Annotated in this window: 53 protein-coding genes and 1 riboswitch (2 of these 54 cut by a window edge); of the genes, 19 read left to right on the plus strand and 34 right to left on the minus strand. The window is 69.7% G+C overall.

Features of this window, described 5'->3' with window-relative positions:
• Together ACQ7HM_RS18250 and cynS are read left to right on the plus strand one after the other, a co-directional pair.
• Positions 1-1,048: the 3' portion of a GNAT family N-acetyltransferase gene (locus tag ACQ7HM_RS18250; protein WP_434217669.1), read on the plus strand. It extends 65 nt beyond the left edge of the window; only the last 1,048 of its 1,113 coding nucleotides appear in the window; the start codon falls outside the window, past its left edge; its stop codon occupies positions 1,046-1,048.
• Between the two features lie 228 nt (positions 1,049-1,276).
• Complete coding sequence (cynS, locus tag ACQ7HM_RS18255) at positions 1,277-1,729, plus strand: cyanase (protein ID WP_434217670.1); 453 nt, start codon at positions 1,277-1,279, stop codon at positions 1,727-1,729.
• On the opposite strand, the gene ACQ7HM_RS18260 is transcribed toward cynS, so the two are convergent.
• From ACQ7HM_RS18260 to ACQ7HM_RS18275, 4 genes are all read right to left on the minus strand, one after another.
• Positions 1,716-3,143 (minus strand): glucose-6-phosphate dehydrogenase, encoded by a 1,428-nt coding sequence (locus tag ACQ7HM_RS18260; protein WP_434217671.1) that lies wholly within the window; start codon positions 3,141-3,143, stop codon positions 1,716-1,718. The genes cynS and ACQ7HM_RS18260 overlap by 14 nt on opposite strands.
• Before the next feature lie 62 nt (positions 3,144-3,205).
• The gene (locus ACQ7HM_RS18265; RefSeq protein ID WP_434217672.1) at positions 3,206-3,673 is read right to left on the minus strand and encodes a nitroreductase/quinone reductase family protein; all 468 of its coding nucleotides are present in this window, start codon (positions 3,671-3,673) and stop codon (positions 3,206-3,208) included.
• Positions 3,674-3,719: 46 nt separating this feature from the next.
• Positions 3,720-4,598, minus strand: coding sequence for an alpha/beta fold hydrolase (locus tag ACQ7HM_RS18270; RefSeq protein ID WP_434217673.1), 879 nt, complete (start codon positions 4,596-4,598; stop codon positions 3,720-3,722).
• Positions 4,595-5,026 (minus strand): type II toxin-antitoxin system Rv0910 family toxin, encoded by a 432-nt coding sequence (locus ACQ7HM_RS18275; protein WP_434217674.1) that lies wholly within the window; start codon positions 5,024-5,026, stop codon positions 4,595-4,597. Before ACQ7HM_RS18275 ends, ACQ7HM_RS18270 begins: the two co-directional genes overlap by 4 nt.
• A gap of 255 nt (positions 5,027-5,281) precedes the next feature.
• Here ACQ7HM_RS18275 and ACQ7HM_RS18280 point away from each other — a divergent pair, with 255 nt between their 5' ends.
• Positions 5,282-6,145: a cyclopropane mycolic acid synthase family methyltransferase gene (locus ACQ7HM_RS18280; RefSeq protein ID WP_434217675.1), complete on the plus strand. Its 864-nt coding sequence runs from the start codon at positions 5,282-5,284 to the stop codon at positions 6,143-6,145.
• 33 nt (positions 6,146-6,178) lie between these two features.
• On the opposite strand, the gene ACQ7HM_RS18285 is transcribed toward ACQ7HM_RS18280, so the two are convergent.
• The gene (locus ACQ7HM_RS18285; RefSeq protein ID WP_434217676.1) at positions 6,179-7,285 is read right to left on the minus strand and encodes a glycosyltransferase; all 1,107 of its coding nucleotides are present in this window, start codon (positions 7,283-7,285) and stop codon (positions 6,179-6,181) included.
• 154 nt (positions 7,286-7,439) lie between these two features.
• On the opposite strand from ACQ7HM_RS18285, the gene ACQ7HM_RS18290 reads away from it, so the two are divergent.
• Positions 7,440-8,117, plus strand: a complete 678-nt coding sequence (locus ACQ7HM_RS18290; RefSeq protein WP_434217677.1) for a YoaK family protein — start codon at positions 7,440-7,442, stop codon at positions 8,115-8,117.
• 24 nt (positions 8,118-8,141) lie between these two features.
• Here the strand turns inward: ACQ7HM_RS18290 and ACQ7HM_RS18295 are convergent, their stop codons facing one another.
• From ACQ7HM_RS18295 to ACQ7HM_RS18310, 4 genes are all read right to left on the minus strand, one after another.
• Positions 8,142-8,954 carry an adenylate/guanylate cyclase domain-containing protein gene (locus ACQ7HM_RS18295; RefSeq protein ID WP_434217678.1) on the minus strand — a complete coding sequence of 271 codons (813 nt, stop codon included), beginning with the start codon at positions 8,952-8,954 and terminating at the stop codon, positions 8,142-8,144.
• A 66-nt stretch (positions 8,955-9,020) separates the two neighbouring features.
• Entirely contained in the window at positions 9,021-10,133 is a 1,113-nt protein-coding gene (locus ACQ7HM_RS18300; RefSeq protein WP_434217679.1) for a ferredoxin reductase, read from the minus strand.
• Between the two features lie 116 nt (positions 10,134-10,249).
• The gene (locus ACQ7HM_RS18305; protein ID WP_434217680.1) at positions 10,250-11,404 is read right to left on the minus strand and encodes a DUF475 domain-containing protein; all 1,155 of its coding nucleotides are present in this window, start codon (positions 11,402-11,404) and stop codon (positions 10,250-10,252) included.
• Positions 11,405-11,435: 31 nt separating this feature from the next.
• A complete protein-coding gene (locus tag ACQ7HM_RS18310) occupies positions 11,436-12,011 on the minus strand; it encodes a TerD family protein (protein WP_434217681.1) in 576 nt (191 codons plus the stop codon).
• Positions 12,012-12,178: 167 nt separating this feature from the next.
• Between ACQ7HM_RS18310 and ACQ7HM_RS18315 the strand changes: the two genes are divergently transcribed.
• Genes ACQ7HM_RS18315 through ACQ7HM_RS18340 form a run of 6 tightly spaced genes read left to right on the plus strand, consistent with a single transcriptional unit; the run spans position 12,179 to position 19,238 of the window.
• Positions 12,179-13,411 carry a hypothetical protein gene (locus ACQ7HM_RS18315; protein WP_434217682.1) on the plus strand — a complete coding sequence of 411 codons (1,233 nt, stop codon included), beginning with the start codon at positions 12,179-12,181 and terminating at the stop codon, positions 13,409-13,411.
• Entirely contained in the window at positions 13,408-14,673 is a 1,266-nt protein-coding gene (locus tag ACQ7HM_RS18320; protein ID WP_434217683.1) for an HpcH/HpaI aldolase/citrate lyase family protein, read from the plus strand. The genes ACQ7HM_RS18315 and ACQ7HM_RS18320 overlap by 4 nt, the downstream gene beginning before the upstream one ends.
• Entirely contained in the window at positions 14,670-15,947 is a 1,278-nt protein-coding gene (locus ACQ7HM_RS18325) for a phosphoribosyltransferase family protein (protein WP_434217684.1), read from the plus strand. The genes ACQ7HM_RS18320 and ACQ7HM_RS18325 overlap by 4 nt, the downstream gene beginning before the upstream one ends.
• On the plus strand, positions 15,944-17,065 hold the full coding sequence (locus ACQ7HM_RS18330) for a cysteine protease StiP family protein (protein ID WP_434217685.1): 1,122 nt from the start codon (positions 15,944-15,946) through the stop codon (positions 17,063-17,065). The genes ACQ7HM_RS18325 and ACQ7HM_RS18330 overlap by 4 nt, the downstream gene beginning before the upstream one ends.
• Complete coding sequence (locus tag ACQ7HM_RS18335) at positions 17,062-17,976, plus strand: HAD family hydrolase (RefSeq protein ID WP_434217686.1); 915 nt, start codon at positions 17,062-17,064, stop codon at positions 17,974-17,976. Before ACQ7HM_RS18330 ends, ACQ7HM_RS18335 begins: the two co-directional genes overlap by 4 nt.
• Positions 17,976-19,238 carry a TerD family protein gene (locus tag ACQ7HM_RS18340; RefSeq protein ID WP_434217687.1) on the plus strand — a complete coding sequence of 421 codons (1,263 nt, stop codon included), beginning with the start codon at positions 17,976-17,978 and terminating at the stop codon, positions 19,236-19,238. Before ACQ7HM_RS18335 ends, ACQ7HM_RS18340 begins: the two co-directional genes overlap by 1 nt.
• A gap of 10 nt (positions 19,239-19,248) precedes the next feature.
• Here ACQ7HM_RS18340 and ACQ7HM_RS18345 read toward each other — a convergent pair whose 3' ends face one another.
• Positions 19,249-19,584, minus strand: a complete 336-nt coding sequence (locus ACQ7HM_RS18345; RefSeq protein ID WP_434217688.1) for a hypothetical protein — start codon at positions 19,582-19,584, stop codon at positions 19,249-19,251.
• Between the two features lie 228 nt (positions 19,585-19,812).
• On the opposite strand from ACQ7HM_RS18345, the gene ACQ7HM_RS18350 reads away from it, so the two are divergent.
• Positions 19,813-20,157 carry an RNA polymerase-binding protein RbpA gene (locus tag ACQ7HM_RS18350; protein WP_045822805.1) on the plus strand — a complete coding sequence of 115 codons (345 nt, stop codon included), beginning with the start codon at positions 19,813-19,815 and terminating at the stop codon, positions 20,155-20,157.
• 28 nt (positions 20,158-20,185) lie between these two features.
• Here the strand turns inward: ACQ7HM_RS18350 and ACQ7HM_RS18355 are convergent, their stop codons facing one another.
• The 5 genes from ACQ7HM_RS18355 to cobN all read right to left on the minus strand — a co-directional run bounded on the left by ACQ7HM_RS18355 (position 20,186) and on the right by cobN (position 28,521).
• Positions 20,186-21,016, minus strand: coding sequence for a polyprenol monophosphomannose synthase (locus ACQ7HM_RS18355; protein ID WP_434217689.1), 831 nt, complete (start codon positions 21,014-21,016; stop codon positions 20,186-20,188).
• A 14-nt stretch (positions 21,017-21,030) separates the two neighbouring features.
• Complete coding sequence (lnt, locus tag ACQ7HM_RS18360; protein WP_434217690.1) at positions 21,031-22,674, minus strand: apolipoprotein N-acyltransferase; 1,644 nt, start codon at positions 22,672-22,674, stop codon at positions 21,031-21,033.
• Positions 22,674-24,281, minus strand: a complete 1,608-nt coding sequence (locus tag ACQ7HM_RS18365) for an amidohydrolase (protein WP_434217691.1) — start codon at positions 24,279-24,281, stop codon at positions 22,674-22,676. The genes lnt and ACQ7HM_RS18365 overlap by 1 nt, the downstream gene beginning before the upstream one ends.
• Before the next feature lie 48 nt (positions 24,282-24,329).
• On the minus strand, positions 24,330-24,803 hold the full coding sequence (locus tag ACQ7HM_RS18370; protein WP_434217692.1) for an FxsA family protein: 474 nt from the start codon (positions 24,801-24,803) through the stop codon (positions 24,330-24,332).
• A gap of 94 nt (positions 24,804-24,897) precedes the next feature.
• Positions 24,898-28,521 carry a cobaltochelatase subunit CobN gene (gene cobN / locus ACQ7HM_RS18375; protein WP_434217693.1) on the minus strand — a complete coding sequence of 1,208 codons (3,624 nt, stop codon included), beginning with the start codon at positions 28,519-28,521 and terminating at the stop codon, positions 24,898-24,900.
• Positions 28,522-28,569: 48 nt separating this feature from the next.
• Positions 28,570-28,659: riboswitch (adenosylcobalamin (AdoCbl) riboswitch) on the minus strand.
• A 47-nt stretch (positions 28,660-28,706) separates the two neighbouring features.
• On the opposite strand from cobN, the gene cobG reads away from it, so the two are divergent.
• Genes cobG through cobJ form a run of 3 tightly spaced genes read left to right on the plus strand, consistent with a single transcriptional unit; the run spans position 28,707 to position 32,049 of the window.
• On the plus strand, positions 28,707-29,876 hold the full coding sequence (cobG, locus tag ACQ7HM_RS18380) for a precorrin-3B synthase (RefSeq protein WP_434217694.1): 1,170 nt from the start codon (positions 28,707-28,709) through the stop codon (positions 29,874-29,876).
• 8 nt (positions 29,877-29,884) lie between these two features.
• On the plus strand, positions 29,885-30,508 hold the full coding sequence (locus ACQ7HM_RS18385; protein ID WP_434217970.1) for a precorrin-8X methylmutase: 624 nt from the start codon (positions 29,885-29,887) through the stop codon (positions 30,506-30,508).
• Positions 30,505-32,049 carry a precorrin-3B C(17)-methyltransferase gene (gene cobJ, locus ACQ7HM_RS18390; RefSeq protein WP_434217695.1) on the plus strand — a complete coding sequence of 515 codons (1,545 nt, stop codon included), beginning with the start codon at positions 30,505-30,507 and terminating at the stop codon, positions 32,047-32,049. Before ACQ7HM_RS18385 ends, cobJ begins: the two co-directional genes overlap by 4 nt.
• On the opposite strand, the gene ACQ7HM_RS18395 is transcribed toward cobJ, so the two are convergent.
• From ACQ7HM_RS18395 to ACQ7HM_RS18410, 4 genes are read right to left on the minus strand one after another with little or no spacing between them, the layout of a single operon-like run.
• Positions 32,034-32,816: a cobalt-precorrin-6A reductase gene (locus ACQ7HM_RS18395; RefSeq protein ID WP_434217696.1), complete on the minus strand. Its 783-nt coding sequence runs from the start codon at positions 32,814-32,816 to the stop codon at positions 32,034-32,036. The genes cobJ and ACQ7HM_RS18395 overlap by 16 nt on opposite strands.
• Positions 32,803-33,564 (minus strand): precorrin-4 C(11)-methyltransferase, encoded by a 762-nt coding sequence (cobM, locus tag ACQ7HM_RS18400; RefSeq protein WP_434217697.1) that lies wholly within the window; start codon positions 33,562-33,564, stop codon positions 32,803-32,805. Before cobM ends, ACQ7HM_RS18395 begins: the two co-directional genes overlap by 14 nt.
• A complete protein-coding gene (gene cbiE / locus ACQ7HM_RS18405) occupies positions 33,561-34,772 on the minus strand; it encodes a precorrin-6y C5,15-methyltransferase (decarboxylating) subunit CbiE (protein ID WP_434217698.1) in 1,212 nt (403 codons plus the stop codon). Before cbiE ends, cobM begins: the two co-directional genes overlap by 4 nt.
• On the minus strand, positions 34,769-35,557 hold the full coding sequence (locus ACQ7HM_RS18410; RefSeq protein ID WP_434217699.1) for an SDR family NAD(P)-dependent oxidoreductase: 789 nt from the start codon (positions 35,555-35,557) through the stop codon (positions 34,769-34,771). Before ACQ7HM_RS18410 ends, cbiE begins: the two co-directional genes overlap by 4 nt.
• Positions 35,558-35,816: 259 nt before the next feature.
• Between ACQ7HM_RS18410 and ACQ7HM_RS18415 the strand changes: the two genes are divergently transcribed.
• On the plus strand, positions 35,817-36,233 hold the full coding sequence (locus tag ACQ7HM_RS18415; RefSeq protein WP_434217700.1) for a pyridoxamine 5'-phosphate oxidase family protein: 417 nt from the start codon (positions 35,817-35,819) through the stop codon (positions 36,231-36,233).
• A complete protein-coding gene (locus tag ACQ7HM_RS18420) occupies positions 36,230-36,610 on the plus strand; it encodes a ribosomal protein L7/L12 (protein WP_434217701.1) in 381 nt (126 codons plus the stop codon). The genes ACQ7HM_RS18415 and ACQ7HM_RS18420 overlap by 4 nt, the downstream gene beginning before the upstream one ends.
• 22 nt (positions 36,611-36,632) lie before the next feature.
• Here the strand turns inward: ACQ7HM_RS18420 and ACQ7HM_RS18425 are convergent, their stop codons facing one another.
• Entirely contained in the window at positions 36,633-37,748 is a 1,116-nt protein-coding gene (locus ACQ7HM_RS18425) for a M24 family metallopeptidase (RefSeq protein ID WP_434217702.1), read from the minus strand.
• Between the two features lie 94 nt (positions 37,749-37,842).
• Here ACQ7HM_RS18425 and ACQ7HM_RS18430 point away from each other — a divergent pair, with 94 nt between their 5' ends.
• Entirely contained in the window at positions 37,843-38,790 is a 948-nt protein-coding gene (locus tag ACQ7HM_RS18430; protein WP_434217971.1) for a 5'-3' exonuclease, read from the plus strand.
• A 27-nt stretch (positions 38,791-38,817) separates the two neighbouring features.
• Here ACQ7HM_RS18430 and ACQ7HM_RS18435 read toward each other — a convergent pair whose 3' ends face one another.
• The 13 genes from ACQ7HM_RS18435 to ACQ7HM_RS18495 form a co-directional block, all read right to left on the minus strand.
• Complete coding sequence (locus ACQ7HM_RS18435) at positions 38,818-39,612, minus strand: DUF4333 domain-containing protein (RefSeq protein WP_434217703.1); 795 nt, start codon at positions 39,610-39,612, stop codon at positions 38,818-38,820.
• A gap of 122 nt (positions 39,613-39,734) precedes the next feature.
• Positions 39,735-42,530: a DEAD/DEAH box helicase gene (locus tag ACQ7HM_RS18440; protein ID WP_434217972.1), complete on the minus strand. Its 2,796-nt coding sequence runs from the start codon at positions 42,528-42,530 to the stop codon at positions 39,735-39,737.
• A 64-nt stretch (positions 42,531-42,594) separates the two neighbouring features.
• Positions 42,595-43,545, minus strand: coding sequence for a twin-arginine translocase subunit TatC (gene tatC, locus ACQ7HM_RS18445; RefSeq protein WP_434217704.1), 951 nt, complete (start codon positions 43,543-43,545; stop codon positions 42,595-42,597).
• A gap of 133 nt (positions 43,546-43,678) precedes the next feature.
• Complete coding sequence (tatA, locus tag ACQ7HM_RS18450; protein ID WP_434217705.1) at positions 43,679-43,951, minus strand: Sec-independent protein translocase subunit TatA; 273 nt, start codon at positions 43,949-43,951, stop codon at positions 43,679-43,681.
• Between the two features lie 81 nt (positions 43,952-44,032).
• A complete protein-coding gene (locus tag ACQ7HM_RS18455) occupies positions 44,033-45,049 on the minus strand; it encodes a helix-turn-helix transcriptional regulator (RefSeq protein WP_434217706.1) in 1,017 nt (338 codons plus the stop codon).
• Positions 45,046-46,038 carry a helix-turn-helix transcriptional regulator gene (locus ACQ7HM_RS18460; protein WP_434217707.1) on the minus strand — a complete coding sequence of 331 codons (993 nt, stop codon included), beginning with the start codon at positions 46,036-46,038 and terminating at the stop codon, positions 45,046-45,048. Before ACQ7HM_RS18460 ends, ACQ7HM_RS18455 begins: the two co-directional genes overlap by 4 nt.
• A 26-nt stretch (positions 46,039-46,064) precedes the next feature.
• Positions 46,065-47,423 carry a Pup--protein ligase gene (gene pafA / locus ACQ7HM_RS18465; protein WP_434217708.1) on the minus strand — a complete coding sequence of 453 codons (1,359 nt, stop codon included), beginning with the start codon at positions 47,421-47,423 and terminating at the stop codon, positions 46,065-46,067.
• A 90-nt stretch (positions 47,424-47,513) separates the two neighbouring features.
• Positions 47,514-48,284 carry a proteasome subunit alpha gene (gene prcA / locus ACQ7HM_RS18470; RefSeq protein ID WP_434217709.1) on the minus strand — a complete coding sequence of 257 codons (771 nt, stop codon included), beginning with the start codon at positions 48,282-48,284 and terminating at the stop codon, positions 47,514-47,516.
• Positions 48,281-49,150, minus strand: coding sequence for a proteasome subunit beta (prcB, locus tag ACQ7HM_RS18475; protein ID WP_434217710.1), 870 nt, complete (start codon positions 49,148-49,150; stop codon positions 48,281-48,283). Before prcB ends, prcA begins: the two co-directional genes overlap by 4 nt.
• Positions 49,147-49,341, minus strand: coding sequence for a ubiquitin-like protein Pup (locus ACQ7HM_RS18480; RefSeq protein WP_253663189.1), 195 nt, complete (start codon positions 49,339-49,341; stop codon positions 49,147-49,149). Before ACQ7HM_RS18480 ends, prcB begins: the two co-directional genes overlap by 4 nt.
• A 139-nt stretch (positions 49,342-49,480) precedes the next feature.
• The gene (dop, locus tag ACQ7HM_RS18485; RefSeq protein WP_434217711.1) at positions 49,481-50,980 is read right to left on the minus strand and encodes a depupylase/deamidase Dop; all 1,500 of its coding nucleotides are present in this window, start codon (positions 50,978-50,980) and stop codon (positions 49,481-49,483) included.
• A 28-nt stretch (positions 50,981-51,008) separates the two neighbouring features.
• Positions 51,009-52,775, minus strand: coding sequence for a proteasome ATPase (gene arc / locus ACQ7HM_RS18490; protein ID WP_434217712.1), 1,767 nt, complete (start codon positions 52,773-52,775; stop codon positions 51,009-51,011).
• A gap of 144 nt (positions 52,776-52,919) precedes the next feature.
• On the minus strand, positions 52,920-53,813 hold the full coding sequence (locus ACQ7HM_RS18495; RefSeq protein WP_434217713.1) for a tRNA (adenine-N1)-methyltransferase: 894 nt from the start codon (positions 53,811-53,813) through the stop codon (positions 52,920-52,922).
• Positions 53,814-53,925: 112 nt separating this feature from the next.
• On the opposite strand from ACQ7HM_RS18495, the gene ACQ7HM_RS18500 reads away from it, so the two are divergent.
• Both ACQ7HM_RS18500 and ACQ7HM_RS18505 read left to right on the plus strand, forming a co-directional pair.
• Positions 53,926-54,780: a RecB family exonuclease gene (locus ACQ7HM_RS18500; protein WP_434217973.1), complete on the plus strand. Its 855-nt coding sequence runs from the start codon at positions 53,926-53,928 to the stop codon at positions 54,778-54,780.
• Complete coding sequence (locus ACQ7HM_RS18505) at positions 54,777-55,628, plus strand: thioesterase family protein (protein WP_434217714.1); 852 nt, start codon at positions 54,777-54,779, stop codon at positions 55,626-55,628. The genes ACQ7HM_RS18500 and ACQ7HM_RS18505 overlap by 4 nt, the downstream gene beginning before the upstream one ends.
• Positions 55,629-55,644: 16 nt before the next feature.
• Here the strand turns inward: ACQ7HM_RS18505 and hisG are convergent, their stop codons facing one another.
• On the minus strand, positions 55,645-56,404 hold the 3' portion of the coding sequence (gene hisG, locus ACQ7HM_RS18510; RefSeq protein WP_434217715.1) for an ATP phosphoribosyltransferase. It continues 86 nt past the right edge of the window; 760 of the gene's 846 nt are visible here — the last part of the coding sequence; its start codon lies off the right edge, out of view; it ends in the stop codon at positions 55,645-55,647.

A 56,404-nucleotide genomic window follows, 5' to 3' on the forward strand; every position in this document is an offset into this window, starting at 1 on the left:
CGACTTCTTCATCGAGGAGTTCCGGGGCGTCACGATCGTGGTCGCCCTACCCGTGATGACCGCGGATGCCCTGACGGCGATGACGCGCACGATCAGCGAGTTCGCTCCGGGCGACACCCGTTTCGTGTTCGTGGTCCCGGTTGACCGTGTTGCGAGAGCAGCGGAGGCGATCGGCGGTCTGGTCGTGGAAGGGTCGACGGAGTGGGACGAAGAGACCATCGCCCGCCTGTGGCTCGCAATTGCGGACTCACATCGCGTCGTGGTCGGCGCAGAGCGCGCTGCTGTCGCACGTACCGCGGGTTCGGTGACGGCGAGTGTCCGGGCGTCGAAGATGGTGCTCACCGATTCCGGCGGCGGGTGGGGTGACCCGCCACGGAGTTTCGCGGACATCGACTCGCACCGAGATCGTCTCGTCGCATATCTCGCCCGGCGTGGGCTCGATGATTTCGTCCCCGCCGCGCAGGAGGCGCTGGCCGGTGGCGCGTACAGCGTGAACCTCTGCCGAGCCGAGGATCTCGAATTCGAGCTGTTGACCTTCGACGGCCGTGGAACCGTGTTGACGCAGGGGCGGTACCTACACCTGGCCTCGTTACAGGTCGATGACTTCCCCGCGATCGAGCATCTTGTGGCCCAGGGTGTGCGTGAAGGAGTTCTCAAGCGGCGCAGCAGGATCGAGATCGCCAGGATGGCTGTTGGCGGGCTCGGGGCCCGGGTGCTGCGCACTGGACACCTCGCCGGCATCGTTGGGCTCGAGGTGGACCGCTACGCCGGGACCGGGTTCGGCGAGGTGTCCGGTCTGATCACCGTCGCAGAGTTCTCCGGCCTCGGCGCCGGTGGTCTGCTCGTCGATGGACTGTCGGCGATGTGCCGAGACCGTGGCCTCACCACACTCTTCGCGGTGACCGTCAGTACCGATGCCGCCCAGTTCTTCCTCCGGCGGGGTTTCGGCGAGGTCGGGCGTGACGTGGTGCCCGCGGCGAAGTGGGACGGCTATGACGCCGACCGCCTGCAGATCGCCCGGTGTTTCGCGAAGTCGGTGTCGATCTGAGCGAGCCATGCCGTCGCGATAGGCCGCCGCGAACCGTTCGAACCGGGCGCGGTCGGGGAAGTGGCCGACCCCGGTTTACTTCCCGACGTTCGGTCCGGCGAACTCGATGCTCGTCACGCCGAGACGGTGGCGGGGTCCGATGAACGCCGGGTGACCGCGTGGTCATGGCAGCGATCCGATTCGACGTCGACCGCTGCGGTATCGGTCGACTCCGGCCATGCTGGGGTGATGAACAGGAACGAACTGACCGACATCATCGCCGCGCGCCGCATCGAAGAGGGGGTGAGTTGGCAGGACCTCGCCGATGCCGTGGAGCGACCGGTCGTGTGGACCACGGCGGCGTTGTTGGGCCAGCACCCCATTCCTCGCCCCGAGGCGGAGGTCCTCGTGGAGAAGCTCGGGCTGCCCGCCGAGGCGGTCGCGGTGTTGGGCACGGTTCCGACCCGGGGTACCGATCGTGATGTGGCGGTGAACGATCCGACCATCTATCGCCTGTACGAGGCGCTGGCCGTCTACGGGCCCGCGCTCAAGGAGCTGATCCACGAGAAGTTCGGCGACGGCATCATGAGCGCCATCAACTTCAGCCTCGACATCGACAAGGTGCCGCACGAACTCGGCGATCGGGTGGTGATCACCTTCGACGGCAAGTTCCTGCCGTACGACTGGGTCAGCGGGCGCTGACGAACCAGCCCACCGGGTCGGCCAACTCGTCGGCGGCGTGCGGTCCCATCGACCCGGGCGCGTAGGACTGCACCGCGGGCGGGTTGTCGAGCAACGGTGCCGCGACCTCCCACACGTGGGCGAGACCGTCGGGGCGGGTGAACAGCGAGCGATCGCCGTCGAGCACGTCGTAGAGCAACCGCGAATACGGCGACAGGCCACCGCCGTTGGTCTCGATGGTGCTCAACGGCAGCTCCATGTGTGCCACCGACAGCTTTTCACCGGGGCCGGGGGTCTTGACGGTGAGCGTGATGTCGATCTCGCCGTCACCGGAGAGGTCGAAGGTCAGCGCCGCGCCGTCGGCGGGCAGGTGCGTGACCGGACCGTCCTCGGGACGACGGAACACCAGCGTCACCCGCTGCGCGGAGACGCCGAGCATCTTCCCGGTACGCAGCACGAACGGGACGTCGCGCCAGCGGTCGGTGTCGACCCACATCCGTGCGGCCACATAGGTGTCGGTGCTGGAATCGTCGGCGATCCCCTCGGTGTCGCGGTAACCGTCGTACTGACCGAGCACCACCTCGTCGGCGTCGATGGGGCGGAACGCCGCGATCACCGATTCCCGGGCGGTCTGCAGGTCGTCGGCGCGCAGGCTCAGCGGCGGCTCCATGGCCACCTCGGCGGCCACCTGGAACAGGTGGGTGACGAGCATGTCCAACACCGCGCCGGTGGCGTCGTAGAACTCCGCGCGATCGTCGATGTCGAGGGTCTCGGGGATGTCGATCTGGACCTGCTCGACGTGTTCGCGGTTCCACAGACCGGCGAACATGCCGTTGGCGAAACGGATGATGTGCAGGTTCTGGGTGCTCTCCTTGCCGAGGAAGTGGTCGATCCGATAGACCTGCTTCTCGTCGAACACCTCGTGCACCGCGACGTCGAGTTCCTCGAACGACTTCTGCGAGGTGCCGAACGGCTTCTCGTAGACCACGCGCGCGCCCTCGTCGAGTCCGTGCTCGCCGAGCGCCTTCGTGTAATCGGTGAACGTCGCCGGCGGCAGCGCGATGTAGTGCACGAGCTGGACGTCGTCGCCGCTGAAATCGTCCTCGTTGCGGATCTCGTCGATCACATCGGGGAGCTGCCCGGGATCGTCGACCGTGAATCCCCCACCGGCGAAACGGAGATTCTTCGCGAACGCGTCCCAGTGATCGTCGGTGCCATCGGCGAATTCGGTCAGCGCGTCGGCGACGTGCTGCCGGAACTCGTCGTCGGTGCGCTTGCCGCGACCGTTGCCGACGAGCTTCCACCGCGTCGGCAGGAGCTCCCGCTGGGCGAGTTCGTAGAAGGCGGGCAGCACCATGCGTTTCGCGAGATCGCCGGTGGCGCCGAACAAGACGAAGACCGTGGGAGTGTCGCTCCCTGAGGTGGTGTCGGGCATGGCTCCACTATGCCCCACGCGCGACGGTGGGTGCCGGGCAGCGCCGGGCCGGGTGGACCCGCTCAGCGCCGCGTGAGGACGAACACCGGGATGGTCCGGTCGGTGCGTTGTTCGTAGAGACGGAAATTCGGCCACACGTCGAGGAGTTCGGCCCACAGGGCGGGTCGGTCGTCGCCCGCCTCCCGCCACGACACCGCGATCGGGGTGCCGTCGACGACGATCTCGGCGGAGTCGGTGGCGCGGAGGTTGTACACCCACGTCGGCGTCTTCGGATTGCCGAAATACGAGCCGGCGATCAGCCATTCGTCGGCGCTGCGCGGCGCGCACAGCAGGGGTGTCGATCGCAGGACACCGCTCTTGCGGCCCGGCACCCGCAGCAGGAGATTCGGGAGCCCCGCGATGTCGAGGAGGCTGACCCGCCCGTGGGTCACCCGTTGGAGGCGACTGTCGGTCTTCTCGATCAGCGGCAGCGCCTTCGGCATCCAACCGATCGCGCCGATGCGGACGGCGAGTGGAGTGAGCAGACCCATGGACTCGACGGTAGTCGGCCCGCCCCCGCGGAACCGACGGCCCCGGCTAACCCGATCGGTGGGTGTCCGCGACCGGACGCGGTACGCGCGCGGGCTGCTGCTGGAACTCCATGAGCAGCCGCGCGACGGCGTCGGGGACCTCGACCTGTGGGAAGTGGCCGACGCCCGGCAGGATCTCGAGTCGGCTCGCCGGCATCGCCTCGTGTGCGGCGTGGGCGTGCTCGACCGGGATGATCACGTCGTCGTCACCCCAGACGAGAAGGGTCGGCATGCCCTCGTTGAGGTGCAGCTTGCCCATCGCGCTGACCGCCTGACCGCGGTGGTCGACGACTGCGCGCAGGGTGCGCAGGAACGCCGCACGTGTCTCGCGATCGCCCAGGGAGCGGTGTGCGCGCCACATCTCGTTGGCACGCGGCGCGCGCAGCCCACGCTCCCCCAGCCACGAGGCCACCTTGTTGCCCGCGGTGATCACCGGCGCCGCGGCGATGACGGGCATCAGCAGCTCGGCACCGGGGGCGGCGAGCAGACGCAGCGTCCAGCTGACGTCGGGGCCGAGGCCGCCGCTACTGATCAACGCCAGACGTTGGCAGTACTCGGGGTGCTGGTAGCTGAACTGCATGGCGACGCCACCGCCGAGCGACTGGCCGACGACCGTCACGCGGTCGATTGCGAGTTCGTCGAGGAGATCACGCAGCCAGGCCGCGAACGAGCCCAGCGAGTAGTCCCCACGGGGCTTGCCGGATGCGCCGTGACCGGGCAGGTCGGGGGCCAGCACGCGATAGCGCTTCGCCAGCACCGGGATCACGTCGCGCCACGTGGCCGAACTGCCGGCCATACCGTGGATCAGGAGGATGACCTCGCCGTGGCCGACGTCGCGATAGGCGGCGGGCTCACCGTTGATGGTGACCGTCGACAGGGCGGTCATGAGCGCAGGGCGGCGAGGTTGTCGACCGACCGTCGCACGTCGGATTCGATCACGCGGGCGACCAACGAGCCGACCGGGCCGCTGAGCAGGCCGCCGCTGAGTGTCGCGGTGAGGTCGAACCGCGAGCCGGAGTCGACCGAGGCGACCGTCATCGACAGATCGATCTTCACCCCGCCCCGACCGGTGCCCCGCAGACCGATACGTTCGGGTTCGTCGTAGGTCGTGACCGTCCAGCTGATCACGTTGCGGAAGCCCTTCACCTTGATGAGCGACTTCACCGCGGTGCCCTTCTCGATCCGGCTGGGCACCTCCGACCGCCACCCTCCGAAGATCGTCAGCCATTCGTCGAAACGGCCCAGGTCCGATGCGAGCGCCCAGGCGTCGGCCGGGGACAGGTCGGAATCGACCGTCACGGTCACACTTGCCACAGTGGGTGTCCTTCGCGTCCGGTGCGGCAGCGCGTACCGCCGCCTCTGCCGCCGACGCTACCGGTGAACTCCGGCCGCGGTCTCCCCACCACCTCGCCTGCCACGGCATCGGTGTGATCTGGCGCACCGGTAAGGTGACCGGCGACGATGCTCTGTGGACTCCGATCGGCCCAGCCCACACGGCCGAACGCCACAGAGCCACGATCCTCCGCATCGGTGGATCAGGGGGAACACCACGGAAGGAAGATGGCACCCATGACCGAGCTGGACCCGTTCTACGAGGATGTGCAGGCGCACTACGACCTCTCCAACGACTTCTTCGATCTGTTCCTCGACCCCTCGCGGATGTACAGCTGCGCGTACTTCAAAGAGGACGACTACACCCTCGAGCAGGCGCAGTACGCGAAGATCGACCTCTCGCTGGGCAAGCTCGGCCTCGAGCCGGGGATGACGTTGCTCGACGTCGGCTGCGGCTGGGGCACCACGATCAAGCGGGCGATGGAGAAATACGACGTCAACGTCATCGGTCTCACACTGAGCAAGAACCAGTACGAGCTGGTGAACGCGTCGTTGGCCGAGGCCACCCCCGAGGGACGGACCGCCGAGGTGCGCCTGCAGGGTTGGGAGGAGTTCGAGCAGCCCGTCGACCGCATCGTGAGCATCGGCGCGTTCGAGCATTTCCGCGCCGAGCGGTACCCGCAGTTCTTCGAGAAGACCTACAAGCTGCTGCCGTCCGACGGTCGGATGCTGCTGCACACCATCGTGGCGTTCAACCGCCACGTGATCCGGGAGAAAGGACTGCCCATCACCCGCGAGGTGCTGCAGTTCGCCCGCTTCATCGCCAACGAGATCTTCCCGGGCGGACAGCTCCCCGAACCGCACGACGTCGAGCGCGAGTCGACCGCCGCCGGTTTCACCGTGGAGAAGATCCAGCCCCTGCAGCAGCACTACGCACGGACCCTCGACATCTGGGCCGACGCCCTGCAGAAGCGTCGCGACGACGCGATCCGCATCGCGTCGGAGGACGTGTACAACACCTACATCCACTACCTCACCGGATGCGCCGACTACTTCCGCAACGGATACATCGACGTCATGCAGTTCACGCTGGCGAAGTAACCCGCCGCCACCGATCCACCCCTCGACCCCCGGTCACGACCGGGGGTCGAGCACGTCGAGCATGCCCTGCACCGCCGAGGGCCAGCCGTAGGCCTCGGCCCGCAGACGTGCGCTGACCCGCCCGTCCGACGACAGCGCGAACACCGACCGCACACCGTCGGTGAACTCATCGGTGGTGTTCCCCGCGATCGCGCCGCACCGGTCGGTGACCATCTCCGCGACCGCCGAGGTACGCGAGGCGACGACCGGCGTCCCCGCGGCGAGCGACTCCAGGGCCGACAGACAGAAGGTCTCGTGCGGTCCCGGCGCCAGGGCGACATCGGCCGCGGCGAGCAGCTCGGCGACACGCGTCCGGTTGTCGAGGAACCCGGTGAACTCGACCGGCAGCCCGGCGGCGCGACGTGTCAACGAGGCCCGGCGAGGACCGTCGCCCGCGATCACCAACCGGGCGTCGACGCCCGCGGCGAGCAACCCCGCGCAGGTGTCGATGCTGCGTTCGACGTGCTTCTCCACCGAGAGCCGTCCACAGTGCACGAGCAGGCGCGCGGACCCGGCCCGCCACTCGTCGACGGTGGCGGTGCTGCGACGCCGCGGATGGAACAGGTCGAGGTCGACCCCGAGCGGGACCCGGTGGACGTTCGTCGCGCCGATCCGGTCGAACTCGGCGCGGGCGAACTCGGTCGTGCACACCACCGCGTCGTATCCCGACGCGGTGCGGGCGTTGGCGACGTCGGCCGCGGCGCGGGCCCACCGCGCGGGCATCACCTGTCCGAGGAGTCGGTCGAGGCGCTCGTGACTGATCATCACCGACGCGATGTCGCGGCGGCGTGCCCACGGTCCGAGGCCACGCAACGTCAGCCGATCGGAGACCTCGAGGGCGTTTGGTGCCAACCCGACGAGGAGGTCGGTCACCCGTCGCGGGTCGGCCACCCGGTATCCGCCGGTGCCCGGGATCTTGAGGGCGGGCACCGTGATGCGCGCCACGCCGGAGGCGAGGACCTCCTCCGACGCCGCGCGGCCCGGGACGATCACCGTGACGGAGTGCCCGTGATCGGTGTAGCCGCGTCCGAGTTGGTCGACCGCGGTACGGAGTCCACCGGATCGCGGACCGTAGAAGTTCGCGACCTGCACGATGCGCATGACCGGAGTGTCGCACCCCGCCCGACCTCGTCGTGTTACGCCGAGATGACCGGCGGCACAACATGTGCACAATTCACGCCGCCACTTTCGTGACGTCACACAGGCTGACCGAAGGTCACAGGAAGGTCTCAGAAAACGCCGCTAATCTCGCAACATGGACACCATCGCCGACAAGGAATCACGACTCTCGTGGGTGCTCGCCGGTCTCGCCGGATTGGTGGGCGCAGCCGCATTCACCCAGACCGGAGGGTATTTCGTCACCTTCATGACCGGAAACGCCGAACGCGGTGCGCTCGGGTTTCTCCAGGGCCGGCCCTGGATGGCCACTGCGGCGTTGCTGATCACCGTGTCGTTCGTCTCAGGCGTCGTCGTTGCGTCGTTGTGCCGCAGGCATTTCTGGGTCAACCACCCACATGGGGCCACGGTGCTCACCACCGGCGCGCTCGCCATCGCGACCGTGGTCGACCTGTTCATGGCGGGATGGGATGCGCCGCAACTGAACTTCGTGCCGATCATCTTCGTCGCCTTCGGCATCGGCGCTCTCAACACCTCGTTCTGCAAGAACGGTGAGGTGTCGATCCCGCTGAGCTACGTGACCGGGACCCTGGTGAAGATGGGCCAGGGAATCGAGCGCCACATCAGCGGCGGCCCGATCAACGCGTGGCTCGGGTACTTTCTCCTCTACGCCTCGTTCTTCTTCGGAGCTGTCGCGGGTGGGATCATCAGTCTCGTCATCACCAACCCCCAGATGCTCCTCGTCGCCACCGTGATCAGCGCGGCGACGACGCTCTACACGTATTCGAGCGCCGACCGCAGCGGTGTCCTCGGCTGATCTGGGCGCCCGAACCCGGTGTGATCACTCGTATTTCGGCACCACCGCGTAGACGATGAGATCGCGGGGCGCGCCCTTGGCCCGAAACCGCCTGCGGCGCGTGATGTATTTGTCCGCGCGGGTCGCGTCGAGGGTGGAACTGGTCGCCAGCACCTCTCCCCCGGCCGCGGCGTCGGCCACCCGGGCGGCGATGTTCACATCCACACCGAGGTAGTCGTCGCCCTCCCGGCGTGGCTTACCCGTGTGCAGCCCGGCGCGCAGGGCGGGTCGATGGCCGTCGACGGTGATGGCGCTGACCGCGACGCAGGCCTCGTGCGCCGCCTCGATGGCGTCGGCGCCTTCGGTGAACACGGCCATGGTGCCGTCGCCGAGTGACTTGACCACACGTCCGTTGCGGCGGGTGACGACCTCGTCGGTCGCCGCGTTGACCTGACGCAACAACAGCAGAACCTTGTCGTCGCCGGCCGCCAGCGCCCAGGTGGAGAAACCGACGAGGTCGGTGAACAGAATGGTGACGAACTCGCTGGGGGTCTCGGTCGGGGCGCGCCGTGCGCCGATCGCCTGCCAGAGCTGCACCGCGGTGAGACCGAGCTCCCGCAGCGCGCTGGGTTCGTCGGCCGCGGCCTCGCCGATGAGGCGCGCTATCCGGTCACTGCGGCGCGTCGGGTTGCTCGACACCTCGAGGATCGGGAGATCACCCGGCGCCACCTGCCGGGCGGTGCGCGCGGCGCGCACCACCGAATCGGTGCGGTTGACCCGCGCTGCCCACCGCCGCGCGGACTGCAGACCGTCGACGATCGCGCGCCCGGGGCTGCGCTTGTCCCCCGATTCAGCCATGGTCGGGTGATCCAAGCGCGCGGCGTGCGGCGGTCGGATCGGCGCCCGCCGGCCGGGGTGTCGGGGTCACAGGTCGATCGTGCATCGACCGGAGACAGTGCTGATGCAGGTCTGGATGCGATCGCCCTCGCGACTCTCGGTCCCGTTGCGCAGGTCTCGGGTGTAACCCCCGGTCAGCTGCACCACGCAGCTCTGACAGATACCCATCCGGCACCCGAACGGCATCTGCACGCCCTGACCCTCGCCGGCCTCGAGCAGGGTGGTCGCACCGTCGATCTCGAGGGACTTGCCCGACCGCGTGAACGTGACCGTGCCGCCCTCACCACCCTTGTCGGTGCGGGCGATCGCGAAACGTTCGACGTGCAGGTTCTCGGCCAGGCCGGCCGCACCCCATGTGTGTTCGACGTCGTCGAGCATCGCGATCGGGCCGCACGCCCACGTCGACCGTGTCCGCCAGTCGGCGACGCGATCACCGAGTCGGTCGAGGTCCACCTTGCCCATGGTGCGCGTCAGTTGCAGGTCGAGCGTGTAGCCCACACCCGCCGCCGCGAGGTCCTCGAGTTCGTCGAGGAAGATGACGTCGTCGCGGGTCGGTGCCGAGTGCACGTGCACGATGTCGGGTGTCTCGCCCCGCGACCGCAGCCCCCGCAGCATGGAGATGACCGGGGTGATCCCGCTGCCCGCGGTGATGAAGAGGATCGCCGGCGGGGCCGGATGCGGCAGCGTGAAATCCCCCTTGGGGGCGGCGAGCCGGATGACGGTGCCGGGCTGGACGCCGTCCACGAGGTGCGTCGAGAGGAAGCCGTCGGGGTTGGCCTTGACGGTGATGGTGATCCGCTTCTTGCGGGTGGTGCCGATGGAGGTCAGCGAGTACGACCGCCAGTGCCAACGGCCCTCGATCTGTAGACCGATGCCGACGTATTGGCCGGGTTGGTAGTTGTGCGAGAACCCCCACCCGGTCTCGATCTCGACGGTCGCGGTGTCGGTGGTCTCGCGCGTCACCGCCACGATCCGGCCGCGCAACTCCCGCGCCGACCACAGCGGGTTGAGCAGGTGCAGGTAATCGTCGGGCAGCAGCGGTGTCGTCGCGCGCGCCACCAGTCCACGCAGCACGTTCACCTGCGGCATCGTCGCCGAGACGTCCGCGGCGGGCCGTCGGCTCCACTTCAACAGATCCATGTCCATCCCTGCCCGTCTTCTCGGCCGATCACGAACCGGTCCTCGACGCCCAAGGACCGCCGAGCACTTTACCCGCCGGTCGCCGAGGGTCGGTCGACGATGCGTCGGGTGGTGAATCACTCGGTGGCGGTGGCCATCTCGCCGGCCGGGGAACCGGCGGCCGGTGGCGTCGTGTCGTCGCCCGCCTCGCGTCGATTGGCGATGACACTGCTGATGAAGGCCGCGCCGATGAACGCGACCCCGACGAGACCGGTGATGATCTCGTTGATGTGGTACTCGATCGAGATGAAGAGGATCACCGACAGGGCGCCGATGGCCCAGTGCGCGCCGTGTTCGAGGTACCGGTACTCGGCGAGGGTTCCCTGGCGGACCAGGAACACGGTGATCGACCGGACGAACATCGCGCCGATGAAGCCGAGGCCCAGGGCGATGATGATCGGGTCGGCGGTGATGGCGAACGCGCCGATGACGCCGTCGAAGGAGAACGACGCGTCGAGCACCTCGAGATAGAGGAAGAGGAAGAACGCGGCCTTGCCGGTCGCCTTGACCAATGTCGACGGCCCACCCGCGGCCCGCGACGCGACGTCGCGCTCGTGGTCCTCCTCGAGCTGCTCGGTGTGGAACAGCGAGCCGAGACCGTCGACGGCGATGTAGGTGATCATGCCCAGCACACCGGCGATCATGATCGTCGCGCGATGCTGATCGTCAGCGAGGAACTCCGCGACGAGGGTGAGGCTGCCGCCGGCGATGATCACCGAGAGCGCATCGAGCTTGCCGATGGCCGCCAACGGCTTCTCGAACCACGACAGCCACTTGGTGTCGCGTTCGGCGAGGATGAAGTTCAGGAACAGCATGAACAGGAACATCCCGCCGAACGCGGCGATCTGCGGATGGGCGTCGGTGAGGATCTTCTCGTAGCTCGGGCTGCCGTCTGCGAAGTTGTCGGCACCGTTGGCGGGCGGGTTCATCGCCAGATCGAACGCACGGACCGGATCCAGTCCCGCCGTGACCCAGACGATCACGAGCGGGAACAGGAGCCGCATCCCGAAGACGGCGATGATGATGCCGACGGTGAGGAACATCTTCTGCCAGAACTCGCTCATCTTCTCCAACACGGTCGCATTGATGACCGCGTTGTCGAAGGAGAGCGAGACCTCGAGCACACCGAGGATGGCGCACAGCGCCACCGCTTCCCAGCTGCCGTAGATGAACGCCACCACCAGAGCGGCGATGGTCACCAGGATCGAGATCCCGAAGGTGCGAACAACCACGAGGGGAAGCCTTTCGGAGGGGGCTAGCGAATCAGACGTTCACACCGTAGTCGCGTGCGATTCCGGCGAGTCCCGAGGCATACCCCTGGCCGACCGCGCGGAACTTCCACTCCGAGCCCGCACGGTAGAGCTCACCGAAGACCATGGCCGTCTCGGTGGAGGCGTCCTCGGAGAGGTCGTAGCGGGCGAGCTCCTTGCTGTTGGCCTGATCGACCACGCGGATGAACGCGTTGCGGACCTGGCCGAACGACTGCGAACGCGCATCCGCGTCGTAGATGGAGACAGGGAAGACGATGGAGTCGACCTCCGGCGGGACCGCCGACAGGTTGACCTTGATGACCTCGTCGTCGCCCTCGCCCTCACCGGTGGTGTTGTCGCCGGTGTGCTCGATGGAGCCGTCGGGAGAGGTCAGGTTGTTGAAGAAGACGAAGTGCTTGTCCGACAACGCCTTCTTGTCGGTGCCGGCGGCGATGGCGCTGGCATCGAGGTCGAAATCGGTTCCGGTGGTGGTGCGGATGTCCCAGCCCAGACCCACCGACACCGCGGTGAGGTTCGGTGCCTCCTTGGTGAGAGAAACGTTGCCGCCCTTGCTCAAGCTGACGCCCATGTCAGTCCCTTTCTTCAGTGGTCATTCCGTGGGTAACCGTACGTGAGATCCGACAAACCGCGCGAGGGATCCACGGGGGCAACGGACGGGGCACGCGTCGCGTTCCCGAGCGGGGCAGCCGCCCGGCGAGACCGTGGCGACGACCTCCGCCCAGTACGATCGCGCTCGTGGTCAGTGGCTGGTTTCGACGCGCTCCGCGTGCGGGCGGCACCCCCACGCCGCGATCGGCGCCGTCGGGACCGCTCGACGGCCCGCGCGAGGCGATGGTCCGCGACTTCCTGGCACTCGACCAGCGGCTGTCGATCATCGCCGAGGGTGTCGACGCCGCCGCCGAGCTCGCGACCGACCGGTCGCTGACCCGCCAGTTCGAGCCCGTGCGGGCATCGGTCTACGCCTCGATCGACTGGTACCTGCGGCTGAGCGGCCAATCGACCGAACTCTCCGCCACCGGGTCGGGACTGGTGTCGGAGACCGAATACCGGCAGTGTTCCGAGGCTCTGCAGAAGTCGATCACCGACCTCGACCGCTTCTACAGCGCGCACTCGACCGCGATCGAGAACGCCCGGGCCGTGCGTGCCGCGGTGCCCGACGAGGCGGGGGCGACCGCGCGGGAGTCCGACGCCGCGGTCGCCGCGGCCCAGGCTGTCGATCCGCACCTGCAGGCGTATTCGTCGGTGCGCGCCGCCCTGGCCGAGCACGCGCGTGCCCGCGACGCCTTCGACCGGGCGCGCACAGCAGGCGAGTCCTCGCAGATCCACACGGCGACGGCCGAACTCACCACGGCGGTCGAGGCGCTGCGCGAGGCGGTGGCGGGTGCGCCGGGCCGCGCCGAGGAGGTACGCAGGGCGCTGGCCTCGGTGCGGACCCGCCGGTCGGCGGTCGCCACCCGCGCACAACGACTCCCCCAGGCGTATTCGGCTCTGCTGCGGGAGTTCTCGGCCGCGTGCTCGCAGGATCTGGTCGGTGACGACCGGCGCGGCGACGAGGCCCTGCGATCGGCCGACCACTTCATCGACGCCGCGGGCGAGCTCCTCGCCACCGACGCCGACGCGGCCGCCGACCGTGTCGCCTCGGCGCGCGGTCGCCTCGCCGACGCAGAACGATTTGTCGACGGCGTCACCGATCGCCTCGCACTGTTGCGTGAGGTACGAGCCGATCCACGGGTGATCGAGGGCGAGGTCCGCTTCGCGATCCGCGACGCGCAGCTGCTCGCGGTCGACCGTCGTCTGGTCCCGCGGTGGGGGTCGGTGCTCGATGCCGCGGCGGCGCGTGTCGACCGTGCGACGGCGGCGTTGGTCGGCACGCACCCCGACTACTGGGGGTACGTGCAGGAACTGACCTCGGTGGCCGGTTTCGTCGCCGAGACGGTCACGAAGATGAAGGGTGAGGGGCGCCGGTGAGCGCAGACGGGCCCCGCAGCGTCACCCACTTCCCGATGCTGTCGGCGTCGGAGTCCGAGCGGTTGTTCCACCGACGCCCGCATGCGGTCCCGATCGACGGTGACGTCGACCTCGTGTCCACCGCGCTGGGGGCGACGCTGTACATCCCGGCCGTGCGCGACAACCTCGCCGAGCTGATCGTCCGTGCCGGCGTGGCGGGTTCGGTGTCGGTGGTCATCGACCTCGAGGACGCGGTCCCCGACGAGCAGGTGCAGTCGGGCGTCGCAGCGATCGTGACGACACTGCACTCGTTGTCGGCGCAGCCGTCGGTGCCGATGGTCTTCGTCCGGGTGCGTCATCCCGGTCAGATCGACGAGGTGCTCGGTGCGATCGCCGACGACACCGACACCCTCGCCGGGTTCGTGCTGCCCAAGTTCTCCGCCGACACCGGCCGGTCGTTCCTCGACCCGATCGTGGCGGCGAACGCCAACCGCCCCCACCGGCTGCGAGCGATGCCGATCATCGAGACCGCGCGGGTGCTGCACCTCGAGACCCGCTCCGACGAGCTGCACGCCATCGCCGAACTGCTCGCCGGCTACCGGTCGGTGATCCTCGCGGTCCGGATCGGGGCCACCGATCTCAGCGGCGCCTTCGGCATCCGACGCGACCCCGACCTCACGATCTACGACGTCCACCCGGTGGCCTCGGTCATCGCGTCGATCGTCAACGTCCTCGGCCGCCGCGACGGCACGGGGTTCACCATCACCGGCCCGGTCTGGGAGTACTACAACGCCCACGAACGGATGTTCCGACCGTTGTTGCGCAACACGCCTTTCCGTGAGATCGACGCGGTGCGGTTCCGCAATCGTCTCGTCAGTCGGGATCTCGACGGCCTGCTGCGCGAACTGGTGCTCGACCGGGCCAACGGCCTGCAGGGCAAGACCGTCATCCACCCCACCCACGTCAACGTCGTGCACTCGGTGTGCGCGGTGTCGCACGAGGAGTTCGTCGACGCGCTGGCGGTACTGGCCCTCACCGAGTCCGACCTCGACGACGTCGGTGAAGGTGGCTCCACGCGGTCGGTCACCGAGGCGGTCGACGCCGTGGTCACCGATGCGGCCGATGTCGGTGGCGTGCTGCCGTCGGAATACCGCAACAAGATGAACGAGCGCCGCCCGCATCGCAACTGGGCGATCCGGACGCTGACCCGTGCAACGGTCTTCGGGGTCACCCGGCCCGAGGTCGGCGTCATCGAACTGCTCACGGCCGTGGTGGACCGATGACCGATCGATGGGCCGAGACCCATCTCGGACTCCGCGCACATCATGTCGACTCCTCGGCCGGACACACCGTCGACGAACTCATCGTCCCGGGTCTGCGGCGAAACCCGCGGCGCGCACACCTCTGGGTGTCGACGGTGCTGGGCAAACACCTACCGGTGGCCCCCTCGACGATCCTGCGTGCAGCGGAGGACCTCGCCGATCTCGCCACGGCCGAACTGTCGCGTCGTGGGCTCCATGACGACGTCACCGTGTTCGGGTTCGCCGAGACCGCAACCGGTCTGGGGCACTGTGTGGCGCACCGGATGGCCGCGGCGGTCTACCTGCACTCCACCCGCCGAACACACCCGGAGACGCCGGTGTTCGCGACGTTCACCGAGGGTCACTCCCACGCGACCGACCACCGGATCTCCCCCACCGGCGCCGAGCTTCTCGCGGGTCCCGGCCCGCTGGTCCTCGTCGACGACGAGATGTCCACCGGGGCCACCGCTCTCGACGCCATCGCATCCCTGCACGCCGTCGTCCCCCGTGGGGTCTACGTTGTCGCGGCGCTGGTCGACATGCGCTCCGACGACGACCGGACCCGATGTGCCGACATCGCGCGCGATCTCGATGTCGACGTCGTGTTCGTGAGCCTCGCCCGGGGACGCGCGGAGATCCCGACCGACCTCGTCGACCGGGTCCTGGCGATGCCCGCGCCGGTCGCGTCACCGCCCCCGACCACTGCGCCGGGCGCCGTCGACACCGTCCGGGTCCCCTTGCCGCCGGCGGTACCCGACGGTGGCAGACACGGATTCCTCGTGGGCGACGAGCCCGCGTTCGCCGAGCAGGTCCGCACGGCCGCCGATGCCGTCGCCGAACGCCTCGACGCGGACACGCCGGTGGTCGTCATCGGCCACGAGGAGCTGATGTACCTGCCCCTGCGCATCGCGTCGGAACTCGAGCAGGGCGGCTGGGATGTGCGCTCGCAGACGACCACACGATCGCCCGCCCACGTCGTCGACGACGACGGCTACCCGCTGCGCCACGGGATGGAGTTCCTCGCCCCGGAGGCGCGATGGTCGGCCGACGCGCCGCGCCGACACCTCTACAACGCCGCCGCCGACGAGCCCGGGACCCAACGGGTGCTGGTGATCGACACCCCCGCCGACACCGCGGAACTGCTGTCCCCCGACGGGTTGGTCGCGGCCCTCACCGCGGGGGGACGGCGGTTGGTCGTCGCCGTCGTCGGGGACACCGACTTCGCCGCGCTCGCCGCGAGCCGGGGCGCGTCGTGACCGCGTCGACCCCGGACCCGCTGTACGGGCCGTCCTTCGGCAGTTATGCCGCCGACGACGTCGCCTGGTTGCTCACCGACCTCTCCGACCGGGATCTCGAGGCCGACATCACCGCGCGCGAGAAGGCGATACAGGCCGGGACCGCGCATTACGCCGAGTCCCTGCCCGTCGAGTTCCAGCCTGACGCCGCGTACCGGGAACTGTTCGCGACGGTGCTGGCCGACACCGCCGACACCCTCGCCTCCGCCGTCGCGGTCGTCACCGAACTCGTCCTCGCCGAGCGCGGCCACGACATCGTGTTCGCGTCGCTGGCGCGGGCGGGAACGCCGATCGGGATCCTGATGCGCCGCTGGGCGCGGCACCGACACGGTCTCGACCTGCCGCACTACGCAGTGTCGATCGTCCGCGACCGCGGCATCGATCCCGTCGCACTCGACCACATCGCGGCCCACCACGACCCGGCGTCGGTCGTCTTCGTCGACGGATGGACCGGCAAGGGGGCGATCGCGAAGGAGCTCGCGCAGGCGCTCGAGGTCGTCGCCGCGAGCGGCGGACCACGTTTCGACCCCGACCTCGCCGTGCTCGCCGATCCGGGGCACTGCGTGCGGACCTTCGGCACGCGTGCGGACTTCCTGATCGCCTCGGCGTGCCTGAACTCCACGGTGTCGGGACTGGTGTCGCGCACCGTCCTCAACGCCGACCTGATCGGTCCGCGGGACTACCACGGCGCGAAGTTCTACGCCGACCTCGCCGACGACGACGTGTCGAACCTGTTGCTGGACCGCGTATCCGGTCGTTTCGACGCCGTCGCCGACGGGGTGCATGCGGCTGTCGCCTCGGTGGTGCACTCGGACCGGACGCCGACGTGGACCGGGTGGCGATCGGTCGCCGAGGTCGCCGAACGCTACGGCATCAGCTCGGTCAACTTCGTCAAACCCGGTGTCGGGGAGACGACCCGGGTGCTGCTGAGGCGGGTGCCCTGGCGGGTTCTCGTCCGCGATCCCGAGGCCCCCGAACTCCGCCACATCCTCGCTCTGGCCCGCAGCCGGGACGTCCCCGTGGAGGTCGTCGACGACCTCGCCTACGCCTGCATGGGCCTGATCAAGGAGATGCGATGACCACCGTCGGCGCGACGGATCTGATCGCGACCGACCTCGATCGCACCCTGATCTACTCCGCCGCCGCGGCGGGGGTGGCGGCACCCGACGACCCGCTCGCGATGGCCGAGTTCCGCTGCGTCGAGCTCTATCGCGGTGCGCCGCAGTCGTTCATGTCCCCCGCGGCGGTCGAACTGCTCACCGAACTCGACACCCTCGCCGTCGTCGTCCCGACGACGACCCGGAGCGTCGAGCAGTTCCGGCGTGTCGAACTCCCCCTCGACGGCGGTCGACGGCCCCGCTACGCCGTGGCGGCCAACGGTGGCGAGATCCTGCTCGACGGGGTCGCCGATCCGGGGTGGCGCACCGAGGTCGAACGACGCCTGCGCGCGGTGTCCGCACCGGTCGAGGAGGTGTACGACCACCTCGCCGCCGACGCCGATCCGACGTGGTTGACGAACCTGCGCGTCGCCGACGGACTGTTCTGCTACGCCGTGGTGGACCTCCCCGCGATGCCGACGGACGTGGTGTCGGGGTGGCGGGCGTGGGCCGAGCAGCGGGGCTGGAACGTGTCACGCCAGGGACGCAAGATCTACGTCGTCCCCGACCCCCTCACCAAGGCGTCGGCCATCGAGGCCATCGGTGAGCGGTACCTGCCCGAACGCCCGCGCCGGATGTTCGCCGCCGGTGACGGCGTGCTCGACAGGTCGATGCTCGTCGCCGCCGACCGGTCGATCCGGCCGCGCCATGGCGAGTTGCAGGAACTCTCGTGGCACCACCCGTCGTTGTCCGTTACGAGCAGTTCCGGGATCGTCGCCTCGGCGGAGATCCTCGAGACACTGCTCGTCTGGACCCGTACCGACCCGCCGGCACCGGAGACGGTGACACCGGCCGCGCCGCACACCGACCTCGACGAACAGGACCGCAACTGATGGCAACGACGCTGAGCAAGGGACAGAACGGACCGCTCGGGTCCACCGAGGTGGAGATCTCGGTCGATCTGGCCACCGCGGGCGATCTGTCCGCGCTGCTCGTCACCGATGCGGGCAAGGTGCGTACCGACGCCGACTTCGTCTTCTTCAACCAGCCGTCCGGGCCCGGGGTCACCCTCGTGAGCGGAGCGGGGATCGGGACGTTGCGGCTCGACCTGGCCGCGGTACCCGCCGACATCAGTCAGATCCGCGCGGTCATCACCCTCGAGAACGGCACGTTCGGCGCTGTCGCCGCGCCGGTCGCCCACGTGCGCGCCGGAGGTGCCGAGGCGTTCGAGTACCGCATCGAGGGCCTGTCGTCGGAGTCGATCGTCATCGCCCTCGAGGTCTACCGCCGCGGCGCCGACTGGAAGGTCCGCGCGGTCGGTCAGGGTTATGCCGGCGGCTTCGCGGCGCTGGTCACCGACCACGGGGTGTCGGTCGACGACGCCCCGGCCCCGCCTGCATCGACGCCCGCCGCGGCGCCGACCCCGCCACCGGCGACGCCGGCCCCGTCGGTGTCCTACAGCCGCCCGGCCCCCTCGACTCCCCCTCCCGCGCCGGCCGCTCCGCCCGCGACTGCGCCGTCGGGTTCGCAGCCGTGGCCGACCGCCTCCACCGGCGAGGTCAGCCTCAGCAAGGACCGACCGGTCAGCCTCACCAAGGGCCAGCGGGTGTCATTGCAAAAGGACGGCGGGGTCGCACTGACCCGCATCACCATGGGTCTGGGGTGGGACCCGATCCTCACCAAGAAGGGGCTGTTCGGCGGCGGACGCTCTTCGAACATCGACCTCGACGCCTCGGCCATGATGTTCGCCGGCACACAGCTCGCCGACCTCGCCTACTACGGGCAGCTGGTGAGCAAGGACGGGTCGGTGAAACACCACGGCGACAATCTCACCGGCGAAGGTGACGGCGACGACGAGGTGATCGACGTCGACCTCACCCGCATCCCGCAGCAGATCACCCAGATCCTGTTCATCGTCACCTCGTACCAGGGGCAGACGTTCGAGCAGGTCGACAACGCGTTCTGCCGACTCGTGGACCAGTCCAACCGTGCCGAACTCGCGCGTTACACCCTCGCGGGCGGGATGCCGTTCACCGGCATCGTGATGGCGAAGGTCTTCCGTGCTGAGGGTGGATGGAAGCTGCAGGCCGTCGGCGAGGGCATGGCGGCGCGACACCCCGGCGAGGCAGCCAAGCAGATCCAGCGTTTTCTCTGACGGGTCGCGGTCACCGCAGGCGTTCGGCGTCGCCGGCCTGCTCGACCAACCGTCGGCACAGGTCGTCGAGTTCGGCGTGCGACGCCCGCTCGGCGACCGCGGTGGCGACGTCCTCGGCCGCGCAGCGCAGCTCGAAGAGCCGGTCGACCAGGTCGGTCGCCTCGGTGCTCGACAGGATCACCGCGTCGGTGGGAACCGCACTGCCGCCGACCGCGGCGCGTTGCTCGTAGGCCCGTTGGCGGCACGCACGTTTGCAGTACTTCCGTCGGCGGCCCGTCTCGGAGTCGATCACCGGTCGGCCGCACCATGCGCACGCATAGGGGCGCCGCCGACGCTCGGAGTCCATCAGCGCAGGATACCGGTGGTGATCGGGCGGGCCGTGCATCAAGATGACGCGGTGCGGCGGCGTCGCGTCATGTGACCGGTATGGGAATGGCGGGTAGCATGGCGGTGTTCTGGCTCGTATCGACCGGTGCCGATCCGCGGCAGCCCGGTCGGCCCGAAGTCCCGGCGGCTGCGCGGATCGATCGCCGCATCGCCGGTCGACGAGTCCACAGCAGAGAGGACGACACCCATGGCAGATCGAGTACTCCGAGGTAGCCGACTGGGCGCGGTCAGCTACGAGACCGACCGTGACCACGACCTGGCACCTCGCCGCATCGTGCAGTACCGCACCGACAACGGCGAACTGTTCGACGTCCCGTTCGCCGACGACGCCGAGATCCCCTCCAAGTGGCCGTGCAAGAACGGTATGGAAGGCACCATTCTCGAGGGCGCCGAGCCCGACGAGAAGAAGGTCAAGCCGCCGCGTACCCACTGGGACATGCTGCTCGAGCGTCGTAGTGAGGCCGAGCTCGAAGAGCTGCTGACCGAGCGGATGGACCTGCTCAAGCAGCGTCGCCGCGGCGTCACCACCTAGACCCCGGGAGGTCGCATCCGTCGGTCGGTCACGACCGGCGGATGCCCACCTTCTCGAGTCGGTGCTTCATGCCCCACTCGAACACCTTGAAGAACGCCTCGCCGATCACGTCACCACTCATCTTCGATTCGCCGATCTGGCGTTCGGTGAACGTGATCGGCACTTCGCTGACGGTGAAACCGGCCTGGATCGTCCGCCAGGCCAGGTCGATCTGGAAGCAGTAGCCGTGCGAGTCGACCGAGGCGATGTCGATCTTCTCCAGCACCGCGCGACGGTAGGCGCGGTATCCCGCGGTGATGTCGCGTACCCGGACGCCCAGCGCCAGCCGTGAGTAGGTGTTGGCGCCCTGCGACAGGAACTTGCGTCGCTTCGGCCAGTTCACCAGCGCGCCGCCGGCGACGTAGCGCGACCCGATGACGAGGTCGGAGCCGGCGTTGATGCCGTCGAGCAGGCGATGCAGCTGCTCCGGGGCGTGGCTGCCGTCGGCGTCCATCTCGACCAACACGGCGTAGTCGCGCTCGAGACCCCACCCGAACCCGGCGATGTAGGCCCCGCCGAGGCCGCTCTTCTCCGCGCGGTGCATGACGTGGATCCGGCCGTCGGAGTCCACCGACGCCAGCTCGTCGGCCAGCGCGCCGGTGCCGTCGGGGCTGCCGTCGTCGACGACGAGGACGTGCGCCGCCGACAGCGACGAGTGCAGGCGACCGATGATGAGCGGAAGGTTCTCGCGCTCGTTGTAGGTCGGGATGATCACGAGTGTGCCAGCGCCGTCGGGGCCGACCGGGCGGGACGGATCAGGGGCGCCCGACGGATCAGGGGCGCCGGACGGGCCGTGGCCCTGCGGGGTCCGCGAATCCATGGGTCTCCTTCGACTCAGGTCTGCTCGCCGTTCGACCCCGTCGATGCCGCGGTCGTCAGCGGTTCGTCGCCCGGGGTCTCGGCGCGCACATGTTCGCCCAACTTAATACGCCGGACCAGCGCGACCAAAAACCCGATCAGGGTCAGTGCGACCAGCACGGCCTGCGGGATCGCCCCGGCGCGCGTCGCGAGGGTGCGGTTCACGTGCAGCGGGATCGTCGAGACCAGCGTGCCGGGGGCGAAGAACTCGGTGCGGGACGTCACATGGCCGTCGGGGGCGACGATGGCGCTGATGCCGCTCGTCGCCGCGACGGCCACGGCGCGGCCGTGCTCGACCGCCCGGATCTGCGACATCGCGAGCTGCTGATACGTCATCTGGGTACGCCCGAACGTGGCGTTGTTGGTCGGCACGTAGAGGAACTGGGCCCCGGCGTCGACCGCCGATCGCGCCGACCGGTCGAAGGCGACCTCCCAACACGTCGACACGCCCACCCGCACCGACCCGTCGGTCCCTGTGACCGGGACGGTCAGCGCCGTGCTGCCGGTCCCGGCCCGGAAGTTGCCGGCCTTGTCGGCGTAGGAGGAGAAGTGTCGGAAGAACGAGCGCCACGGCAGGTATTCGCCGAACGGTTGCACGATGTGCTTGTCGTAGCGACCGATCGGGCCGTTCGCGCCGTCCCACACCAGGACGGTGTTGGTGGGCCGACCGTCGGCGTTGTCGATGAGCGTGCCCACGAGGATCGGCGCCCCGACCGCACGGGAGGCGGCCGTGATCTCCTCGGCGGCGTCGGAGTTGTCCAGCGGGTCGATGTCGGAGGCGTTCTCCGGCCACAGCACGACATCGGGTCGGGGTTGGGTCCCGGCGCGGATCGCCTCGGCCAGTCGCAGCGTCTCGGCAACGTGGTTGTCGAGCACCGCCCGGCGTTGGGAGTTGAAGTCGAGCCCCAATCGCGGCACGTTGCCCTGGATCGCGGCGATGGTGAGTGTCGATCCGGGGCGGTCGGCGGGGGTGTTCGCGGCGTGCACCGACGGCCACATCGCAGCGGCGGCGATCGGTCCCACCGCGAGGGCGGCGACCGCACCGATCGCCCGCACCCGCAGACGGGGCGGACGGGTGACGGCAAGGATGATCACCGCGGCGACACCGGCGCCGGTGAGTGCCACGACGAACGACAGGCCGGGCACCCCACCCAGGGCCGCGACCGACGTCAGCGGACTGTCGACCTGCCCGAAGGCGGTTGCGCCCCAGGGGAAACCGCCGAACGGGAACGACGATCGTGCCCACTCGACGGTCACCCAGCACAGGGCGAACCACAGGGGCGCGACCCCCAGTCGCATCGTGAGCGTGGCGATCGCGCCGAACAGGGCGAGGTAGAGCGCGAGGACGATCGACAGCGCCACCCACGGCAACGGTCCCACGTACACGCCGATCCACGGGAGCAGCGGCAACCAGAAGGCGGCTCCCCAGACGAATCCGCACCAGGTGCCCGTGCGTACGCCGGGTCGACCCACCGCGAGCGATGCGTACAGCAGGCCGAGCGAGATCACGCCGAAGAACCAGAGGTTGCGCGGTGGGAACGACGCCCACATCGCGACACCGCCCGCGGCGGCGGTCCCGGTCCGGATCAGCCACGTCCGGATCAGCAGGGCGCGGGTCATCAGTTCGGCCTGCGGTAGATGACCTCGCCCGCACGCACCGTGCGCAGGCACACCGGGAGGTCGACGCCGGGGGTGACATCGGGCAGTGCGGGCACACGGGACCGCGGGTCGGTCGACCACCGCGCGACGCTGTCCGACGACCCGGCGGTGACCATCTCCCCCACCTCCCACACGGCGTAGTCGGCGGGCGCGCCAGGCACGAGGGTGCCGCGGTCACGGTCGGTCTCCCCGGCCGCTCGCCACCCGCCACGTGTGCAGGCCGCGAACGCGGCGCGCGGCGAGACGGCGTTGCGGGGGTTGTGGTGATGGACGGCGGCGCGGATCTGCTCCCAGGGGTGGATCGCGGTGACCGGCGCATCGGAGCTGAACGCGAGCGTGACGCCGGCCCGTGCGAGGGCGGCGAAGTCGTTGAGGGTGGTGCCGCGCGGCAACCCGAGTCGCTGTTCGTACAGATCGCCGGGGCCACCCCACAGGGCGTCGAAGATCGGTTGCATGCTCGCGGTGACGCCCGCTCGCGCCAGCACCTCGGCCGCGGCGGCGTCGACCATCTCGGCGTGTTCGATGCGGTGACCGCACCGGGCGACCGCCGCCGACCCCATCTCGTCGATGAGGGTGGTGAACGCGCTGACGACGCACGCGGTGGCCCCGTCACCGATGAGGTGGAAGCCCGCCTGCACACCGGCCTCGGTGCAGGCCCGCAGGTGCGCCAGGACGGTGTCGTGGTCGAGGTAGTCGACGCCGTGGTTGTCGGCGTCGTCGGAGTAGGCGTGGCACAGCCACGCGGTGTGGGACCCGATGGCGCCGTCGATGAACAGGTCGCCGGCCAGGCCGTCGGCGCCCGTGGCGTGCATCAGCGAGCGCGCGTCGTCGGCGGTCGCGACGGCCTGTCCCCAGAGCCGTCGCACCCCGACGGGGTGGTCGAGGTCGGCGATGGCGGCGAAGTCGTTGAGCCCGCTGATGTCGGGACCACCGTTCTCGTGGACCATCACCACGCCGTGCGCGACGGCCTCGTCGAGCGCGCGCAGCTGTGCGTGGCGACGCTGGGTCGGCGTCAGCAGCTCGCGTGCGGCGCCGCGGACCAGGTGGTGTGCCTCGGCGGTGAGCGGTTCCTGGGGGTCGTATCCGTGGGCCGCGTCCACGCCGGCGGCGATCAGACGCAGCGCCGAGGAGGCCACGGCGGAGTGCTCGTCGATGCGGGCGAGGTAGACGGGTCGGTCACCGACGATGGCATCGACCTCGTCGGTGGAGGGACTGGCGTGATCGGTCCACTGCGAGTCGTCCCACCCCAGACCCCAGATCAGGTCACCGTCGGGGGTGTCGGCGGCGTGCGCGCGCAACAGTTCCAGGCAGTGTGACCGGCTCGTGGCGTCGGAGAGGTCCAGCCCGGCCAGCGACAGACCGGTCGAGGTGAGGTGGACGTGGGAGTCCACGAACGCCGGGGCGACGAAAGCTCCCGCGAGATCGTCGATCTCGGCGTCGGGGTGCAGGGCGCGCCCCACACGGTCGGAGCCGATCCAGGAGATGACCCCGTCGGTGACGGCCATCGCGGTCGCGTCCGGGGAGACCGGCGAATAGATGTGCCCGCCGACGAACAGTTGAGTTCCCACGAGGGACCAGTCTGCCCTGTGTGTGCTCGGGTCCCGGCGTCAGGCCGCTCAGCCGATCGAACGCCATCCCGGGGTGGCGCCGGGGGATGCGGGATGCGTCGGGTCGACGACCTCGCCCTCGACGACGATCCCGCGTCCACCGGCGGCGCCGTAGCGGTTCATCGCCGTGACCACGCGGCGTGCGCCGAGCGCGGCGACGAGCGGCCGCGCCAGTGCGCGCACCGGTCCGAGGAGCAGTGCGATGCCGAGCACCGTGCTCACGATGCCGGGGAGGAACAGCAGGAAGACCGAACCGGCCAGCAGTGCGGTGTCGGTGAGCGGTCGCACCGAATCGGTCGAACCGTCTGCCGCGGCGCGCAATTCGGCGAACACCCGGGCACCCTGACGGCGCAGCATCGCGAACCCGACGACCACCGCGGCGAAGGTCGCGAGCAGCGTCCACCAGAACCCGATCGCGTAGACCAGACCGACGAAGGCGCCGATCTCGACGATCAGGTAAGTGGCGAACACGGCGAGCTTCATGGCGATCAGTCCTCGGTTGTGGTGATGGAGTACCCGGTCAACGAACGAGGAGGCGTTTTTTCTCCCGGATTGCCGGTCACCGTCGGTGAACCGTCTACTCGTCGCCCTCGATGTTGCCCTCGGTCTCGAGGAACACCTGCTGCAGTTGTGCGAGCAGTTCCGGCGGTGGCTGCGACCACAGCTCCCGTCCGGCTGCCTCGAGGAGTCGTTCGGCGATCCCGTGCAGCGCCCACGGGTTCGACTCGGCCATGAACTTCCGATTCGTCTCGTCGAGCACGTAGGTCTCGGTGAGCTTCTCGTACATCCAGTCCTGCACCACACCGGTGGTGGCGTCGTACCCGAAGAGGTAGTCGACGGTGGCGGCCATCTCGAACGCGCCCTTGTACCCATGCCGTCGCATGGCGTCGAGCCACCGCGGGTTGATGACCCGAGCCCGGAACACGCGGGCGGTCTCCTCGGCCAGCGTCCGGGTACGCACCGACTCGGGTCGGGTGCTGTCGCCGATGTAGGCCTCGGGCGATCTCCCGGTCAGCGACCGCACGGTGGCGACCATGCCGCCGTGGTACTGGAAGTAGTCGTCGGAATCGGCGATGTCGTGTTCGCGGGTGTCGGTGTTCTTCGCCGCGACCGCGATCCGCCGGTACGCCGTCCGCATGTCGTCGGCCGCCGGGACGCCGTCGAGGCCACGGCCGTAGGCGAAGCCGCCCCACGTCGTGTACACCTCGGCGAGGTCGGTGTCGCTGCGCCAGTTCTTGCTGTCGACGAGCTGCAACAGGCCTGCGCCGTACGACCCGGGCTTGGAGCCGAAGATGCGGGTGGTCGCGCGGCGTTCGTCGCCGTGGTCGGCGAGATCGGCCTGCGCGTGGGCCCGCACGAAGTTCTTCTCGTGCGGCTCGTCGAGATCGGCGACGAGGCGCACGGCGTCGTCGAGCATCGCCAGCACATGGGGGAACGCGTCGCGGAAGAAGCCGCTGATGCGCACGGTGACGTCGATGCGGGGCCGGCCGAGCTCGTCGAGTCCTATCGGTTCGAGCCGGACCACCCGACGCGACCCCTCGTCCCACACCGGCAGCACGCCCAGCAGGGCGAAGACCTCGGCGATGTCGTCGCCGGAGGTCCGCATGGCGCTGGTGCCCCAGATCGACAGACCCACCGACTGCGGGTACTCGCCGTGATCGGTGAGGTAGCGGTCGACGAGGGACTCGGCCATCAGCTGGCCGGTCTCCCATGCCAGACGCGACGGGATCGCCTTGGGGTCGACGGAGTAGAAGTTCCGACCGGTCGGCAACACGTTGACGAGTCCGCGCAGGGGCGACCCGCTGGGACCGGACGGGATGAACCCGCCGTTCAGCGCGTGCAGGATGCGGTCGACCTCGCCGTCGGTCTGTCGCAGCCGCGGCACGACCTCGGTCGCCGCGAACTCGAGGATGCGTGCCACGGTCTCCCGCTGCGTCGCGTCCTCGATGGTCGTGACGACGGCCTCGACGGCCTCGACCGCCCAGTCGGCGTCGGCCATCGCGACGATGAGGTCGCGTGCGCGGACCTCGATCTCGTCGACACGTCCGCGGACCTCGTCGCCGTCCTCGCTCAGGCCGAGTGCCTCGCGCAGGCCCGGCACGCTGCGCTCCCCGCCCCACATCTGTCGGGCCCGCAGCATCGCGAGCACCATGTCGATCTCGGACTCACCGCGCGGCGCCTCGCCCAGGATGTGCAGGCCGTCGCGGATCTGGACGTCCTTGATCTCGCACAGCCAGCCGTCGACGTGCAACAGCATGTCGTCGAACACCTCTTCGGCCGGACGTTCCTCCAGTCCGAGGTCGGTGTGCATCTGGGCCGCGGTCATCAACGTCCAGATCTGCTGACGGATCGCGGGCAGCTTCACCGGGTCGAGGGTGGTGATGTTGGAGTGCTCGTCGAGGAGTTGCTCGAGGCGGGTGATGTCGCCGTAGCTCTCGGCGCGCGCCATCGGCGGGATCAGGTGATCGACGAGTGTCGCGTGTGCCCGACGCTTGGCCTGGGTGCCCTCGCCGGGGTCGTTGACCAGGAACGGGTAGATCAGCGGCAGGTCGCCGAGCGCGGCGTCGGTGCCGCACGACGCCGACATGGCCAGCGTCTTGCCGGGCAGCCACTCGAGGTTGCCGTGCTTGCCGATGTGGACGATCGCGTCGGCGCCGAAGCCGCCGCGGTCGGCGGGTGCGGCCACCCACCGATAGGCGGCGAGGTAGTGGTGGGACGGCGGCAGATCGGGGTCGTGATAGATCGCGATGGGGTTCTCGCCGAATCCGCGCGGCGGCTGCACCATCAGCAGGACGTTCGCGAACTGCAGTGCGGCGATGACGATCTCGCCGTCGGGGTCCGACGAGCGGTCGACGTAGAGCTCGCCGGGTGGCGGTCCCCAGTGGTCGACGACGCGGGCACGGAAGTCCTCGGGCAGCGTCGCGAACCACTCGCGGTACAGCGACGCCGAGATGCGGACGGGATTGCGTTCGAGCTGCTCCGCGGAGAGCCAGTCCGGATCCTGTCCCCCGGCCTCGATGAGCGCGTGGATGAGCGCGTCGCCGTCACCGGCGGCCAGGCCGGGCACCGCGTCTGCACCGTCCTCGGGACCCATGTCGTATCCGGCGGCGCGCATCGCACGCAGCACCCCGATCGTGCTGGCGGGGGTGTCGAGTCCGACGGCGTTGCCGATGCGTGCGTGCTTGGTCGGATACGCCGACAACATCAGGGCGACGCGCTTGTCGGCGGGCGCGATGTGGCGCAGACGTGCGTAGCGGGTCGCGATACCGGCCACGCGGGCACACCGCTCGGGGTCGGGCACGTACGTGCTCAGTCCCTCGGCGTCGATCTCCTTGAACGAGAACGGGACGGTGATGATCCGGCCGTCGAACTCGGGTACCGCGACCTGCGTGGCGACGTCGAGCGGGGTCATGCCGTCGTCGCCGTCGGCCCACTGCGCCCGACTGCTGGTCAGGCACAGACCCTGCAGGATCGGCACGTCGAGGGCGGCGAGTTCGGCGACGTCCCAGGCCTCGTCGTCGCCTCCGGCGGTCACGCCCGCCGGCCGGGTCCCACCCGCGGCGAGCACCGTGACGACCATCGCGTCGGCCGCACGCAGCGTGTCGAGCAGTTCCGGTGGTGCGGCACGCAACGACGCGCAGAAGATCGGGAGCGGACGGGCACCGTGGGCGACGATCGCATCGCAGAGCGCGTGGATGTAGCCGGTGTTCCCGGACAGGTGCTGCGCCCGATAGAAGAGCACCGCGACGGTCGGCCCGTCCACGTCGGTGTGGTCGCGGTCGAGGAGTCCCCAGGTGGGGGTGGACTGCGGCGGCGCGAATCCGTGACCGGTCAGCAGCACGGTGTCGGACAGGAACCAGCTCAGCTGCAGCAGGTTCTCGGGTCCGCCCTCGGCGAAGTACTGGTGGGCCTGCGAGGCGACGTTGGCGGGCACGGTGGACAGCTCCATCAGCGCCGCGTCGGGCGCCATCTCCCCGCCGAGCATCACCAGGGGTACGCCGGAGGACAGGACCGTGGCCACGCCCGACTCCCACATCTGCCGCCCACCGAGGATGCGCACGACGACGAGGTCGGCGGCCTCGAGCATCGCCGGGAGGTCGTCGGTGACGCTGATGCGGTTGCAGTTCGCCCAGGTGTAGTCGCCACCGGAGGATCGCGCACTGGACAGGTCGGTGTCCGAGGTGGACAGCAGCAGGATCACAGGTGGTGCCTCCCTGGGGGTCTCGCGCCCCGGTGGTGTGGGTCTTCTGGAGAGCGGATCGGGTCTGACTTCCTGCGTCGCCGCAGGTCACAGTGGCGCGACCGCACCGGGTTCACACCGGTTTCCGCACCGCTCTCCTGGGAGACGATACGGGCCCGTTCGCCCACGGTCGTACCGTGGACGCCGTGACCACGCCGCCCGACCCCACCGCGCGGATCCGCGCCGACGACGCCTGCCCCGGCGCCCTGTCGCTGCACCAGGCCGCCGACGGGCCGCTGGCGCGGGTCCGGCTGCCCGGCGGTGTGCTGACCCCGGCCCAGCTCGCCGTGCTCGCCACCGCGGCCGACGAGCTGTCGACCGGCGAGCTCGAACTCACCAGCCGTGGGAACGTGCAGCTCCGGGCGGTACGGGACCCCGAGGAGCTGGCGCAGCGGCTCGCCGATGCCGGACTGCTCCCGTCGGAGACCCACGAACGGGTGCGCAACATCCTCGCCTCGCCGCTCGCCGGCCGGGTGGGTCCGGGACCCGACGTCGCGGGCATCGTCACCGATCTCGACGCCGGGCTGCGCGCCGACCCCGACCTCGCGGACCTGCCCGGACGGGTGCTGTTCGCCGTCGACGACGGGTCCGGCGACGTCACCGGGCTCGGTCCCGACATCGGTGTCCACGCGCTCGGCGGTGATCGGTTCGCGCTGGTCCTCGCGGGCGCCGACACCGGGGTCCGTGTCGCCGCCGACATGGCGGTCGCGACGATGCTGGGCGCGGCCCGCGCTTTCGGCCGTCTCCGCGATCGACACTGGCGGCTCGCGGAGCTGCCCGACGGGGTCGTGGCCGTGCTCTCCGACGTCGGTCTGCCCGCCGCCACCGATCCGGTCGAGCTCGGGAGCGTGGGCTCGGCGCCCGTGGGCTGGTTCGCCCAGTCCGACGGCCGCGTCGCGCTGGGCGCGGTCCTGGCCCACGGGATCCTCCCCGCGCGGGTGGCGGCCGTTCTCGCGGCCGTCGAGAAGCCGGTCATCGTGACCCCCTGGCGGTCGATCGTGTTGGTCGACCTCACCGAGGACGAGGCCGAGGCGGTGGTGCGCGTGCTGGCGCCGATGGGGCTGATCTTCGACGCGAACTCGCCGTGGGCGCAGGTCAGTTCCTGCGTGGGATCTCCCGGGTGCGCGAAGTCGAACGCCGACGTCCGCACCGATCTGGAGTTCGCCGTCGACGCCGGTACGGCGGGCCGCGAGGGGCGTGAGCACTGGGTCGGCTGCGGCCGTGCCTGCGGCAGCCCGCACTCCGAGCACCTGCGGGTCACGGCGACGGGCGAGGGATACGACGGTCAGAGGGTCGACGGCCCGCGGCTATCGTGAGTGCCGACATGTACTCCTACATCCACGACGGCGCCGAGATCTACCGGCAGTCGTTCGCGACCATCCGTGCCGAATCCGACCTGTCGGCGTTCGACGACGACACCGAGACCGTCGTCGTCCGGATGATCCATGCGTGCGGGCAGACCGACCTCACCACCGACGTCGTCGCCACCGGAGGTGTCGTGACCGCGGCGCGGACGGCGCTGCGCAACGGCGCGCCCATCCTGTGCGACGCGACGATGGTCGCCTCCGGCGTCACCCGCCGGCGCCTCCCGGTCGACAACGACGTCGTGTGCCTGCTCGGTGACCCGCGGACCCCGCCGCTCGCCGAACAACTGCACACCACCCGCACCGCGGCCGCGGTCCACCTGTGGGAACCGATGCTCGAGGGTGCGGTCGTCGGGATCGGCAACGCCCCCACCGCCCTGTTCGCGCTGCTCGAGCAGATCGATGCGGGCGGTCCGCGGCCGGCCGCGATCGTCGGCGCCCCGGTCGGGTTCATCGGTGCCGTGGAATCGTGTGCGGCGCTGGCCGAGCGGACCGATCTGGAGTTCATCACCGTCCTCGGTCGCCGTGGCGGGTCGGCGATCACGGCCGCGGCCCTCAACGCGTTGGCGAGTCCGGTCGAGTGAGCGCCGATCACACCGGTCCGGGGTCGGGTGCCGGAAAGCTGTGGGGTGTCGGCCTCGGACCCGGCGACAGCGAGCTGGTCACGGTGAAAGCCGCGCGCATCATCGGCGACGCCGATGTCGTCGCGTATCACTCTGCGCGCCACGGCCGTTCGATCGCACTGGGTGTCGCGACCCCGTACCTGCGCGAGGGGCAGGTCCACGAGAAGCTGGTGTACCCGGTCACCACGGGTACCACCGACCATCCGGGCGGCTACCGCGGGGCGCTCGAGGAGTTCTACACCGAGTCGGCGGCGAGATTGGCCGTCCACCTGCGTGCGGGCCGGACGGTTGCCCTTCTCGCCGAGGGTGATCCGCTGTTCTACAGCAGCTACATGCACATGCACAAGCGCCTTGTCGCCGAGTTCGACACCGAGATCGTCCCCGGCGTCACCTCGGTGAGCGCGAGCACCGCCGCCGTCGGTATCCCGTGGGTCGAGGCCGACGAGACCACCACCGTGTTGCCCGGGACCATGGGGCGCGACGAACTGGTGCGCCGACTGCGCGACAGCGACGCGGTGGCCATCATGAAGCTCGGTCGCACCTTCCCCACCGTCCTCGAGGCGCTGGAGACGGCGGGCCTCGCCGACCGCGCGTGGTACGTCGAGCGGGCGTCGACGACCACGCAGCGGGTGGTTCCGGTCCGCGAGGTGGACCCGACCTCGGTGCCGTACTTCTCGATGATCGTGGTGCCCGGCGTGATCAACGGTGTCGTCAACCACGCCGGCTCCTCCCCCGCGGCGGCAACCGATCCCGTCGGTGGCGAGGTGGTGGTGGTCGGCCTGGGTCCGGGAGCGCAACGGTGGACCACGCCGGAGGTGCTCGACGAGCTCGCGCGCGCCACCGACATCGTCGGCTACAAGACCTACCTCGCCCGAGTGTCCCCGCGCCCCGGACAGCGCATGCACGCCAGCGACAACCGTGTGGAGTCCGAACGGGCCTGTATGGCACTCGATCTCGCTGCCGCCGGCGCCCGTGTGGTCGTGGTGTCCTCCGGTGATCCGGGTGTGTTCGCGATGGCCTCGGCCGTGGTCGAGATGTCAGCGGAGTCGCCGTGGACCGGGGTCACCGTGCGCGTGGTGCCGGGCGTGACCGCGGCGAACGCGGTCGCCGCTGCCGTCGGTGCACCTCTGGGGCACGACTACGCCGTCATCTCTCTGTCCGATCGCCTCAAGCCCTGGGACACGATCGAGCACCGCATCCGCGCCGCGCTGGCCGCCGATCTCGTGATCGCGATCTACAACCCCGGTTCGGCCAGCCGTACCTGGCAGGTCGAGGCGCTGCGCTCGATCCTGCTGACCGAGGTCGGCCCCGATCGTCCCGTGATCGCCGGTCGCGATGTCGGTGGACCGGAACAGTCGGTGTCGATGACCACCGTCGGTGACCTGGACCCCGCGAGCGTCGACATGCGGACGCTGCTGATCATCGGCTCGTCGACGACGCGGGTCGTCGACCGGCCCGCCGGCGCCGCCGTGTTCACCTCACGCCGCTACGGCGACGACTGACGGGTCGACACCTGTCCGGCAATCGCCGCGCGGACCGCGAGCACCGCGTCGTCGACCGACGTGACCGCGTGTCCTCGGTCGGGCGGTGCGGGCCGTTGCACCATCACCACCTCGACACCGAGATCGGCCGCCGCGCGCAGCTTCGCACTCGTCAGCGCACCGCCGCTGTTCTTGGTGACCAGTGTGTCGATCTGGTTGGTGCGCATGATCTCTCGCTCGTCGTCGAGACGGTAGGGCCCGCGGCTGCGCAGAACCCGATGTCGGTGCGGAAGGGGGCCGGTCGGCGGGTCGACCACGCGGATGAGGAACCACGAGTCGTCGATACCGGCGAACTCGTCCACGTCCTGACGGCCGGTCGTGAGGAAGACGCGACGGACACGCGTGCCCACGTGCGCGGCGGCCTCACCGATGTCGGCGACGACGGTCCAGTGGTCGTCGGGGCCCGGCGTCCACGGCGGACGTCGTAGCGAGATCAGCTGCGCACTGGTGGCGGTCGTGGCCTCGGCGGCGTTGCGCGAGATCTGCTGGGCGAAGGGGTGGGTCGCGTCGACCACGGTGGTGCACCGGTGTCGGGTCAGCCAGGTCGCGAGCCCGTCCGCACCGCCGAACCCACCGATGCGGACCTCACCGACCGGGAGTGCCGGATCGCTGACCCGGCCGGCCAGCGACGACACGCACGCGATCTTCTCGGCGACCAGAGCTGCCGCGAGTTCTCGCGCCTCGCCGGTGCCGCCGAGGATGAGCACCGGGGGCTCAGTGGCCGTCACCGGCCACCTTCGTCATCCGCGCCTGCGAGTACAGATAGCTGTCGGGGAAGCCCGATGCGGCGAGGACCCGTCCGACGAACACGACTGCGGTGCGCACGATCCCGGCCTCGGTGGTGCGGGCGGCGAGATCGGCGAGTGTGCACCGGACGATCTGTTCGTCGCCACGGCTCGCGAATGCCACCACGGCACAGGGACAGTCGGCGCCGTAGTGGTCGAGGAGGTCGGCCCGGACCTGCTCGATGCGGTGCGCGGCGAGGTGCAGGGCCAGCGTGACCCGCGACGCAGCCAGCTCGGCGAGTGTCTCGCCGTCGGGCATGTCGGTCGACAGCGTGGAGACGCGGGTGATCAGCAGCGACTGTCCGACGCCGGGAACGGTGAGCTCCCGTCCGAGTGAGGCGGCCGCGGCGGCGAAGGCCGGGACGCCGGGCACGATCACGTGATCGATCCCGATCGCGTCGAGGGCTCGGATCTGTTCGGCCACCGCCGAGTACAGCGACGGGTCGCCGGAGTGCAGACGGGCGACGTCGTGGCCGGCCCGATGTGCGGTGGCGATGTGGTCGACGATGTCGGCCAGCGGCATCCGTGCGGAGTCGATGAGCACGGCGTCGGACGGGCAGTGTTCGAGCATCTCGGCGGGCACGAGCGAGCCCGCGTAGAGACACGTCCCGCACCGGGAGAGGATCTCCGCTCCGCGCAGGGTGATGAGATCGGCGGCGCCGGGGCCGGCTCCGATGAAGTACACGGTCACGACGTCTCCTCCGGTTTGACCGCCGACCACTGGGTGACCGGCAGGATGGGACGCCACGTCGTCATGGTCCCGAGAGCGGCCGCGTGGTCGAGGTGGATGCGGCGCAGGTCGCCGCCGAGGCTCCGCTGCCGGTCGAGCACCAACATCTCGGACTCGAGGGTGACGGCGTTGACGACCAGACGCGAGCCGGGCGCCAGCGCGTCCCAACAGGTCTCGATCATGCCCGGGACGGTCACGCCGCCACCGACGAACACCGCGTCGGGTCGCGGGGCGTCGTGCAGGGCCGCCGGTGCCTCGCCCACGATCTGGAGTCGTGCGGTGACGCCGAGCCGAGCGGCGTTGCGCGCGATGCGTTCCCGTCGCCCGGGATCGGTCTCGAACACCACGGCACGAGCGGTGGGCTCGGCGACCAGCCATTCGCAGGACACCGATCCGGCGCCGCCACCCACGTCCCACAGCATCTCGTGGGGTGCGGGCCGCAGCAGGGCGAGCGTGAGTGAGCGGACCCCGGACTTCGTCAGCTGTCCGTCGGAGTCGAAGTCGGCGTCGGGACGACCGGGTGCGGTGCTGACCTTCGGGCCGCGACACGAGACGGCGACCACGTTGAGGTCCTGCCCCGGCGGCCGTCCCCAGTCGGTGGCATCGGCGGACGCGGACGCCTCGTCGTCACCGCCGAGGCATTCGAGCACCGTGACGGTCGAGGCGCCGAACCCGTTGTCGCGCAGAATCGTGGCGACTGCCGCAGGGGTGTTCGCGTCGCGGCTCAACAGCAGCAGGCGTACGCCGTCGCTGACGTGGGCGAGGATGGTCTCGACCGGATCGGTGACGAGGCTGACGACCTCGGTGCGGGCGAGGTCCCACCCCAGGCGCGCCGCGGCGAGCGATGCGCTCGACACCGCAGGGATCACGCGGACCCGTTCGGCGCCGAGGAGTCCGACGATCGTGGCGCCCACGCCGTGGAACATCGGGTCACCGCTGGCGAGGACGTGCAGCGGTCGCGACGGCGGGTCGGCCAGCAGCGCGCGAAGATCGGCGAGCATGGGGGTCGACCACGCACGGGTGCGCGCCGACAGGTCGGGCAGCAGGTCGAGTTGTCGCCGGGAACCGGCGATCGTCGTGGCGCCGGTCAGTTCGTCGTGCGCGATCGGTGACAACCCGCGCCAGCCGTCGGCGCCGATCCCCACCACCACGACGTCGGGTACGGTCATCGCGGCATGCGACGCCAGATCGGCTGCGGCAGCAGCTTCATCACGAAGAACGCCGGGCGGATGGCCCACGGGATCCACACCGTGGACCGCCCGCGCCGCAGCGCGCGCACGACGGCGTCGGCGACCTGGTCGGGGGTGCTCGACATCGGTGCGGGTTGCACGCCCGAGGCCATCAGGTCCTTCGTCATCGCCCCGACGACGAAGCCGGGTCGGGCGAGCAGCAGGTGTACGCCGGTGTCGTGGAGGGCGTCGGACAGGCCCGAGGCGAACCCGTCGAGGCCGGCCTTGGTGGAGCCGTAGACGTAGTTCGCGCGACGCACTCGCACGCCGGCCACCGAGGAGAAGACGATGATCGCGCCGGCGTCGCGTGCGCGCATCGTCGCGGCGAGCGGGGTGAGCACGCTGATCTGTGCGAGGTAGTCGGTGTGGGCGATCTGCAGGGCGTGCGCGACGTCGGTCTCGGCGCGGGCCTGATCGCCCAGGATCCCGAACGCGACGACGGCCACGCCGATCGGGCCGTGGCGTGCGATCACCGACTCGATGAGCGCGGGGTGCGACGCGGTGTCGTCGGCGTCGAAGGCAACGGTGTGGACCTCGCGGGCACCGGCCGCCAGGACCGCGGCGGTCTCGGCCTCCAGGTCGTCGGGTCGCCGAGCCGCGAGCACCACCACGGCGCCGGCGGCGATGCGTGTCGCGACGGCCAGGCCGATCTCGCTGCGCCCGCCGAACAGCAGCACGACACCATCGGTGTCGGGTCTTTGACGTCGCTGAGCCACGTCGGTCATTGTCCCATCCCTCCGATCGCGCCTGCGACCGCCGCCGACCGTGCCGACATCAACCGGCGACTGCGCCACAGTTCTCCCCCATCGAGAATCATCGACGGCATCCGATGGCGTGAACGGTGTCGGCACGTGTCAACGCGCGGTTCGAGATCGACTCTCGGCACGGTGGGCGGGGACTTTCGGCACGGTGGGCGGGGAGTTTCGGCACGCTCGGCGGAGAACGGTCGCTCACTCGTTCCGAGGCCGCGGATAGGCTCGACGGGTGCCCCGTACCGCAGCTGATCTGTCCCCCGCCGCCCTGGAGTTCCTCACCGATCGCCACCTGGCCAGTCTCACCACGCTGCGTGCCGACAACACCCCGCACTCGGTGGCCGTGGGGGTCACGTTCGAACCGGAGCGCTCGTTGGCACGGGTCATCACGTTCGAGGGCAGCCAGAAGGTCCGCAACGTCGACCGGGGCGGGTACGCCGCGGTGACCCACGTCGACGGGCCGCGGTGGCTCACCCTGGAGGGTCCCGCGCGGATCAGCCGCGACGCAGACGACATCGCCGAGGCGGTCCGCCGCTACGCCCTGCGGTACCGGCAGCCGAAGGTCAACCCCCGCCGCGTCGTCATCGAGATCGAGGTGACCCGCGTGCTCGGATCGCAGTCGCTGTTCGCCGAGGACGCCACGGCGTGACCCGACGGCGCGAACTGCTCCACACGAGCGCGGGCGTCGTCTTCGGTGTCGCGGTCGTCTACCTCGCCGCCTGCTACGTGTTCGACGCGGTCGACAGACCCTCGGTCTACCGGGTGGTGCTCGCCGTCGTGGCGGTGGCCCTCGCGGTCGGGACGTGTGTGAACGGCTATCGACGGATGACCGGTCGGAGCCGACCAGCGCTCGCCTACCCGCGCGTCAACCCCGCGACCGTGCCGTTCGACGACGTCGTCGCGGTGACCACGGCGACCGACGACCGGATCGAAGCGATCCGTCACCTGCGCGAGGCGCATCCCGGGCTGGGACTCAAGGACGCCAAAGATCTCGTCGACGAGGTGCTGGCCCGCCCGGATCTGTGACCAACCGAGCCCTGTAGACCCCTCAGACGCGGGTCAACCCGTGCGGCCGGGTGTTCATGGGCTCGCACCCGTCGGCGGTCACGACCACGATGTCCTCGATGCGTGCACCCCACTCGCCGGTGAAGTAGATCCCCGGCTCGACGCTGAACGCCATTCCCTGCAGCAGTGGTTCGTCGCTGCCGGCGACGATGTAGGGCTCCTCGTGCACCGACAACCCGATGCCGTGGCCGGTGCGATGGATGAAGTTGTCGCCGTACCCGGCGGCGGCGAGGACGTCGCGGGCGGCGGCGTCGATCTGGTGCGCGGTGACGCCGGGCGCGACAGCGTCGACCGCGGCCTGTTGCGCCCGTTCGAGGACCGCGATGCGTTCGGCGATCGACGGGTCGGGCTCACCGACGCAGTAGGTCCGGGTGGAATCGGAGTTGTACCCCGGCGCCACCGGTCCGCCGATGTCGACCACGACCACGTCGCCGTCGGCGATCACCCGGTCGGACACCTCGTGGTGGGGGTCGGCGCCGTTGGGTCCCGATCCGACGATGACGAACGCCGCCTCGGTGTGTCCCTCCTCGAGGATCGCGGCGGTGATGTCCGCGGCGACGTCGCGCTCGGTGCGCCCGGCGAGCAGCCAATGCGGGACCCGCGCGTGCACCCGGTCGATCGCGGCGCCCGCGCGTCGCAGCGCCTCGATCTCGGCGTCGTCCTTGACCATCCGCAGCGTGCGCAGGATCGGCGTCGCCAACCGCGGGAACGACTGCAGGCGGTCGGCGAGGGGGATCAGGTGCAGCGCGGGCACCGAGTCGGAGACCGCGACCGTCGCGTCGTCGGCCAGTCCCCGCAGGGCGAGTGCGTAGGCGTCCTCCCCGTCGACCCAGTCGCGGGTCTCGATCCCCAACTCCCCCACCGCCGAGGCGCGGAGCGCGGCGAGTTCGAGGCGCGGCACCACCACCCAGGCGGCCCCGACAGCGGGGACGATCAGCGCGGTGAGGCGTTCGAACGTGCTCGCCCGCGACCCCGTCAGGTACTCGAGATCCGGTCCGGGGCCCACGATCACGGCGTCGACACCGGCTCGTCCGGCGTGGGCCGCGACACCGGCCAACCGCTCGGCGTAGACGTCTGCGGGGAAACGGTGATCGGTCATGACCTCACCGTAGGTCACCGCCCGACGGCTCGTGGATCGCTGCCCCGCGAGCGCACCGTGATCTGGCACAGTGTCGTCCATGGCTGCCCCGGTGATGCTGCTCGACGGTGCGAGTCTGTGGTTCCGCGCGTTCCACGGACTCCCCGAGAAACTGACCGCGCCCGACGGGCGACCGGTCAACGCCGTCCGCGGATTCGTCGACATGATCGCCGTACTGGCCACGCGCGAGTCACCACGCCGGCTCATCGTGTGCCTCGACTACGACTGGCGTCCGCAGTTCCGGGTCGACCTCATCCCCTCCTACAAGGCGCACCGCGTCGCCGAGACCGTGCCTGCCGCCGACGGCGAGGAGTTCGTCGAAGAGGTTCCCGACACCCTCACCCCCCAGGTCGAGATGATCATGTCCGTCCTCGCCGCCGCCGGGATCGCGTCGTCGGGGGCGCCGGGATGTGAGGCCGACGACGTGATCGGGACCCTGGCCGACACCGAGACCGACGACCCCGTCGTGGTCGTCAGCGGCGACCGCGATCTGTTGCAGGTCGTCGTCGACGACCCGGTCGAGGTGCGCGTCCTCTACGTGGGTCGTGGCGTGAACCGCGCGGAGAAGTTCGGTCCCACCGAGGTGGCCGAGGTCTACTCGGTACCCCCGCAGCGCCCCGGAACCGCGTACGCCGAGCTCGCGATCCTGCGTGGTGACCCCTCCGACGGGCTACCCGGGGTGGCGGGCGTCGGTGAGAAGACAGCCGCGAAGTTGTTGGCGCAGTTCGAGACCCTCGACGGTGTCGAGGCGGCGGCACAAGCGGGCGACAAGGCGATCTCGCCGCGCATCCGGGCATCCATCGTCGATGCGGCGGACTATCTCGCCGCGGCGCGCACGGTGGTCTTCGTCCGGACCGACGCGCCCGTCGACGGTGACACCGTGGGCCCGGTGCCGTCGGCGCCTGCCGATCCGGATGCACTCGCGGCCCTCGTCGCCGAGCTGGGCATCGGGTCGTCGATCAACCGCATGGCCGAGGCCTTCGGGTGGGACGAACGCTTCTGAGCAGTCTCGGGGGAGCCGGCCTGCGCATCAGTTCGCGCTGGGGCGTCCGACCTCGTAGGTGCCGTCGTCGTCGAGGAAGGTCGCGGTCACCTTCTGCTGCGCTCCGGCGACGGTCGCCGTGCAGGTGAAGGTGGCACCCTTCTTCACGTCGGTGCCCGACGGGCAGTTGACCGACGACACGTCGGTCGCGCTGTAGTCCTTCTCGAGGATCGATTTCACGCCCGACTCGGCGGCCGACTGCGACAGCTGCTTGGTGAGCGCGAAACCCGGTGCGACGAAGGCGGTGATGGCGACGACCACGACGATCACGGCCACGAGACCGCCGATGACGGCCAGCTGGATGGGCCGACGGTTGCGCGGTGCGCGGTTCATCGACGCGAACTGGTCGCCGTCCTGACCGGTGGGCGCGGTCTGCTGCGGGGCGCCGTAGGGCTGCTGACCGTACTGGGGTGTCCACGGGGCGGACGGGTTCTGCGGTCCCCCCTGGTATGGATCGGTGTACCCCGGCGCCCCGAACCCCTGCTGGGCGTAGCCCTGCTGTTCGTACCCCGGTGCGCCGTAACCCTGACCGCCGGACGGAGGTGCACCGTAGCCGGCGCCTTGTGGCGGACCGTAGGGTCCCGAGCCGTAGCCCTGCGCGGGCCCGGAGTACGGGTTCTGACCGTAGGGGTTCGCCTCAGGGGCGTTCTGGCCGTAAGGATTCGGGTTCGAGGGGTAGGGCTGACCGGAGGCGGGTGGTCCCCACGGTTGTGCGCCGGGCGCGTCGTCACCGGGTCGCTGTCCCCCGGCATTCTGCCCGCCGGGGTTCTGGGGGTCGCTCATCGGTGCCCTCCGCAAGTCGATACGTGTGCGCGACGATGCTCCACCGCCGGTGCTCCGGTCCGAAGATACCGCACACCCCGGTCGTCACCGGGGACCCCGCACGCACGCCCCGCGGGGTCTGATCAGCCGAGTTCGACCGCGACGACGCCGCGTTTTATGCACCCGACGGCCGATTTCGCCGACCGGGCCAGACGTCCCTCGGCGCCGGCGCTCATCCGGATCTGTTCGAGCAGATCGATGACCTGTCGGGACCACCGGACGAAGTCGCCGGCCGGTAGCGGCCGCCCACGTTCCCCGGCGACGGCCAACGCCTCGCCGAGCGACCGTCCCGACGCCCAGGTGTACATCGCGGTCGCGAACCCGGCGTCGGGCTCGCGGGTGACGCCGACACCGTGGCGGTTCTCCAAGGCCGACAACGTCCGCCACTGCTTGTGGGTCGCCGAGAGGGTCTCGCGCAGGGTCGGGTTGCCGGTGACGAGATCGGGTCCGGAGTAGGTGTCGCGCCGCGACTCGTAGACCACCGACGACACCACCGCGGCCAGCTCCGGTGGTGTCAACGCGTCCCACACACCGGCACGGATGCACTCGCAGATCAGGAGGTCGCTCTCGCTGTAGACGCGGCTCAGAGTCGACCCGGACTCGGTCACCACCATCCGCGCGGCGCCCTCGGGGTCGGTGTCGGCCAGCAGGTAGCCGAGTTCGGTCAGCACGGCAACGATGCGATCGAAGGTGACACTCAGCGTCGAGGTCCGCGTGTCGACCGACGACGTGAGGTTCGTGATCTCGCGCAGCGACCGGTTACGCCGCTCGGCCAGCCGGAACAGCTCGTCATGGCTCGACAGCTCATGAGCCGGGTGTGCCCGCAGTCGCGCTCGCAGATCGGCCAGTTCGCCGTCGTCGGCGGCCGGGGACCGCTTGGTGTTGCGGCCCTTGGGCACCGTCAGGCCGGTGTTGCGCAGCGACGACGCCAGATCACGTCGTCCCCGACCCGTGCGGTGGTCGACCTGCCGCGGCAGTCGCATGTTGCCGACGACCTCGGGTGGGTTGAGGAAGTCCGACACCCCGACCCGGCCGGCCCACCCGTCCTCGCACAGGACGAGGGGTTTGGGGTCGCGGCGGTCATTGGCCGGCTCGATCACCACGGCCAGTCCACGGTGCCTGCCGCCGTAGAGGCCGATCACGTGGCCGCGTTTGAGGCCGAACAGCTCGTCGACGGTGTTGGCCTGCAGGGTCATCCGTTTATGGAACTTCAGATCCCGTTCGCGGGTGCGGATGTCCTCACGCAGGGTCATGTACCCGAGGAACCCCTCGTACGCCGACGCGTCGCCGACCGGTTCGTCGGGTGCGAGGCGGCCGGGGTCGATACCGAGACCGCTTGCGCGGCCCACGAGTTCGGTGTCGATCTTGCGCAGGATGGTGCGCGCCTTGTCGATCTGGCGGTGCTGGCCGACCACCGATCGGTCGGTCTGGAACTGCGCGAAGGACCGTTCGAGGAGATTCTTGGCACCGGCCAACCCGAGGCGACCGATGAGGTTGATGGCCATGTTGTATTCGGGGGCGAAGGAACTGCGCAGCGGGAACGTGCGCGCACCGGCCAGGCCCGCGACCCGCGTGGGGTCGAGCCCGGGCATCCACACGACCACCGCGTGGCCCTCGACGTCGATGCCGCGGCGACCGGCGCGGCCGGTCAGCTGCGTGAACTCGCCGGGGGTCAGGTCGACGTGCGACTCGCCGTTGAACTTGACCAGTCGCTCGAGCACCACCGACCGGGCCGGCATGTTGATCCCCAGCGCGAGGGTCTCGGTCGCGAACACCGCGCGGACCAGCCCGCGGACGAACAATTCCTCCACCGCGTGCCGGAACGCCGGCAGCATCCCTGCGTGGTGGGCGGCCAGACCGCGACGCAGGCCGCTCTCCCAGCTGTCGACCTTGAGGATCTCGCGGTCCGACGGCGAGAACTCGCCGGTGTAGCGGGCGACGACCTCGGCGACCTGCTCGGCCTGGTCGGGCTCGAGGAGGTTCAGCCCGGACCGCACGCACTGTTCGAGCGCGGCCTCACATCCCGCGCGGGAGAAGATGAACCCGATCGCCGGGAGCAGGCCGTCGCGGTCGAGGCGGGCGATGAGATCGGGCCGGGAGATGGTGCCGGTCGGGCGCCCACGCTGCGGCCGACCACCCGCACCGCGGCCGCTGTGCGCGCGCTGATGGTCCTCCACCATCTCGCGCTGCTTGATGTGGCGTGTCAGTTCGCCGTTGACCTGCGGGCGCTCGCCGGGGCGGATGCGCTGATCGAACAGGTCGAAGATGCGGTTGCCGACCATCATGTGCTGCCACAGCGGGATCGGCCGGTGGTCGTCGACGACGACGGTGGTGTCACCGCGCACGGTCTTGATCCAGTCCCCGAACTCCTCGGCGTTGCTCACCGTCGCCGACAGGCTGACCAGCTTCACGTCGGGATCGAGGTGCAGGATCACCTCCTCCCACACCGCGCCGCGGAAGCGGTCGGCGAGGAAGTGCACCTCGTCCATCACGACGTGGGACAGACCGTCGAGCGCGGGCGAGTTCGCGTAGATCATGTTGCGGACGACCTCGGTGGTCATCACCACGATCGGTGCGTAGGGGTTGATCGAGCTGTCACCGGTCAGCAGACCGATGGAGTCGGCGCCGTGCACCGCGACGAGGTCGGCGTACTTCTGATTGCTCAGCGCCTTGATCGGGGTCGTGTAGAAGCATTTGGTCCCGGCCTGCAGCGCGAGGTGGACGGCGAACTCGCCGACGATGGTCTTGCCCGCACCGGTCGGCGCGCACACCAGCACGCCGTGTCCGTCCTCGAGCGCCGCGCACGACTCCCGCTGGAACGGGTCGAGGGAGAACGACAGGCGGTCGGTGAACTCACGCAACCGTGGCCGCTCGGCCATCTCGACGGCCGCGGCACCGGTGTCGGGGCCCCAGGGGGTGTCGTCGTCCCAGGGTCCGGCGGCCTCAGAGGATGTCATCGAACTCACCCGCGCGCACCGGCGCCGGGGTGTGGGTGACCGTCGAGGCCCCGACCTTCTCCGGTCGATGGTCCAGCGGTGAGGCCTCGTCATCGTCGAGGTTCCCCCAGTCCTCGCCGAGGCGGCGGGCCTTGCGGCGGTCGTGGATGCGGGCGAACTGCACCGCGAACTCGAAGAGCACGGTGAGCGCGAGAGCGAGCGCCAGCATGGTGAACGGATCCGAACCGGGGGTCACCACGGCGGCGAAGACGAACAGGCCGAAGGTGAGACCGCGCCGCCATGCCTTGAGGCGCTCGTAGGTCAGGATCCCGATGAGGTTGAGCGCGACCACCAGCAGCGGGAGTTCGAAACTCACGCCGAAGATGACGAGCAGGTGGAGGATGAAGTTGAAGTACTGGTCGCCGGCGAGCGCGGTCACCTGCACGTTGTCACCGACGGTGAGCAGGAAGTGGAAGGCCTTGGCGACCACCAGGTAGGCCAGGATGGACCCGGTGACGAACAGGGTCGCGGCCACGGCGACGAACCCCATGCCGTAGCGGCGCTCGTTCTGGTGAAGACCCGGGGTGATGAACTGCCAGATCTGGAAGAACCAGATGGGACAGGCCAACACGACCCCGGCGGTGAGACCGACCTTGAGTCGCAGCATGAACTGGTCGAACGGGCCGGTCGCGAGGAGTCGGCACTCGTCGCCCGGCGTCAGCGTCGCACGGGCGCTGTCGGGCAGAGCGCAGTACGGTCCGCGCAGCAGTTCACCGAGGGATTCGATGTGCAGGAACCCATAGGAGTACCAGACGAATCCGATGATGGTGGTCAGGGCGATCGCGAGCACCGAGATGAGCAGTCGGCGACGCAGTTCGTAGAGGTGCTCGACGAGCGACATGGTGCCGTCGGGATTGACCTTCACACGTCGACGGCGTGGATCAAGGGGAATGCGCACGGTGCGGGTCTCGGTTCCTCACGTGACGATCGGTGGCGGCTGCGACGGTGGCGTCGCAGACGGCGGTACACCGGTTCGCCGGGTGTCCCCGGCGCGGTCGGACGACGAGGACGTCAGCCGACCGTCGTCACGATCAGGCGCTACGACGCTGGGAGTCGGTCTCGTGCGTCGTGTCGGTGGGCGACGGCGGCGTGATCTGACGCGGGGTCACGTCGGCGTCGGACTCGTCGGACTTCGTCTCGGCGGAGGAGTCCTTGCCGTCGTTCTGCATCTCCTTCACCTCGCTCTTGAAGATGCGCATCGACCGACCCAGACCGCGGGCGGCGTCCGGGAGCTTCTTCGATCCGAACAGGATCAGGAACACGATCACCACGATGATGATGTGCCACGGCTGGATTGCACCCATGTCAAGACCTCCGGAGTTGGTTGCTGCCGATGCTACCGGACATCCCACGGGCGACAGTGGGACGACGGCCGAGCCGCCGCGTCACGGGGTGGTCGACTCGTAGGCGGCCAGCGCGTCAACGGCGCGGCGGGTGACCTCGCCGGCGGCCGCGGGTGCGTTCACCAGGCGGATACGGCCACCGAAGCCCAGTACGAATCGGGTGAGCCAGTCCTCCGAGCCATACGTCATCCGTGCCTGCACGGGGGTGTCGGGTGCGCTCTCCCCCACCTCGTCGAGCGGCTCGATCAGGTAATAGTCCATCACCCACACCACCGACGGATCGATGGTGATCAGGGCCGTGGGGAGCTGCGGGTCGGCGTTGAACAGTGCGAGGGTGGTCTCGGGATCGGTCTCGTCGGGGACGGTCGCCGGTTCGTCGAGCACCTTCGCCTCGTCCACGCGGTCGAGACGGAACAGGCGGATGCCCGCACTCTGCCGGCACCACGCCTCGAGATAGCTGTTCCCGTCGACGGCGACTATCCGGATCGGGTCGACGATGCGCTCGGACACCGCGTCCCGCGACGCCGAGTAGTACCGGATCCACACCGCGCGCGACGCGAGGACGGCGTCGCGGATCGCGGCCACCGGCGCGGACACGTCGGCGTGTGCTGTCGTGTCCTCTGCTCCCGCCGACTCCCCCGTTCCGGTCGACCCGGCCGCGTCGGTGGCACCGGGATCGCGGGAACTGCCGACGGCCCGTTCGACCTTCGCGATCGCCCGGCGCGCGGCGTCGGGGTCGAGCACGCCGCGCATGTCGATGAGGGCACGCAGCGCCACCAGCAGGACCGAGGCCTCGGTCGGGGTGAGTCGCAGGGGACGGTCGATGCCGGCGGAGAACGTGACCTGGATGCTCTCCTCGCTGAAGTCGAGGTCGATGAGGTCACCCGGGGTGTAGCCGGGCAGACCGCACATCCACAGCTGGTTCAGGTCGGCCATGACCTCCTTCGGCGTCACGCCGAGATCGGCCGCGGCCTCGTCGGCGCTCGTCCCCGGATGGGCGAGGAAGTACGGGACCATCGCCAGCAGGCGGCTCAGACGCGACGGCGCGGCGGCGGTCATGCCGTCACCTCGGCTGCGAGCACGCGGAGATCCGCGACCACCCGGTCGCGCAGCTCGGCGGGTTCGAGCACGACCGCGTCGGCGCCGACCCCGAGGACCTGACGCGCCAACGACTCGACTGACCACCCCTCGATCCGCAGGGCCGAGCCGCTGCGTCCGCCGAGATCGCGCGGCTCCGACGACACCGCCGACCGGCGCAGGCCCTCCGCCCGACCGTCGGCCACCCAGACCGTGGCCGATCCGGTGTGGGCGCCGTCGCCGAAACCGACGGCCGCGGCCACCACCTCACGGAGGTCGAGGCCCTCGGGACGGTGCACGACCTGATCGGTCTCGACCACCGGCTCGGAGATGCGGGACAGCCGGAAGGTACGGGTCTCCCCGCGTTCGAGGTCATGGCCCACCACGTACCAGCGGCCCCGGTGGGTCACGACACCCCACGGCTCGAGTCGACGGGTCGTCGCCGGGCGGGTTCGGGTCGGCCGGTGTTCGAAGGTGACGCCGCGGCCGTGGTCGATCGCGGCGAGCAGTGCGGCGAGTACGGCCTCGGATCCCATCGACCGGGGTGCGGCGCTGTGCACGCCGACGTCGAGCGCGGAGTCGGCGCCCAGTTCGACACCGCCGGCGCGGAGTTTGAGCAGGGCGCCACGCGCGGCGGCGGCCATCGTCGGGGTGTCCCAGAGGGCGGCGGCCATGGTCACCGCCGCGGCCTCGTCGCGGTCGAGGGAGATCGCGGGTAGCTCGTAGGCATCGCGGTTGATGCGATACCCGTCGGTGTCGCTGAACGCCGAGTCACGACCGGTCTCCAGCGGGATGCCGAGGTCGCGCAGCTCGGTCTTGTCGCGCTCGAACATCCGGTTGAACGCCTCGACGGTCTTCGGCTCGCCGTAGCCGGTGACGCTGCTGCGGATCTGCTCGGCCGTCACGAACCGGGGGCTCGCCAGCAGGCAGATCACCAGGTTCATCAGACGTTCGACTTTGGTGGTGGCCATCATCGAAAGCCTAGGACACCGGGGACCTACATCGACGCAATCAGGCGGTCGACTCGCTCGTCGACGTTGCGGAACGGGTCCTTGCACAGCACGGTGCGCTGGGCCTGGTCGTTGAGCTTGAGGTGCACCCAGTCGACGGTGAAGTCGCGGCCCGCCTTCTGGGCCGCCGAGATGAAGTCGCCACGCAGTTTCGCGCGGGTGGTCTGCGGGGGCTCGTCGACGGCGGCGGCGATCGCCTCGTCGGTGGTGACCCGCTTGACCAGACCCTTCCGGGAGAGGAGGTCGAAGACGCCGCGCCCGCGTTTGATGTCGTGGAACGCGAGATCGAGCTGGGCGATCTTCGGATCCGACATGTCCATGTCGTAGCGGTCGATGTAGCGCTGGAAGAGCTTGCGCTTGATGACCCAGTCGATCTCGGTGTCGACCGAGGAGAAGTCCTGGCTCTCGACGGCGTCGAGCGTACGACCCCACAGGTCGACGACGAGGTCCATCTCGGGGTCGGGGCGTCGGTTGCGCAGATGCTCGACGGCCCGCGCGTGGTACTCGCGCTGGATGTCCAGCGCGCTGGCCTGACGACCCCCGGCCAGACGCACCGGGCGCCGACCGGTGGTGTCGTGGCTGACCTCACGGATCGCGCGGATCGGGTTGTCGAGGGCGAAGTCCCGGAACGCGACACCGGCCTCGATCATCTCCAACACCAGGGCGGCGGTGCCGACCTTGAGCATGGTGGTGGTCTCGGCCATGTTCGAGTCGCCGACGATGACGTGCAGGCGCCGGTACTTCTCGGCGTCGGCATGCGGCTCGTCGCGGGTGTTGATGATCGGGCGTGACCGGGTGGTCGCCGAGGAGACGCCCTCCCAGATGTGCTCGGCCCGCTGCGACAGGCAGTAGGTGGCGGCTTTCGGGGTCTGCAGCACCTTGCCGGCGCCGCAGATGAGCTGCCGGGTCACGAGGAACGGCAACAGCACGTCGGAGATCCGCGAGAACTCCCCGGCGCGCACCACGAGGTAGTTCTCGTGGCATCCGTAGGAGTTGCCCGCCGAGTCGGTGTTGTTCTTGAACAGGTAGATGTCGCCGCCGATGCCCTCGTCGGCCAGACGCCGCTCGGCGTCGACCAGCAACTCCTCGAGAACCAACTCGCCGGCGCGATCGTGGTTGATGAGCTGCACCAGGCTGTCGCACTCGGCCGTCGCGTACTCCGGGTGCGATCCGACATCGAGGTAGAGACGCGCACCGTTCTGCAGGAACACGTTCGACGAACGGCCCCACGACACCACCCGCCGGAACAGATACCGCGCGACCTCGTCCGGGCTCAGGCGTCGATGACCATGAAAAGTGCAGGTCACACCGAACTCGGTCTCGATGCCCATGATTCGTCGTTCCACTCGCTCAACCCTACCGGTGCAGGGGTGAGCGGGTCGGTTGCCGCCGACCGGGCCCGTCGCGTGGCAACCGACCCGGGACTCCGCGGTCCGCTACTCCGGTGCCGCTTCGCCGTCTCCGGGACCGGTCGTGGCCTCCGGTGTCGGCAGCATCGCCGCCACCGCGTCGGCCGACATGCGCCGGAACGCCCGGCGCGGCCGGTTGCGGTCCAGGGTCGCCACCTCGAGATCACCCGCGGTGAGCACGCGCGGCTCGGGTGTCGCGGCCGCGGATCCGTTGGTCGGCGCGGCGGGAGAACCCAGGGCCGCCACGGCCGTCGTCAGAGCGGTGGCGAGGTCGGCGTCGGCGACGTAGCCGTCCTTCATGGCCGTCGAGATGGCCTCGTTGGCGCCACCCATGACCAGGAAACGGGTCTCGTCGTTGATCGACCCGTCGTAGGTGATGCGGTACAGCTGAGCGGGTTTCGTGCTCCCGAACGGTCCGATCTCGGCGACGCAGAGCTCGACCTCGAACGGCTTGGCCTGCTCGGTGAACACCGAACCCAGGGAGTTGGCGTACGCGTTGGCGAGCGAGAGTCCGCTCACGTCGGCGCGGTCGTAGCTGTAACCGCGCATGTCGGCGAGCTGGATTCCCGCCTTGCGGAGGCTCTCGAACTCGTTGTACTTGCCGACCGCGGCGAACCCGATGCGGTCGTAGATCTCGGAGACCTTCCGCAACGCGTTGGACGGGTTCTCGGCCACGAACAGCACGCCGTCGGCGTAGGTCAGCACGATGACGCTGCGGCCGCGGGCGATGCCCTTGCGGGCGAGCTCCGAGCGATCGCGCATGATCTGCTCGGCACTGGCGTAATACGGGAACGTCATGCCGTCCCTCCCCACGGAGCGGCGTCGTTCGCCGCGGTTCGTTGCGCGACGACCGCTCGCGCGGCTTCCTCGATACGAGCGGCGGCGATCTCCTCGGCGCCGTCGCGGCCGACCACGACAGCGGTCGGGACGATGCGACGCACGAGATCCGGTCCGCCGGTGGCGGAGTCGTCGTCGGCCGCGTCGAACAGCGACTCGACGGCGATCGACAGCGCCGAGTCGGCGTCGAGATCGGACCGGTAGAGCTTCTTCAGGGCCGACTTCGCGAACACCGAACCCGAGCCGATGGCCTGGAACCCACCGAACTCCTCGTGCCGGTCACCGGCGACGTCGAAGGAGAAGATGCGCCCCCGACGGTTCGGGTCGGCCCCGGTGCTGTCGTCACCGTCGACGTCGTAGCCCACGAGCATCGGGATGGCGGCGAGACCCTGCATGGCCGCACCGAGATTCGAGCGGACCATCGCGGCGAGGCGGTTGACCTTGCCGTCGAGCGTGAGCGGGATGCCCTCGATCTTCTCGTAGTGCTCGAGTTCGACGGCGAACAGTCGCACCATCTCCACCGCGATTCCCGCGGTGCCGGCGATACCGGCCGCGGAGTACTCGTCGGTGACGAACACCTTGCGGATGTCGCGGCTGGCGATCATGTTGCCCGCGGTCGCGCGGCGGTCACCGGCGATCAGGACCCCGCCGGGGAAGCTGACCGCGACGATGGTGGTGCCGTGCGGGATCATGTCGGCCCCGGACGACACGGCGAACCGGTTGTCGGGCAACAGTTCCGGCGCGTTGCGTCGGAGGTGATCGGTGAACGACGAGAGGTCGCGGAACGAGGAGAGATCTCGACCGAGCGGGGTGACCGGATCGCTCACTGGCCGCCTTTCTGGACATAGGCGCGCACGAAGTCCTCGGCGTTCTCCTCGAGCACGTCGTCGATCTCGTCGAGCAGGTCGTCGGTGTCGTCGGCGAGTTTCTCGCGACGTTCCTGGCCGGCGCTCGTGTCGGGCCCGGAGCCGGAGTCGTCGTCCCCGCCACCGCTACGCCTCGTCTGTTCCTGCGCCATTGCTGCCTCCTTGAGCCTGCGATCTCACCCGGCGACACGTCGGGAAGGTCCGTAGGAACACCCTACCGGGGCGCATGTCGGAAAGGGTCGCCCACGTGGCCGACCCACCGCTACCGCGTGAGGCCGACCCCGGGCGGGCTCAGGTGGTCAGCTGGTCGACGAGTTCGGCCGCCGAGTCCACCGAGTCGAGCAGCGCCCCCACGTGGGCCTTGCTGCCCCGTAGCGGCTCGAGGGTCGGGATCCGCACCAGCGAGTCGCCGCCGAGGTCGAAGATCACCGAATCCCAGCTCGCGGCCGCGATGTCGGCGCCGAAACGCCGCAGGCACTCGCCGCGGAAGTAGGCGCGGGTGTTCTCCGGCGGCGACGACACGGCGTCCATCACCTGGGCCTCGGTGACCAGTCGCTTCATCGATCCGCGCGCGACGAGACGGTTGTAGAGACCCTTGTCGAGGCGGACGTCGGAGTACTGCAGGTCGACGAGCTGCAGTCGCGGCGCCGACCAGGCGAGACCCTCGCGGTTGCGGAAGCCCTCCAGCAGACGCAACTTGGCCGGCCAGTCGAGGATGTCCGAACACTCCATCGGGTCGCGCTCGAGGCGGTCGAGGACGTCGATCCAGGTGTCGAGGACATGCTGTGCGCGGGGGTCGTCGCCACCGCGGGTGCGGAAGAACTCGGCGCAACGCTCGTGGTAGATCCGCTGCACCGCAAGGGCGGTCATCTCCCGGCCGTCGGCGAGCGCGACGGTCTGCGTGAGGGTGGGATCGTGGCTGATCTTGTGCACCGCGGTGACGGGTCGGGCGAGTTCGAGGTCGCGCAGGTCGACCCCGCCCTCGATGATGTCGAGCACCAGCGAGGCGGTGCCCACCTTGAGATAGGTGGCGGTCTCGGCGAGGTTCGCGTCGCCGATGATCACATGCAGACGCCGGTACCGGTCGGGATCGGCGTGCGGCTCGTCGCGGGTGTTGATGATGCCGCGCTTGAGGGTGGTCTCGAGCCCGACCTCGACCTCGATGTAGTCGGCGCGCTGCGACAGCTGGAAGCCGGGGTCGTCGCCGGACTGGCCGATGCCGACCCGGCCCGAGCCGGTGAACACCTGCCGGGTGGCGAAGAACGGTGTGAGACCGGTGATCACCGAGGTGAACGGGGTGTCGCGGGCCATGAGGTAGTTCTCATGGGTGCCGTACGAGGCGCCCTTGCCGTCGATGTTGTTCTTGTACAACTGCAGTTTCGGCGCACCGGGCACGCTCGCGACATGGCGTGCCGCGGCCTCCATGACGCGCTCGCCGGCCTTGTCCCAGATGACCGCGTCCATCGGATCGGTCACCTCGGGCGCGGAGTACTCGGGGTGCGCGTGGTCGACGTAGAGCCGGGCGCCGTTGGTGAGGATCATGTTCGCCGCACCGACCTCGTCGGCGTCGATGATCGGTGCGGGACCCGACCCCCGACCGAGATCGAACCCGCGGGCGTCCCGCAGCGGCGACTCCACCTCATAGTCCCATCGCGTCCGCTTGGCCCGGGGCACCCCCGCCGCCGCGGCGTACGCGAGAACCGCCTGCGTCGAGGTCATGATCGGATTGGCGCCCGCCTCGTTGGGTGCGGAGATGCCGTATTCGACCTCGGTGCCGATGATTCGTTGCATGCCCCGAGCCTAGAGGCTGCGACGAGACCTACAGGTACTGGCCGGTGTTCGTCTCGGTGTCGATGGCACGGCTGGCGCCGGCGCTCTTGCCGGTGACCAACGTGCGGATGTAGACGATCCGCTCACCCTTCTTGCCCGAGATGCGCGCCCAGTCATCGGGATTGGTGGTGTTCGGCAGATCCTCGTTCTCGGCGAACTCGTCGAGGATCGAGTCGAACAGGTGCTGCACCCGCAGTCCCGGTGTGCCCGTCTCGAGCTGCGACTTGATCGCGTACTTCTTCGACCGGTCGACGACGTTCTGGATCATCGCGCCGGAGTTGAAGTCCTTGAAGTACATGACCTCCTTGTCGCCGTTGGCGTAGGTCACCTCCAGGAAGCGGTTGTCGTCGTTCTCGGCGTACATCTTCTCCACGACGCGTTCGATCATCGCGGCGATGCATGCGGCGCGATCGCCACCGAACTCCTCGACGTCGTCGGTGTGGATCGGCAGGGTGTCGACGAGGTACTTGGAGAAGATGTCGATCGCCGACTCGGCGTCGGGTCGCTCGATCTTGATCTTCACGTCGAGTCGGCCGGGACGCAGGATCGCGGGGTCGATCATGTCCTCGCGGTTCGACGCACCGATGACGATGACGTTCTCGAGTCCCTCGACACCGTCGATCTCGGCGAGCAGCTGCGGGACGACGGTGGTCTCGACGTCGGAGGAGACGCCCGATCCGCGGGTACGGAAGATCGAGTCCATCTCGTCGAAGAACACGATCACCGGGGTGCCCTCGGAGGCCTTCTCCCGCGCCCGCTGGAAGATCAACCGGATGTGCCGCTCGGTCTCGCCGACGAACTTGTTGAGCAGCTCGGGGCCCTTGATGTTGAGGAAGTACGACTTCGCCTCGCGGGCGTCGTCGCCGCGGGCCTCGGCGATCTTCTTGGCCAGCGAGTTGGCGACGGCCTTGGCGATGAGGGTCTTGCCGCAGCCGGGAGGACCGTAGAGCAGGACACCCTTCGGCGGGCGCAGCGAGTAGTCGCGGAACAGGTCCTTGTGCAGGAACGGCAGTTCGACCGCGTCGCGGATCTGCTCGATCTGGCGACCGAGGCCACCGATGTCCTCGTAGCCGACGTCGGGCACCTCCTCGAGCACGAGGTCCTCGACCTCGGCCTTGGGAACCCGCTCGAACGCGAAGCCGGCCTTGGTGTCGACGAGCAGCGAGTCACCGGGACGCAGCTTGCGACGTTTCCCGTCCTCGCCGTCGACGTCACCCATGAGCGGCTCGGCGAGCCAGACGACGCGTTCCTCGTCGGCGTGGCCGACCACGAGCGCACGGTCACCGCTCCCGAGGACCTCGCGCAGGGTGCTGATCTCGCCGACGGAGTCGAACGCGAGCGCCTCGACGATGGTCAGTGCCTCGTTCAGGCGCAGGGTCTGACCGCGCTTGAGCGACTCGACCTCGATGTTCGGCGAGATCGTGAGACGCATCTTGCGACCCGAGGTGAACACGTCGACCGTGGAGTCCTCATAGGTGTCGAGCAGCACGCCGTAACCGCTCGGCGGCTGGCCGAGTCGGTCGACCTCCTCGCGCAATGCGAGCAGTTGCTGGCGCGCGTCCTTGAGGGTGTCGAGCAGCTTCGCGTTGCGCGCGGTGAGCGTCTCGATGCGCGTCTGCGGGTCGGTGTCGGTGGAGTCCGGAGGGATGTTGAGACCTCGGTTCCCGGTATCGGGCATGGGGGCGTTGCCTGAGCCTGCCGAGCGCGCGGTGGATTTCTGCGCGCCTGTGGGGTCGTGGCGATCGGATTCGGTCATTGCTGACTCCTCTCCCCGGCGGAACACCATCGGTTTCACCGTTCCCCCACGCTACCGGCGTGCGGGGCGACATGCCCCGCATGGCACGACGTTCGGCGTTGACGTCTCGTTAACTGGGACGACGCCCACCGCTCGCCCGGTCGATCAGCGGTCGTTGGAGCCCTTGTTGGAGCGTCGCTGCGGTCGCAGGGTGACCGTGCCGGGAGCGAGGCGCCGGGCGGTCACCAGAAAGGCGGTGTGACCTTGCATCTTGTGCGACGGGCGGACGGCCAGACCGACCACGTTCCACTCGCGCAGCATGGTCTCCCAGGACCGAGGTTCGGTCCAACACTGCTGCTCACGCAGGGCTTCGACGACCCGTGACAGCTGTGTGACGGTCGCCACATAAACCACGAGGACGCCGCCGGGTCGCAACACCGACGCCACGGCGTCGAGCGTCTCCCACGGCGCCAGCATGTCGAGGATCACGCGGTCGACCGATGCCGCGGCATCGGCCGTGGCGGCGAAGTCGACGATGTCGGCGACGGTCAGTTCCCAGTTCGCCGGACGTTCACCGAAGAAGGTCTCCACGTTGCGCACCGCGTGTTCGGCGTGGTCCTCGCGGACCTCGTAGGACAGCACCCGCCCCTGGGGCCCGACGGCGCGCAGCAACGAACACGTCAGCGCGCCCGATCCGGCGCCGGCCTCGAGCACCACGCTGCCCGGGTAGATGTCGCCCTCGGTGACGATCTGTGCGGCGTCCTTGGGGTAGATCACCTGCGCGCCGCGCGGCATCGACAGGACGTAGTCGGTGAGCAGCGGCCGCAGTGCGAGGTACTGGGCGCCACGGGTCGAGGAGACGATCGTGCCCTCGTCGGTGCCGATGAGGTCGTCGTGGGCGATCGCGCCGTGGTGGGTGTGGAAACTGCCCCCCACCTCGAGGTGGACGGTGAACTTTCGGCCCTTGGTGTCGGTCAGTTGCACCCGGTCACCGACGGTGAACGCCGAGGCGGCCGCGATCGGGTCACCGGTCGCGTCCTGCGCGGGTGTGTCGTACATCAGGCATACCCTGCCAGGTGTGAGCACGGCGCCAGACCTCAACCCTGCAGACCTCGACCTCGCGGGCCTCGAGCCCGCAGTGGACAACCCGACGCGGAACACCCCGGCACCGCTGGTCGATCCCGTTCCCGAGGGGCCGCGTCGGCCGGCCCTGTCGCCCTCGCGCGCGGCGGATTTCAAGCAGTGCCCCCTGCTGTACCGCTACCGCGCCATCGACCGGTTCCCCGAGGCGTCGACGACCGCACAGGTCCGCGGCACGGTGGTGCACTCGGCGCTGGAGAACCTGTTCGACCTCCCCGCGCCGCTGCGCACCGCCGACACCGCCGACGTCCTGGTCGACGCCGCGTGGGATGTGCTGTGCGAGAAGGATCCCGACTTACGGTCCCTGGTCGCCGAGGCCGAGGTCCCGGCGTTCCTCGCCGAGGCCCACCGACTCATCGCGACCTATTACACGATGGAGGACCCGACGGCGTTCGACGCCGATTCGTGCGAGATGCGCATCGAGATCGACCTCGCCGACGACGTCGCCCTGCGCGGGTTCGTCGACCGGATCGACGTCGCCCCCACCGGGGAGGTCCGCGTCGTCGACTACAAGACCGGCCGCTCCCCCGGCGAGATGTTCGAGGCCCGCGCGCTGTTCCAGATGAAGTTCTATGCGCTGGCCATCCTGCGGTTGCGAGGCGTCGTCCCCGCGCGCCTGCAACTGATGTACCTCTCCGACGGGCAGGAACTGCGCTACACCCCCGACGCCGAGGAGCTCGAGCGCTTCGCGGGCACCCTCACCGCGATCTGGCGGGCGATCCTCGCCGCCGGGGTCACCGGCGACTTCCGGCCGAAGAGGTCGCGGATGTGCACATGGTGTGACCACAAGGCCCGCTGTCCCGAGTTCGGCGGCGAGATACCGCCCTACCCCGGCTGGCCCGGCACGCCCGCCGAGGACACCGTCGCCGATCACCTCGCCTCGTGACCGCCCCCACCGCCCCCACCGACGCCGCCGGGTCCGACGAGCGTGCGTACTACGTCCCGCTCGGCGTCGACGACGGCTGGGAACACCTCATGCCGACCGCCGACTCGGTCAGTGTGTGGACCGACACCATCCAGCACGGCGGCCCGCCCTCGGCTCTGATGGTCCGCGCCATCGAGAATCTCGACCTCCCGACGCACCTCGCGATGTCGCGCGTCACCGTCGACATCCTCGGCGCGATCGGACTGTCCGAGAACCGGGTTCGGGCTCGCATCCTCCGCCCGGGTCGGCAGATTGCGCAGGTGCAGGCCGAACTCGACGTGCAGACCCCCTCCGGTGACTTCCGGACCGCGGCGCGCGCCACGGCCTGGTTCCTCGCCACCTCCGACACCGCCGCGGTGACCGGCACCGCCGAGAACCCTCCGGTGCCCGCCGTCGACGACACGTCCGCCGGTCTGCCTTCGTGGCTCGACGCCGGTTGGGGTGCAACGGGTTTCATCTCCACCGTCGAGTTCCGCGGGTCGACCGACCCGGCTCGGCCGCGACTGGCGTGGCTGCGGCCGACCGTCGACATCGTCGCCGGGGAGACCGCGACACCGCTGACGCGCACCTGCTGCATGGTCGACGTCGCCAACGGCCTGGGCTCGATGCTCTCGCCCTCGGAGTGGACGTGGATGAACACCGACACCACCATCCACCTGCGCCGCACACCGACCGGTGACTGGACCGGCATCGACGCCGCGATGGTCGGCGGCGCACACGGATTCGGGTACACCGCCGCCGATCTGTTCGACGACGAGGGGTCGACGGGTCGGTCGAGTCAGACGATCCTCATCACCCGCGCGGGCTGAGGACCGCCGACGCCTCTCAGAAGCGGCAGGAGCGGATGTCGCTGGCGAGGATGGCCTTCGCACCCATCGCCGAGAGGTCGTCCATCACCGACTGGTGCCCGGCCCGCGGGACCATGGCACGCACGGCGACCCAGTTCTCGTCGGCCATCGGTGCGACGGTGGGTGACTCGAGGCCCGGCGTGATGGCCACCGCGGCGTCGAGCAGGTCCTTGCGGCAGTCGTAGTCCATCATCACGTACTGCTGGCCGACCACCACGCCCTCGATGCGCTTGATGAGCTGTTCGGCGGCGCGGGACGGCGCGACGTCGGCACCGTGGATGAGTACGGCCTCCGACTGGCACATCACGTCACCGAACGCCTGCAGATTGTGTTGCCGCAGTGTGCGTCCCGATCCGACGACATCGGCGATGGCGTCGGCCAGGCCGAGCTGGATCGAGATCTCGACGGCACCGTCGAGTCGGATGATCTCCGCGGTGATGCCGCGGCGCTCGAGATCGGCGCGCACGATGTTCGCGAACGACGTCGCGATCCGACGGCCGGACAGGTCGGCCTCGGTCATCGCGGTGTCGACGGGACCGGCGTAGCGGAACGTCGACGCACCGAAGCCCAACGACAGACTCTCGGTGACCGGGGCCTGCGAATCCCACGCGAGGTCGCGGCCGGTGATGCCCAGGTCGAGCTCGCCCGAACCGACGTAGATGGCGATGTCCTTGGGACGCAGGAAGAAGAACTCGACGTCGTTGGCGGAGTCGAGGACGGTGAGGTCCTTGGCGTCG

The organism is Williamsia sp. MIQD14, from assembly GCF_051025635.1.
Classification (GTDB): Bacteria; Actinomycetota; Actinomycetes; order Mycobacteriales; family Mycobacteriaceae; genus Williamsia_A.

What these genes read in the sequence shown, in the direction of transcription:
- cynS (WP_434217670.1), top strand. Translation starts at nt 1,277, where the DNA reads ATGAACAGGAACGAACTGACCGACATCATCGCCGCGCGCCGCATCGAA.
- ACQ7HM_RS18260 (WP_434217671.1), bottom strand. Translation starts at nt 3,143, where the DNA reads ATGCCCGACACCACCTCAGGGAGCGACACTCCCACGGTCTTCGTCTTG.
- ACQ7HM_RS18265 (WP_434217672.1), bottom strand. Translation starts at nt 3,673, where the DNA reads ATGGGTCTGCTCACTCCACTCGCCGTCCGCATCGGCGCGATCGGTTGG.
- ACQ7HM_RS18270 (WP_434217673.1), bottom strand. Translation starts at nt 4,598, where the DNA reads ATGACCGCCCTGTCGACGGTCACCATCAACGGTGAGCCCGCCGCCTAT.
- ACQ7HM_RS18280 (WP_434217675.1), top strand. Translation starts at nt 5,282, where the DNA reads ATGACCGAGCTGGACCCGTTCTACGAGGATGTGCAGGCGCACTACGAC.
- ACQ7HM_RS18285 (WP_434217676.1), bottom strand. Translation starts at nt 7,285, where the DNA reads ATGCGCATCGTGCAGGTCGCGAACTTCTACGGTCCGCGATCCGGTGGA.
- ACQ7HM_RS18290 (WP_434217677.1), top strand. Translation starts at nt 7,440, where the DNA reads ATGGACACCATCGCCGACAAGGAATCACGACTCTCGTGGGTGCTCGCC.
- ACQ7HM_RS18295 (WP_434217678.1), bottom strand. Translation starts at nt 8,954, where the DNA reads ATGGCTGAATCGGGGGACAAGCGCAGCCCCGGGCGCGCGATCGTCGAC.
- ACQ7HM_RS18300 (WP_434217679.1), bottom strand. Translation starts at nt 10,133, where the DNA reads ATGGATCTGTTGAAGTGGAGCCGACGGCCCGCCGCGGACGTCTCGGCG.
- ACQ7HM_RS18310 (WP_434217681.1), bottom strand. Translation starts at nt 12,011, where the DNA reads ATGGGCGTCAGCTTGAGCAAGGGCGGCAACGTTTCTCTCACCAAGGAG.
- ACQ7HM_RS18325 (WP_434217684.1), top strand. Translation starts at nt 14,670, where the DNA reads ATGACCGATCGATGGGCCGAGACCCATCTCGGACTCCGCGCACATCAT.
- ACQ7HM_RS18335 (WP_434217686.1), top strand. Translation starts at nt 17,062, where the DNA reads ATGACCACCGTCGGCGCGACGGATCTGATCGCGACCGACCTCGATCGC.
- ACQ7HM_RS18340 (WP_434217687.1), top strand. Translation starts at nt 17,976, where the DNA reads ATGGCAACGACGCTGAGCAAGGGACAGAACGGACCGCTCGGGTCCACC.
- ACQ7HM_RS18345 (WP_434217688.1), bottom strand. Translation starts at nt 19,584, where the DNA reads ATGGACTCCGAGCGTCGGCGGCGCCCCTATGCGTGCGCATGGTGCGGC.
- ACQ7HM_RS18350 (WP_045822805.1), top strand. Translation starts at nt 19,813, where the DNA reads ATGGCAGATCGAGTACTCCGAGGTAGCCGACTGGGCGCGGTCAGCTAC.
- ACQ7HM_RS18355 (WP_434217689.1), bottom strand. Translation starts at nt 21,016, where the DNA reads ATGGATTCGCGGACCCCGCAGGGCCACGGCCCGTCCGGCGCCCCTGAT.
- lnt (WP_434217690.1), bottom strand. Translation starts at nt 22,674, where the DNA reads ATGACCCGCGCCCTGCTGATCCGGACGTGGCTGATCCGGACCGGGACC.
- ACQ7HM_RS18370 (WP_434217692.1), bottom strand. Translation starts at nt 24,803, where the DNA reads ATGAAGCTCGCCGTGTTCGCCACTTACCTGATCGTCGAGATCGGCGCC.
- ACQ7HM_RS18385 (WP_434217970.1), top strand. Translation starts at nt 29,885, where the DNA reads ATGTACTCCTACATCCACGACGGCGCCGAGATCTACCGGCAGTCGTTC.
- cbiE (WP_434217698.1), bottom strand. Translation starts at nt 34,772, where the DNA reads ATGACCGTACCCGACGTCGTGGTGGTGGGGATCGGCGCCGACGGCTGG.
- ACQ7HM_RS18410 (WP_434217699.1), bottom strand. Translation starts at nt 35,557, where the DNA reads ATGACCGACGTGGCTCAGCGACGTCAAAGACCCGACACCGATGGTGTC.
- ACQ7HM_RS18425 (WP_434217702.1), bottom strand. Translation starts at nt 37,748, where the DNA reads ATGACCGATCACCGTTTCCCCGCAGACGTCTACGCCGAGCGGTTGGCC.
- ACQ7HM_RS18430 (WP_434217971.1), top strand. Translation starts at nt 37,843, where the DNA reads ATGCTGCTCGACGGTGCGAGTCTGTGGTTCCGCGCGTTCCACGGACTC.
- ACQ7HM_RS18435 (WP_434217703.1), bottom strand. Translation starts at nt 39,612, where the DNA reads ATGAGCGACCCCCAGAACCCCGGCGGGCAGAATGCCGGGGGACAGCGA.
- ACQ7HM_RS18440 (WP_434217972.1), bottom strand. Translation starts at nt 42,530, where the DNA reads ATGGCCGAGCGGCCACGGTTGCGTGAGTTCACCGACCGCCTGTCGTTC.
- tatA (WP_434217705.1), bottom strand. Translation starts at nt 43,951, where the DNA reads ATGGGTGCAATCCAGCCGTGGCACATCATCATCGTGGTGATCGTGTTC.
- ACQ7HM_RS18455 (WP_434217706.1), bottom strand. Translation starts at nt 45,049, where the DNA reads ATGACCGCCGCCGCGCCGTCGCGTCTGAGCCGCCTGCTGGCGATGGTC.
- ACQ7HM_RS18460 (WP_434217707.1), bottom strand. Translation starts at nt 46,038, where the DNA reads ATGGCCACCACCAAAGTCGAACGTCTGATGAACCTGGTGATCTGCCTG.
- prcA (WP_434217709.1), bottom strand. Translation starts at nt 48,284, where the DNA reads ATGACGTTCCCGTATTACGCCAGTGCCGAGCAGATCATGCGCGATCGC.
- ACQ7HM_RS18480 (WP_253663189.1), bottom strand. Translation starts at nt 49,341, where the DNA reads ATGGCGCAGGAACAGACGAGGCGTAGCGGTGGCGGGGACGACGACTCC.
- dop (WP_434217711.1), bottom strand. Translation starts at nt 50,980, where the DNA reads ATGCAACGAATCATCGGCACCGAGGTCGAATACGGCATCTCCGCACCC.
- arc (WP_434217712.1), bottom strand. Translation starts at nt 52,775, where the DNA reads ATGACCGAATCCGATCGCCACGACCCCACAGGCGCGCAGAAATCCACC.
- ACQ7HM_RS18495 (WP_434217713.1), bottom strand. Translation starts at nt 53,813, where the DNA reads ATGTACGACACACCCGCGCAGGACGCGACCGGTGACCCGATCGCGGCC.